51 protein-coding genes and 1 other RNA gene (2 of these 52 cut by a window edge) are annotated in these 56937 nt (G+C 63.7%); 35 read left to right on the forward strand and 17 right to left on the reverse strand.

Features of this window, described 5'->3' with window-relative positions:
- The 3 genes in view from choX to choV are tightly spaced (at most 58 nt apart) and all read left to right on the forward strand, a layout consistent with a single transcriptional unit that may run on beyond the window.
- A protein-coding gene (gene choX / locus JI744_RS00280) for a choline ABC transporter substrate-binding protein (RefSeq protein ID WP_202657082.1) crosses the window boundary here: on the forward strand, positions 1-702 show its 3' portion. Its footprint begins 234 nt before the window's first position; 702 of the gene's 936 nt are visible here — the last part of the coding sequence; the start codon falls outside the window, past its left edge; its stop codon occupies positions 700-702.
- Between the two features lie 58 nt (positions 703-760).
- Positions 761-1594: a choline ABC transporter permease subunit gene (choW, locus tag JI744_RS00285; RefSeq protein ID WP_202657085.1), complete on the forward strand. Its 834-nt coding sequence runs from the start codon at positions 761-763 to the stop codon at positions 1592-1594.
- The gene (gene choV, locus JI744_RS00290; protein ID WP_202657088.1) at positions 1594-2625 is read left to right on the forward strand and encodes a choline ABC transporter ATP-binding protein; all 1032 of its coding nucleotides are present in this window, start codon (positions 1594-1596) and stop codon (positions 2623-2625) included. The genes choW and choV overlap by 1 nt, the downstream gene beginning before the upstream one ends.
- A 64-nt stretch (positions 2626-2689) precedes the next feature.
- On the opposite strand, the gene JI744_RS00295 is transcribed toward choV, so the two are convergent.
- From JI744_RS00295 to dprA, 3 genes are all read right to left on the reverse strand, one after another.
- Positions 2690-3337, reverse strand: coding sequence for a hypothetical protein (locus JI744_RS00295; RefSeq protein WP_202657090.1), 648 nt, complete (start codon positions 3335-3337; stop codon positions 2690-2692).
- Between the two features lie 72 nt (positions 3338-3409).
- Positions 3410-6133 carry a type I DNA topoisomerase gene (gene topA / locus JI744_RS00300; protein WP_202657093.1) on the reverse strand — a complete coding sequence of 908 codons (2724 nt, stop codon included), beginning with the start codon at positions 6131-6133 and terminating at the stop codon, positions 3410-3412.
- 88 nt (positions 6134-6221) lie between these two features.
- Entirely contained in the window at positions 6222-7406 is a 1185-nt protein-coding gene (dprA, locus tag JI744_RS00305; RefSeq protein WP_202657103.1) for a DNA-processing protein DprA, read from the reverse strand.
- A 190-nt stretch (positions 7407-7596) separates the two neighbouring features.
- Between dprA and JI744_RS00310 the strand changes: the two genes are divergently transcribed.
- The 5 genes from JI744_RS00310 to JI744_RS00330 all read left to right on the forward strand — a co-directional run bounded on the left by JI744_RS00310 (position 7597) and on the right by JI744_RS00330 (position 12585).
- Positions 7597-8874: a 4-aminobutyrate--2-oxoglutarate transaminase gene (locus JI744_RS00310; RefSeq protein ID WP_202657106.1), complete on the forward strand. Its 1278-nt coding sequence runs from the start codon at positions 7597-7599 to the stop codon at positions 8872-8874.
- Positions 8875-9271: 397 nt separating this feature from the next.
- On the forward strand, positions 9272-10660 hold the full coding sequence (locus tag JI744_RS00315; protein ID WP_202657108.1) for an amidase: 1389 nt from the start codon (positions 9272-9274) through the stop codon (positions 10658-10660).
- A 54-nt stretch (positions 10661-10714) separates the two neighbouring features.
- The gene (locus tag JI744_RS00320; protein ID WP_202657110.1) at positions 10715-11431 is read left to right on the forward strand and encodes an energy-coupling factor ABC transporter ATP-binding protein; all 717 of its coding nucleotides are present in this window, start codon (positions 10715-10717) and stop codon (positions 11429-11431) included.
- On the forward strand, positions 11412-12011 hold the full coding sequence (locus JI744_RS00325) for a CbiQ family ECF transporter T component (RefSeq protein WP_202657112.1): 600 nt from the start codon (positions 11412-11414) through the stop codon (positions 12009-12011). Before JI744_RS00320 ends, JI744_RS00325 begins: the two co-directional genes overlap by 20 nt.
- A gap of 31 nt (positions 12012-12042) precedes the next feature.
- Complete coding sequence (locus JI744_RS00330; protein WP_202657115.1) at positions 12043-12585, forward strand: biotin transporter BioY; 543 nt, start codon at positions 12043-12045, stop codon at positions 12583-12585.
- Here the strand turns inward: JI744_RS00330 and JI744_RS00335 are convergent.
- Positions 12582-13049: an RrF2 family transcriptional regulator gene (locus JI744_RS00335; protein ID WP_202657117.1), complete on the reverse strand. Its 468-nt coding sequence runs from the start codon at positions 13047-13049 to the stop codon at positions 12582-12584. The genes JI744_RS00330 and JI744_RS00335 overlap by 4 nt on opposite strands.
- A 274-nt stretch (positions 13050-13323) precedes the next feature.
- Here JI744_RS00335 and JI744_RS00340 point away from each other — a divergent pair, with 274 nt between their 5' ends.
- A complete protein-coding gene (locus JI744_RS00340) occupies positions 13324-13476 on the forward strand; it encodes a hypothetical protein (protein ID WP_202657119.1) in 153 nt (50 codons plus the stop codon).
- A 45-nt stretch (positions 13477-13521) separates the two neighbouring features.
- Positions 13522-13680, forward strand: coding sequence for a hypothetical protein (locus JI744_RS00345; RefSeq protein WP_202657120.1), 159 nt, complete (start codon positions 13522-13524; stop codon positions 13678-13680).
- A 9-nt stretch (positions 13681-13689) separates the two neighbouring features.
- Here JI744_RS00345 and JI744_RS00350 read toward each other — a convergent pair whose 3' ends face one another.
- Positions 13690-14259: a DinB family protein gene (locus JI744_RS00350; protein WP_202657124.1), complete on the reverse strand. Its 570-nt coding sequence runs from the start codon at positions 14257-14259 to the stop codon at positions 13690-13692.
- 190 nt (positions 14260-14449) lie between these two features.
- Here JI744_RS00350 and JI744_RS00355 point away from each other — a divergent pair, with 190 nt between their 5' ends.
- On the forward strand, positions 14450-15283 hold the full coding sequence (locus tag JI744_RS00355) for a chromate resistance protein ChrB domain-containing protein (protein ID WP_202657128.1): 834 nt from the start codon (positions 14450-14452) through the stop codon (positions 15281-15283).
- Positions 15283-16653, forward strand: coding sequence for a chromate efflux transporter (gene chrA / locus JI744_RS00360; RefSeq protein WP_202657132.1), 1371 nt, complete (start codon positions 15283-15285; stop codon positions 16651-16653). Before JI744_RS00355 ends, chrA begins: the two co-directional genes overlap by 1 nt.
- Before the next feature lie 324 nt (positions 16654-16977).
- On the opposite strand, the gene JI744_RS00365 is transcribed toward chrA, so the two are convergent.
- Positions 16978-17553: a GNAT family N-acetyltransferase gene (locus JI744_RS00365; protein WP_202657134.1), complete on the reverse strand. Its 576-nt coding sequence runs from the start codon at positions 17551-17553 to the stop codon at positions 16978-16980.
- A 168-nt stretch (positions 17554-17721) separates the two neighbouring features.
- Between JI744_RS00365 and JI744_RS00370 the strand changes: the two genes are divergently transcribed.
- A complete protein-coding gene (locus JI744_RS00370; RefSeq protein WP_202657136.1) occupies positions 17722-18075 on the forward strand; it encodes a cupin domain-containing protein in 354 nt (117 codons plus the stop codon).
- A 160-nt stretch (positions 18076-18235) separates the two neighbouring features.
- Here the strand turns inward: JI744_RS00370 and JI744_RS00375 are convergent, their stop codons facing one another.
- Both JI744_RS00375 and putA read right to left on the reverse strand, forming a co-directional pair.
- Positions 18236-19381, reverse strand: a complete 1146-nt coding sequence (locus JI744_RS00375) for an HPP family protein (RefSeq protein ID WP_202657138.1) — start codon at positions 19379-19381, stop codon at positions 18236-18238.
- 782 nt (positions 19382-20163) lie between these two features.
- Positions 20164-23562 (reverse strand): bifunctional proline dehydrogenase/L-glutamate gamma-semialdehyde dehydrogenase PutA, encoded by a 3399-nt coding sequence (gene putA / locus JI744_RS00380; protein WP_202657140.1) that lies wholly within the window; start codon positions 23560-23562, stop codon positions 20164-20166.
- Between the two features lie 105 nt (positions 23563-23667).
- Here putA and JI744_RS00385 point away from each other — a divergent pair, with 105 nt between their 5' ends.
- Positions 23668-24132, forward strand: coding sequence for an Lrp/AsnC family transcriptional regulator (locus tag JI744_RS00385; protein WP_202657142.1), 465 nt, complete (start codon positions 23668-23670; stop codon positions 24130-24132).
- Between the two features lie 57 nt (positions 24133-24189).
- Positions 24190-25242 (forward strand): proline racemase family protein, encoded by a 1053-nt coding sequence (locus JI744_RS00390; RefSeq protein ID WP_202657157.1) that lies wholly within the window; start codon positions 24190-24192, stop codon positions 25240-25242.
- A 253-nt stretch (positions 25243-25495) separates the two neighbouring features.
- On the opposite strand, the gene JI744_RS00395 is transcribed toward JI744_RS00390, so the two are convergent.
- Both JI744_RS00395 and JI744_RS00400 read right to left on the reverse strand, forming a co-directional pair.
- Positions 25496-25753, reverse strand: a complete 258-nt coding sequence (locus JI744_RS00395; RefSeq protein ID WP_268885762.1) for a tautomerase family protein — start codon at positions 25751-25753, stop codon at positions 25496-25498.
- Positions 25743-26780, reverse strand: coding sequence for a trans-3-hydroxy-L-proline dehydratase (locus JI744_RS00400; RefSeq protein ID WP_202657162.1), 1038 nt, complete (start codon positions 26778-26780; stop codon positions 25743-25745). The genes JI744_RS00395 and JI744_RS00400 overlap by 11 nt, the downstream gene beginning before the upstream one ends.
- 109 nt (positions 26781-26889) lie before the next feature.
- Between JI744_RS00400 and JI744_RS00405 the strand changes: the two genes are divergently transcribed.
- From JI744_RS00405 to JI744_RS00420, 4 genes are all read left to right on the forward strand, one after another.
- The gene (locus JI744_RS00405; RefSeq protein ID WP_202657164.1) at positions 26890-27561 is read left to right on the forward strand and encodes a GntR family transcriptional regulator; all 672 of its coding nucleotides are present in this window, start codon (positions 26890-26892) and stop codon (positions 27559-27561) included.
- A gap of 7 nt (positions 27562-27568) precedes the next feature.
- Complete coding sequence (locus JI744_RS00410) at positions 27569-27760, forward strand: Fic family protein (RefSeq protein WP_328756599.1); 192 nt, start codon at positions 27569-27571, stop codon at positions 27758-27760.
- 403 nt (positions 27761-28163) lie between these two features.
- The gene (locus JI744_RS00415; RefSeq protein ID WP_202657166.1) at positions 28164-29264 is read left to right on the forward strand and encodes an efflux RND transporter periplasmic adaptor subunit; all 1101 of its coding nucleotides are present in this window, start codon (positions 28164-28166) and stop codon (positions 29262-29264) included.
- 9 nt (positions 29265-29273) lie between these two features.
- Positions 29274-32354, forward strand: coding sequence for an efflux RND transporter permease subunit (locus JI744_RS00420; RefSeq protein ID WP_202657167.1), 3081 nt, complete (start codon positions 29274-29276; stop codon positions 32352-32354).
- An 800-nt stretch (positions 32355-33154) separates the two neighbouring features.
- Here JI744_RS00420 and ffs read toward each other — a convergent pair.
- Positions 33155-33251: signal recognition particle sRNA small type (gene ffs / locus JI744_RS00425), an RNA gene on the reverse strand.
- A 170-nt stretch (positions 33252-33421) separates the two neighbouring features.
- Here ffs and JI744_RS00430 point away from each other — a divergent pair.
- Positions 33422-33976 (forward strand): NADPH-dependent FMN reductase, encoded by a 555-nt coding sequence (locus tag JI744_RS00430; protein WP_236019183.1) that lies wholly within the window; start codon positions 33422-33424, stop codon positions 33974-33976.
- Positions 33977-33994: 18 nt separating this feature from the next.
- On the opposite strand, the gene JI744_RS00435 is transcribed toward JI744_RS00430, so the two are convergent.
- On the reverse strand, positions 33995-34624 hold the full coding sequence (locus JI744_RS00435) for an HAD family hydrolase (protein ID WP_202657178.1): 630 nt from the start codon (positions 34622-34624) through the stop codon (positions 33995-33997).
- Between the two features lie 33 nt (positions 34625-34657).
- On the reverse strand, positions 34658-36406 hold the full coding sequence (locus JI744_RS00440; protein WP_202657180.1) for a bifunctional metallophosphatase/5'-nucleotidase: 1749 nt from the start codon (positions 36404-36406) through the stop codon (positions 34658-34660).
- 228 nt (positions 36407-36634) lie between these two features.
- On the opposite strand from JI744_RS00440, the gene nudC reads away from it, so the two are divergent.
- Positions 36635-37594, forward strand: coding sequence for an NAD(+) diphosphatase (gene nudC, locus JI744_RS00445; protein ID WP_202657183.1), 960 nt, complete (start codon positions 36635-36637; stop codon positions 37592-37594).
- Between the two features lie 13 nt (positions 37595-37607).
- Positions 37608-38078, forward strand: coding sequence for an SRPBCC family protein (locus JI744_RS00450; RefSeq protein WP_202657185.1), 471 nt, complete (start codon positions 37608-37610; stop codon positions 38076-38078).
- Between the two features lie 43 nt (positions 38079-38121).
- Here the strand turns inward: JI744_RS00450 and JI744_RS00455 are convergent, their stop codons facing one another.
- A complete protein-coding gene (locus tag JI744_RS00455) occupies positions 38122-38949 on the reverse strand; it encodes a prephenate dehydratase (protein ID WP_202657187.1) in 828 nt (275 codons plus the stop codon).
- A 118-nt stretch (positions 38950-39067) separates the two neighbouring features.
- Here JI744_RS00455 and JI744_RS00460 point away from each other — a divergent pair, with 118 nt between their 5' ends.
- The 6 genes from JI744_RS00460 to JI744_RS00485 all read left to right on the forward strand — a co-directional run bounded on the left by JI744_RS00460 (position 39068) and on the right by JI744_RS00485 (position 46776).
- Entirely contained in the window at positions 39068-39592 is a 525-nt protein-coding gene (locus JI744_RS00460; protein WP_202657189.1) for a c-type cytochrome, read from the forward strand.
- A gap of 219 nt (positions 39593-39811) precedes the next feature.
- Positions 39812-41686: an extracellular solute-binding protein gene (locus tag JI744_RS00465; RefSeq protein ID WP_407927491.1), complete on the forward strand. Its 1875-nt coding sequence runs from the start codon at positions 39812-39814 to the stop codon at positions 41684-41686.
- Positions 41686-42852: a microcin C ABC transporter permease YejB gene (locus JI744_RS00470; RefSeq protein ID WP_202657198.1), complete on the forward strand. Its 1167-nt coding sequence runs from the start codon at positions 41686-41688 to the stop codon at positions 42850-42852. The genes JI744_RS00465 and JI744_RS00470 overlap by 1 nt, the downstream gene beginning before the upstream one ends.
- Positions 42852-43967, forward strand: coding sequence for an ABC transporter permease (locus JI744_RS00475; protein WP_202657199.1), 1116 nt, complete (start codon positions 42852-42854; stop codon positions 43965-43967). The genes JI744_RS00470 and JI744_RS00475 overlap by 1 nt, the downstream gene beginning before the upstream one ends.
- The gene (locus tag JI744_RS00480) at positions 43964-45553 is read left to right on the forward strand and encodes an ABC transporter ATP-binding protein (RefSeq protein WP_202657200.1); all 1590 of its coding nucleotides are present in this window, start codon (positions 43964-43966) and stop codon (positions 45551-45553) included. Before JI744_RS00475 ends, JI744_RS00480 begins: the two co-directional genes overlap by 4 nt.
- The gene (locus tag JI744_RS00485; RefSeq protein WP_202657201.1) at positions 45550-46776 is read left to right on the forward strand and encodes a glycosyltransferase family 4 protein; all 1227 of its coding nucleotides are present in this window, start codon (positions 45550-45552) and stop codon (positions 46774-46776) included. Before JI744_RS00480 ends, JI744_RS00485 begins: the two co-directional genes overlap by 4 nt.
- Before the next feature lie 48 nt (positions 46777-46824).
- Here the strand turns inward: JI744_RS00485 and hemN are convergent, their stop codons facing one another.
- The gene (gene hemN / locus JI744_RS00490; protein WP_202657202.1) at positions 46825-48180 is read right to left on the reverse strand and encodes an oxygen-independent coproporphyrinogen III oxidase; all 1356 of its coding nucleotides are present in this window, start codon (positions 48178-48180) and stop codon (positions 46825-46827) included.
- Positions 48181-48239: 59 nt separating this feature from the next.
- On the opposite strand from hemN, the gene fnrL reads away from it, so the two are divergent.
- From fnrL to JI744_RS00520, 6 genes are all read left to right on the forward strand, one after another.
- Complete coding sequence (gene fnrL / locus JI744_RS00495; RefSeq protein ID WP_202657203.1) at positions 48240-48986, forward strand: transcriptional regulator FnrL; 747 nt, start codon at positions 48240-48242, stop codon at positions 48984-48986.
- Positions 48987-49054: 68 nt separating this feature from the next.
- On the forward strand, positions 49055-49888 hold the full coding sequence (locus JI744_RS00500; protein ID WP_202657205.1) for an alpha/beta fold hydrolase: 834 nt from the start codon (positions 49055-49057) through the stop codon (positions 49886-49888).
- Positions 49876-50838 (forward strand): threonine ammonia-lyase, encoded by a 963-nt coding sequence (locus tag JI744_RS00505; protein WP_202657207.1) that lies wholly within the window; start codon positions 49876-49878, stop codon positions 50836-50838. Before JI744_RS00500 ends, JI744_RS00505 begins: the two co-directional genes overlap by 13 nt.
- Before the next feature lies 1 nt (position 50839).
- Complete coding sequence (pcaD, locus tag JI744_RS00510) at positions 50840-51622, forward strand: 3-oxoadipate enol-lactonase (RefSeq protein WP_202657224.1); 783 nt, start codon at positions 50840-50842, stop codon at positions 51620-51622.
- The gene (locus tag JI744_RS00515; protein WP_202657226.1) at positions 51615-52277 is read left to right on the forward strand and encodes an alpha/beta fold hydrolase; all 663 of its coding nucleotides are present in this window, start codon (positions 51615-51617) and stop codon (positions 52275-52277) included. The genes pcaD and JI744_RS00515 overlap by 8 nt, the downstream gene beginning before the upstream one ends.
- Positions 52278-52334: 57 nt before the next feature.
- On the forward strand, positions 52335-53573 hold the full coding sequence (locus tag JI744_RS00520; protein ID WP_202657228.1) for a mandelate racemase/muconate lactonizing enzyme family protein: 1239 nt from the start codon (positions 52335-52337) through the stop codon (positions 53571-53573).
- A gap of 143 nt (positions 53574-53716) precedes the next feature.
- Here the strand turns inward: JI744_RS00520 and JI744_RS00525 are convergent, their stop codons facing one another.
- Complete coding sequence (locus tag JI744_RS00525; protein WP_202657230.1) at positions 53717-55297, reverse strand: lysine--tRNA ligase; 1581 nt, start codon at positions 55295-55297, stop codon at positions 53717-53719.
- Between the two features lie 108 nt (positions 55298-55405).
- Between JI744_RS00525 and JI744_RS00530 the strand changes: the two genes are divergently transcribed.
- Positions 55406-55822 carry a tellurite resistance TerB family protein gene (locus tag JI744_RS00530; protein ID WP_202657232.1) on the forward strand — a complete coding sequence of 139 codons (417 nt, stop codon included), beginning with the start codon at positions 55406-55408 and terminating at the stop codon, positions 55820-55822.
- 36 nt (positions 55823-55858) lie between these two features.
- Here JI744_RS00530 and dacB read toward each other — a convergent pair whose 3' ends face one another.
- Positions 55859-56937, reverse strand: the 3' portion of a protein-coding gene (dacB, locus tag JI744_RS00535) for a D-alanyl-D-alanine carboxypeptidase/D-alanyl-D-alanine endopeptidase (RefSeq protein WP_328756615.1). 424 nt of this gene lie beyond the right edge of the window; 1079 of the gene's 1503 nt are visible here — the last part of the coding sequence; the start codon falls outside the window, past its right edge — the gene reads right to left on this strand; the stop codon is at positions 55859-55861.

The raw sequence follows: 56937 nt of genomic DNA on the forward strand, positions 1-56937 counted from the left end.
CTGGGCAACTGGATGCCCACGATGGAATCGAACATCGCGCCCTACCGCGAAGCAAAAACCGTCGATACCGTGCGCGCTAACCTGGAAGGGGCCAAATACACGCTGGCCACCAATGCCAAGGGTGCCGAACTGGGCATCAAGGATTTCAAAGACATCGCCCCCCATGCCGCCGATCTGGAAAACCACATCTACGGCATCGAGGCCGGTAATGACGGCAACAAGCTGATCCTCGACATGATCGACAAGGACGCCTTTGGCCTGAAAGCCGCCGGGGTTGAACTGGTCGAAAGCAGCGAACAGGGCATGTTGGCCGAAGTGCAGCGCGCCGATGCGGGCGGCAAGCCGATCATCTTCCTTGGCTGGGAACCCCACCCGATGAACGCCAACTTCAAGATGACCTATCTGACCGGCGGCGATGACTTTTTCGGCCCGAACTTTGGCGGGGCGACGGTGTTCACCAACACCCGCGCGGGCTATGCCACCGAATGCGCCAACACCGGCAAGCTGTTGAACAACCTCGTCTTCTCGCTGCCGATGGAGAATGAGATCATGGGCGCCATCCTGAATGACGGCACCGACGCGCGTGAAGCCGCCAAGACCTGGCTGGCCGCGCACCCCGATGCCTGGAAGCCCTGGCTGGACGGCGTGACCACCAAGGATGGCGGCGATGCTGTCGCGGCGGTTGAAGCGGCGCTGAAGTAAGCCATTAAAAGGCCCCGACCCGCGTTCGGGGCCTTTTCATATCCAAAGGGGCGGCAGCATGGACTGGATGACGGCATACAAGATTCCCATCGGCGCATGGGCAAAGGTGATTTTCGACTGGATGAAGGCCAATCTGGGGCCGCTGTTCGATGCGATTTCAACGGTATTGGAGGGGCTGATCGCTGGCATCCTGTGGCTGTTGCAAGCCCCGCCCGCCCTTGTCGTGATTGCGGTGTTCATTGCGCTGACCTGGTATCTGCAACGCAACTGGAAGATCTGCCTCGGCATCTTCCTTGGATTCCTTTTCATTCTGAACCAAGGCTACTGGAAGGAAACCACCGAAAGCCTGACGCTGATCCTTGCAGCCTGCGTTGTCTGCATGGGCGTCGGCGTGCCGGTCGGCATTGCCGCCGCCCACCGCCCCCGTCTTTACGCGGCGATGAGCCCGGTTCTTGACCTGATGCAGACGCTGCCAACCTTTGTCTACCTGATCCCGGCCATCGTGTTCTTTGGCCTTGGCATGGTGCCCGGCCTGATCGCCACGGTGATCTTTGTTCTGCCGGCGCCGATTCGCCTGACGCAACTGGGTGTCTCGTCCACCCCGGTGGCCCTGGTCGAGGCTGCGACCGCCTTTGGCGCCACCCCCAGCCAAAAGCTGTGGAAGGTCGAACTGCCCTGGGCCTTGCCGCAGATCATGGCGGGCCTGAACCAGACCATCATGCTGTCGCTGTCGATGGTCGTCATCTCGGCCATGGTGGGGGCGAACGGCCTTGGCATCCCGGTGATGCGCGCCCTGCAATCGGTGAATGCCGCCAAGGGCTTTGAATCCGGCTTCGTCATCGTCGTCGTCGCCATCATTCTGGACCGCATGTTGCGCCGCGAGGTGAAGTGATGACCACGGCTGTCGAATTTGATCGTGTTTCCATCGTCTTTGGCGACAACCCCGACCGCGCCTTGCCCCTGATGGACCGCGGCCTGTCGCGGGGCGAGGTGCAGACCCAGACCGGCCAGATTCTGGGCGTGCATGACTGCGACCTCAAGGTGGCCGAGGGCGAGATTCTGGTGCTGATGGGGCTGTCCGGTTCGGGCAAATCCACCCTGTTGCGCGGCGTCAATGCCCTGAACCCCGTGGTGCGGGGCGAGGTGCGGGTGAACGACGGCAACAAGATGGTATCTGTCACCAAGGCCGACCCAGAAACCCTGCGCCGTTTGCGCCTTTCCCGCATCGCCATGGTGTTTCAGCAATTCGGCCTGCTGCCCTGGCGCACCGTGCGCGAGAATGTGGGCCTTGGGCTGGAACTGGCTGGCATGACGCCCGAGCAGCGCAAGCCCCTTGTGGACGAGCAACTGGAGCTGGTGAACCTGACGCCCGCCGCCGAACGCAAGGTCGGCGAGTTGTCGGGCGGCATGCAGCAGCGCGTGGGCCTTGCCCGCGCCTTTGTAACCAAAGCCCCGATCCTGTTGATGGATGAACCCTTTTCAGCGCTTGACCCGCTGATCCGCACCAAGTTGCAGGATGAATTGCTGGACCTGCAAGCCAAGCTGAAAAAGACCATCATCTTCGTCAGCCACGATCTGGACGAGGCGTTCAAGATCGGCAACCGCATCGCTTTGATGGAAGGGGGTCGCATCGTGCAATGCGGCACGGCGCGCGAAATCATCGCCAATCCGGTTTCAGACTATGTGGCTGATTTCGTGGCCCATATGAATCCCTTGGGCGTGCTGACCGCAGGCGATGTGATGTCGCGCGACACTGTTTCCGTCGATCGGGCAGTGGACACGGAAACCCCGGTCAAACTGGTGATGCAGATGCTGCGCGACGGCATCGATACGCTGGCGGTAACCGACGCGGGCCAGCAGATCGGCTCTATCCGGGCGACGGATCTGCTGGCGAAACTGCTGGACCCGCGCGGCGCGGCGTAAACAGCAGGCGGAAACGCCCCCCTCCCCCGCGTGGGGAGGGAGAGGGTGGGAGGATGGCTGCGCCTCAGCCGCCTTCGTCGTCGAGTATCCGGGTAAAGGCCACCTCGCCCCCGTCCCCTTTGGCGTCCTGCACCACAAGATGGCCGTCATCGGCCAACTTGACCTTCCAGCACGCATCCTCGGGCGCATCGCCGCCATAGCGTTTCAAGGACAGCACCACCCCGCTCTGATCCACCCCATCGGCGCAGGCCGTGCCGGGGGCAATCTGGTAGCTGTCCGACATTTCGCCGTCCTTGTAGGTCATCCAGTCCAGCCCGATCACCGAAATCTGCTGGCTGGAGTCCTGACTGGCCTCCTCAGGCCGCCAATCGCCTTGCAAGGCATGCAAGGTCGCCTCGAAAGGGTCGCCCGCAACGGGTTCCAGCTTGGTCAGCACCAGATCAGACGAGGTTTCGCCCGTGTCCTCGACCTGCCCTTCAAAGCTGACCGCGCCCATCAACGGCAAGGCCGACAGCGTATCAAACAAGCCCGGCGCGCTGGCGCCATCCTCGCCCACCGCATAGCTGAACCCAACTGCCCCGATATAGCAGTAGATCGGGTCGCCCTCGGCGTCGCAGCCGGTGAAATATCCGCGCCCCGACACGGGCTTGTCCTCGGCCTGAACGGACAGGGGCGCAATCAGCAGAACCGCAAGGGCGGCACGGGCCAGCATGAAACACTCCGCAAACAGGAATCGCCGCACCATCCTAATCGGCCCGCCGCATGGTGTCAGCGGGGCCGCGTGTCAAACCTTTGCGACCTTGGCGGCGGCTTTGGGGGCCGCCTTGGGCTTTGTCGCAGCCTTTGCCTTTGGCGCGGCCTTGGGTTTCGCCGCAGCCTTGGGTTTCGCAGCAGCTTTGGGGGCCGCCTTCTTGGCCTTACCGCCCTTGCCCGCCTTTTCGGCGATCAGAACCAGCGCCTCTTCCAGCGTGACCGTCTCAGGCGCCAGTTCCTTGGGCAGGGTCGCATTGATCTTTTCCCATTTGACATAAGGCCCATAGCGCCCCGGCATCACCTGCACCTCACCCCCATCGGGATGCGCGCCCAGCACCTTCAGCGGCCCGGCAGGCGCGGCACGCCCCGCCCCGCGCGATGTCTTTTGCGCCAACACTTCAACCGCACGGTTCATGCCGACGGTGAACACCTCTTCGACATCGGGCAGGTTGGCATAGGTGGTGCCATGCTTGATGAAGGGGCCAAAGCGGCCGATCCCGGCCTGCACCTCTTGCCCGTCTTCGGGATGGGTGCCGACCAGACGCGGCAGGCCCAGAAGGTCCAGCGCGCGGTCCAGCGTCAGCGCCTCGGGCGCCCAGCCTTTGGGCAGGCTGGCGCGGTCGGGCTTTGGAATTTCCGCCGTCGCCTCGCCGCGCTGCACATAGGGGCCGAACCGGCCAGAGCGCAGGGAAATCGGGTTGCCGTTTTCATCCTGCCCCAAAATCTTGCCGTCAACCGAGGACATGCCACTGTCTTCGGTCACCGATATGGGCCGGGTATAGCGGCATTCCGGGTAGTTGCCGCAACCGATGAAGGCCCCGCCCGACCGCGCGGTTTTCAGATGCAGGCGGCCATTGCCGCAGACCGGGCAAATGCGCGGATCGCCCCCGTCGGCGCGCGGTGGGTAAAGATGCGGCGACAGGAAATCATCAATCTTGTCCAGCACTTCGGTAATGCGCAGATCGGCGGTTTCGGCCACGGCAGCCGAAAAATCGCGCCAGAACCGGCGCAAAACCTCCAGATACTCCCGTTCGCCCGCCGACACGTCGTCGAGTTCCGATTCCAGTTCGGCGGTGAAATCATATTCCACATAACGGCGGAAAAAGTTGGTCAGAAAGGCCGTGACCAGCCGCCCCTTGTCTTCGGGGAACAGGCGGTTCTTGTCTTTGCGCACATATTCGCGGTCAACAATCGTGGTCAGGATCGAGGCATAGGTCGATGGTCGTCCGATGCCCAGTTCTTCCATCCGCTTGACCAGGGTCGCCTCGGTATACCGGGGCGGCGGCTGGGTGAAACTCTGGCTGGCCAGAACGCCGCCTTCGGGCGAAAGAACAGCGGCGTCGGACCGGCGGAACCCGTCTTTGGATATCACCTCGACTACCGCATCCGATTTCGCGGCGGCCTTGTCATAGGCTTGGGTCAGCGCGGCCTTGGCCAGCACTGCCGGTTCGCCTTGCATGATCTGCGGCAGGCGGCCTTCGTCGTCGTCTTCCTCATCCCGGCCCTGATCGTAGATTTTCAGGAACCCGTCGAACAGCACCACCTGCCCGTTGGCGCGCAGGCCCACCTGACCATCGGGGCTGGCGATATCGACCGTGGTCCGTTCCATCCGCGCCGCTGCCATCTGGCTGGCAAGCGTGCGCTTCCAGATCAGGTCGTAAAGCTTGCGCTGATCATCCTCGACCCGCAGTTTTTCGGGCGAGGCGGCCATGTCGGTCGGGCGAATGCACTCATGTGCCTCTTGCGCGTTCTTGGCCTTGTTCTTGTACATCCGCGGGCTGTCGGGAACGTAAGATTTCCCGAACCGCCGCTCGATCTCGGCCCGCGCGGCCATCACCGCCTCAGGGGCCATGTCGATGCCGTCGGTCCGCATATAGGTGATGTGCCCGGCCTCATAGAGACGCTGTGCGGCGTTCATCGTCTGCTTGGCGCCCATGCCGTATTTGCGGGATGCCTCTTGTTGCAGGGTCGAGGTCATGAAGGGCGGCCAGGGGTTGCGGCTGGCGGGTTTCGATTCCACGCCCGTAACGGCCAATGTGCGCGAAGTGACAGCGTGAACCGCAATCTCCGCTGCCTCGACATTGGGAATGTCGAATTTCTGCAACTTCTTGCCGCCCAGAACGACAAGCTGCGCCTCATATTCCTGCCCGCGCGGGGTGATCAGTTGCGCCTTGACCGTCCAGTATTCCTGGGCGCGAAAGGCCTCAATCTCCATCTCACGCTCAACGATCAGGCGCAGGCAGACCGATTGCACCCGACCCGCCGACCGCGCCCCCGGCAGCTTGCGCCACAGAACCGGCGACAGGGTAAAGCCCACCAGATAATCCAACGCGCGGCGGGCGAGGTAGGCCTCAACCAGCGGGGTGTCGATCTCGCGCGGTTCCTGCATCGCCTTGGTCACCGCATCCTTGGTGATGGCGTTGAAGGTGACGCGGGAAACCTTTTTGCCCTTCTTCAGGCTGGATGCCAGCGCCTCTCTCAGATGCCACGAAATCGCCTCGCCCTCGCGGTCAGGGTCGGTGGCAAGGATCAGTTCGTCATCGGTTTTCAGCGCCTCGGCAATCGCCTTTACATGCTTGCGGCTTTCGGCGGCCACTTCCCATGTCATGCCGAAATCGTGTTCGGTATCGACCGAGCCATCCTTGGCGGGCAGGTCGCGCACATGACCATAGCTGGCCAGAACCGTATAGTTCGGGCCAAGATATTTGTTGATTGTCTTGGCCTTGGCCGGGGATTCCACAACAACGACGGGCATGATCGGCTTTTCTTGCAAGGACTTTTGGCAGCGTGGCACCATGTGGGGCAAGCAGGCGACTTGTCAACCGTAGGGCAACAATCGCCCCTTACCCCTGATCGGTGCGTGACAAAAGCCCCCCCGGCTGGCGCAGCACCCGGCCTTCCAGTTCCAGCAGCAGCAAGGCCGGGGCAATCGCCTGCGGTGTCAGGCCCAGATCGCGGATAAGCTGATCCTCGGCCAAGGGGCTGGGGCCAAGCCGGTCCAGAATGGCCGCCGGTAAATCGCCCTCGGGCAAATCCTGTGGTGCGGGCCGTGCCGCGACGGGCCGGGGCTCCGGGGCCGAGCCGACCTTGGGCACTGCGCGCAGGGCCAGCGCCCCCTGCCCACCTACCCCGCCCCCGCCGCCAATGTTCAGCGCCTCCAGCACATCCTGCGGGCCGCGCACCAGAATGGCCCCATCGCGCAAAAGCCGGTTGCAACCCGCCGCGCGCGCATCAAACGGATGGCCCGGCACCGCCAGCACATCGCGCCCCTGATCGGCGGCATCCCTTGCGGTGATCAGGCTGCCCGACCGCGCCGCCGCCTCGACCACCACGACCCCCCGCGCCATGCCAGAGATGATGCGGTTGCGCATCGGGAAATGCCGGGTCTGCGGTTGGCAGCCGGGGGGCTGTTCCGACACGACGCAGCCGGACTGCGCAATCTCTGCCAGCAAATCGGCATTCTCCTCGGGGTAAGCCACGTCCACCCCCCCCGCCAGCACCGCGACCGTACCGGTGGGCAGGGCAGCACGATGCGCCTCGGCGTCAATGCCGCGCGCAAGGCCCGAAACCACCACCTGCCCCGTCTCCCCCAACCCCTCGGCCAGCCGCCGCGCCATCCGCAGCCCCAGCGAAGACGCATTCCGCGCGCCCACCATCGCCACCATTGGCCGCGCCAGAAGTGACAGATCACCCAAGGCCCACAGCACCGGCGGCGCATCTGGCACCTCTGTCAGCGCGACGGGATAGCCCGGCTGCGCCCACAAGAGCGGTGTTGCCCCCACCTTGTGGCCATCGGACAGTTCGCGCGCAATCACCCCGGTGGGGCAGGCCTCATACCCGTCAACCCCGGCCGACCGGGCTATGCCGGGCAAAGCCGCCAATGCCGCCGCCACGCTGCCATGTTCTGCCAGCAGCCGATAGAATGTGGCCGGCCCCACCCGGCGCGACCGGATCAGGCGCAGCCAATCCTCGGGCCGCTCTGCCTGCTCCGCCAGCTCTGACATAGCCAATCGTATCGCCTGCGCCATTCTGCCCCTCGATTCCCCCGCAGCATACGCCGGACAGGGTTAACAGGGTGTGAATCATCGCTGGACTATACGTCATCGCCAAACTGGACCTAACCACACCCCTCAGCGCCGTTGATCCGGGTCGCAAACTTTGATCAAATGTCGCGCGACGGGGCAGGACTCCGCCCGACATTCCGTAAAGGATCAGACCATGAAGAACGCAGAAGTCGCCAAGCGGCGGGAAGAGGCCATTTCGCGCGGCGTGGGCATGCAGACCCAGATCTATGCCGACCGCGCGCTGAATTCCGAAGTCTGGGATATCGAGGGCAACCGCTATATCGACTTTGCCGCCGGGATCGCCGTGGTCAACACCGGCCACCGCCACCCCAAGGTGATGGATGCCGTCAAGGCGCAGCTTGACCGCTTTACCCACACCTGCCACCAGGTGCTTCCTTACGAAAACTACATCCGTCTGGCCGAGCGCCTGAACGCCGCTGTTCCCGGCGATTTCGCCAAAAAGACCGTGTTCGTGACCACCGGCGCCGAGGCGGTTGAAAACGCCGTCAAGGTCGCCCGCATCGCCACCGGCCGCAATGCCGTCATCGCCTTTGGCGGGGCCTTCCATGGCCGTACCTTCATGGGCATGACCCTGACCGGCAAGGTTGAACCCTATAAAAAGGGCTTCGGCTCTATGGTGCCCGACGTCTTCCATGTGCCCTTCCCGCAGGATCTGCACAATGTGACCACCGAAGATGCGATGGCGGGCATCACCAAGCTGTTCAAGAACGACCTTGATCCGGCCCGCGTCGCCGCCATCATCTTTGAACCCGTGCAGGGCGAAGGCGGGTTCTACCCGGCGCCGAAATCGCTGGTAGCCGCGATCCGCAAGTTGTGCGACGACCACGGCATCGTGATGATCGCCGATGAGGTGCAGACCGGCTTTGCCCGCACCGGCACCATGTTTGCGATGCACGGCTATGGCATTGCCGCCGACATCACCACCATGGCCAAGGGCCTTGGCGGCGGTCTGCCCATCGCCGCCTTGTGCGGCAAGGCAGAGCTGATGGATGCCGCCCACCCCGGCGGCCTTGGCGGCACCTATGGCGGCAACCCCTTGGGCATCGCCGCCGCCCATGCCGTGCTGGACGTGATCGAGGAAGAAAAGCTGTGCGACCGCGCGAATGAACTGGGCAGCCGCCTGAAGCAGCGGCTGGAAGCGATCCGTTCTACCACGCCGGAGATTGCGGAAATCCGCGGACCAGGCTTCATGGTGGCAGTCGAATTCGCCAATCCGTCGAACAAAGAACCCGATGCCGGTTTCACCAACCGCGTGAAGAACGAGGCGCAAAAGCGTGGCCTGATCCTGCTGACCTGCGGGGTTTACGGCAACGTGGTGCGCTTCCTCGCCCCGATCACCATTCAGGACGAGATCTTCAACGAAGCCATGGGCATTCTGGAAGAGTCGGTGGCGGCAGCCCAAAAGGGCTGAGGCCGGATCGGCCCTCACTTCGCTCTGTCTGGCGAAGGCCATCGCCTTCGTCATGCGGTGCCGGGACAAATTGCACGGTCGGGCCCCCAAGGCCCGGCCAGCGCCCGCCCCGCCATCGGCGGGCGCTTCTCGCCCGCCAGGGGTGGTGAGGGATGAGAAACGTGCCAGTGGCACGTTTCCCCGAAGAACGCCCCGCCCGTGGCGCGGCTGGGTGGCACTGGCCTTTCGTCGGCACTTGCGGACCGGTCTCTAGCAGACAGGTTGCGCACGGGCGGGGAAACGCGATGCGTTTCCTGATCCGCCCGGGTATGGGTTGGCGAAATGCCGCGCTGCCCAAGGGCTTGACGAGGCCCCTCAGGACTTCATTTCATTTCGCGGAAAAATTCGGGGGGCGACAATGGGCAATCTGAACTGGCTGACAGCCGAAGACATTGCGGCAGGCTTTCGTGCGGGTCGCTTCACCCCGCCCGAGGTGCTGGAGGATTGTCTGGCGCAGGCCGCGCGCTGGGAACCGCGGCTGAATGCGCTGACGCTGACAGATGCCGCTGGCGCGCGCGAACAGGCGCAGGCGGCCGAAGTTCGGCTCAGGGCTGGCCAACCGCTTTCGCCGCTCGATGGCGTGCCGGTGCTGATCAAGGACATCCTTTTGACCAAGGGCCAGCCCTGCCTGCGCGGATCATGGACGGTGGATGCCAAAGGCCCATGGGCCGACGACGCCCCCGCCGTGGCACGGCTAAGGGACGCGGGCGCCGTGCTGATGGCCCGTACCACCACGCCCGAAATCGGTTGGAAGGGCGTGACCGACAGCCCCCGCGCCGGCATTACCCGCAACCCGTGGGATACGACCAAGACGCCCGGCGGATCGTCGGGCGGGGCCTCTGCCGCCGTGGCGGCGGGCTATGCCCCCTTGGCGCTTGGCACCGATGGCGGCGGGTCGGTCCGCATTCCGGCAGGGTTTACCGGGATTTACGGGCTGAAACCGTCCTTCGGCCGGGTGCCCGCCTGGCCGCTGTCACCCTTTGGCACCGTGGCGCATGTCGGCCCGATGACGCGCACCGCGCGAGATTCCGCCCTGCTGCTGGACGTTATCGCCCGCCCCGATGCGCGCGACTGGCATTCCCTGCCCCATGATCCGGCCAGCCATGTGCCGGATGCGCCCAGCCTGCGGGGCCTGCGCATCGCCTATTCGCCCACCCTTGGCCTTGCTACCGTCGATCCCGAAGTGGCCGCATTGGTTGCCGCCGCCGTGGGCCGCATGGCCGATGCAGGCGCCATCATCACCCAGATCGACCCCGGCTTTGACGACCCGATTGAGATTTTCCGCACCCTGTGGTGGGCGGGGGCCAAGGCCGCCTTGGCCCATGTCACCGACCGTTCGGTGCTGGATGCGAACCTTGCCGCCCTGCTGGATCAGGCTGATGCGATCACGCTGGATGCCTATATGGCCGCCACCCGTGCCCGTGGTGCGCTGGGTGCGCAGATGCGCGGCTTCATGCAGGGCTATGACCTGCTGGTCACCCCCAGCCTGCCCATTCCCGCCTTTGACGCTGGCCTGCTGATGCCCCCCGGCAGTGACCCGGCAAAAAACTGGATGGGCTGGACGCCCTTTACCTATCCGTTCAACCTGACCCAACAACCGTCGGCCTCTGTCCCCTGCGGCTTCACCACGGCGGGCCTGCCCGCAGGGGTGCAACTGGTGGGCCGGATGTTCGACGACCGGGGCGTCCTAGCCGCCAGCCACGCGGTTGAGGCCGCCCTCGCCCTGCCGCAGCGCCGCCCCGCATAGGGCTTTCCCCCGCGCCCCTACCCCGCTAGAACCGCCGAAACGCGCGAGGGGACCATGCCGCAGGCCGAGACCATCACCATGACCGAGGCCAGCGTCACGCTGGCCGGGCGTCCGGTGTTGGTGGGCCTGTCGCTGACCCTGACCGAACACCGCATCGGCATTGTGGGGCGGAACGGCTCGGGCAAGACCACCCTTTTGCGCCTGCTTGCCGGCCTGATCGCGCCGACATCCGGCACCGTGCGGGTGGGCGGCATCGACCCCGCGAAAGACCGCAAGGCGATGCTGTCGCGGCTGGGCATCCTGTTCCAGAACCCCGACCATCAGATCCTGTTTCCCACCGTTGCCGAGGAACTGGCCTTTGGCCTGCGCCAGATGGGCCACCCGGACCCACAGGCCGCCGTTCGCGCCACATTGGCCGCCGAAGGCCGCCCCCATTGGCACGATGCGCCCTGTCACCACCTGAGCCAAGGGCAGCGCCAATACCTGTGCCTGCTGGCGGTGATGATGATGGAACCGCAGACCATCCTGCTGGACGAACCCTTTGCCGGACTTGACCTGCCCACCCAATCCCGCCTTGCCCGCCGCCTTCATACCCTGCCACAACGGCTGATCACCATCAGCCACGATCCCACCGCCGTGGCGGGGGTGGACCGGGTGATCTGGCTGGAAGGTGGGCGTATCCACCGCGACGGGCCTGCCCCGGCGATTCTGGCCGAGTTTCGCGGCGCCATGGCCGATCTGGGGGCGCAGGATGCTGACGCTGACCTCTGAGGTCCAGATCTGGGCGCACCGTCTGCCCGCCGGGGTGAAACTGGCGGTGCTGGCCGTTGCCACCACCGCCTTGTTCCGCCTGCATGGTCCCCTGCCCCTTGCTGCCGCCTTTGGCGCGGTGGCTGTGGTGTCGGCAACCGGCGGCCCCCGCTTTGCGGGCCAATCCGCGCGTATACTGCGGCCGCTGTGGCCCTTTGTCCTGATGGTTGGCCTGTGGCACCTCTTCACCCGCGACATCGCGGGCGGGGCAGAGGTGATCCTGCGCATGACCACCGCCGTAGCTGCTGCCAACTTTGTCACCATGACAACCCGTCTGGCCGATATGCAGCGCGTGCTGGAGTGGCTGTGCCGCCCCTTGGCCGCCCTTGGCCTGCCGCCTGCGCGCTTGGCGCTGGCTCTTGCGCTGGTGATCCGCTTCATCCCGGTGTTGCAGGACCGCGCAGGCCAGATTTCCGCCGCATGGTCAGCCCGCAGCGCCCGCCGCGCCGGTTGGCGAACCGTCGCCCCGCTGACCGCCGCTGCCTTGGATGATGCCGCCCATGTCGCTGATGCCTTGCGCGCCCGGGGTGGAAGCGTCTAAGCACCCCCGGTGTGTATCGGAGGACAACCACATGGAAAAAAACCTCACTCATATCGCGCTGTTCGCAGCGCTGATCGCGGTTCTGGGCCTTGTGCCCAAGATTGACCTGATCGGCGGCGTGCCGATCACCGCCCAATCGATGGGCATCATGCTGTGCGGCACAGTACTGGGTGCCAAGCGCGGCGCGCTGGCCGTGCTGCTGTTTCTGGCGCTGGTCGCGATTGGCCTGCCGCTGTTGTCGGGTGGCCGGGGTGGCCTTGGCGTGTTCGCTGGCCCGTCGGTCGGCTATCTGATCGGCTTTCCCATCGCCGCCTTTGTTGCGGGCCTGATCGTGGAACGCTGGACTACCGCCATTGGCGTCTCGGCTTTTGCCGGCGCGGTCGTTGGCGGTATTGTCGTGCTTTATGCCTTTGGCATTCCGGGCATGGCGTTTGTCATGCAAAAATCCATGCCCGAAGCTGCCGCCATGGCGCTGCCCTTCTTGCCCGGCGATCTGATCAAGTCGGTACTGGCCGCGCTGATCACCCAAGGCATCGCCCGGATGCGGCCAGAGGCGCTGCTGTCGCGCGCTTAAGCGCCCGCAGACATCTGCGGCAGGGCGGCATCAATATCGCCGCCCGCCGTAAGCATATCGGCCAGCGTCAGCGAATCGATGATGACAAGGTACGACCAGAACACCTCGGCAAAAACCTTGCGGATGCGGCAGGCAGCCTCGTCCGTGCAATCCTCGCAGCGCTGATAGGCGCGGCGCGAGAGGCAAGGCAAGGGCGCAATCGGCCCCTCGATCAGCCGCAGCATTTCCGAGATGGAAATATCCTGCGGCTTTTTCAGCAGGCTATAGCCGCCCAACCGCCCCCGGATAGAACTGATCACGCCCGCATTGCGGATCTCCAGCAGAATATGCTCCAAAAACCGCTTGGGCGTGCCAGAGCGGCGCGCGATCTCTTCGATCGTCAGCGGCTCGGGTGTGGCTTTGGCCGCTTCGTCCGCCAGGACAAGCAGGGCCTTCAGCGCGTATTTCATCTTCTGCGTGATCATGAACAAGCCCTAGGGCCGCAGCCCCATAGAATCAACAGGAACAACGGCCAAACCATCCGGCAATAACGGAAAGTCGGCGCGATGGGCGCCGCGTTCAAGGGAAAATGACGGTGTTTTCCTGCATCGCGGCACTTGGAGAATAAAATTCCATAGTGAAATGAAAAAATGGAAACCAAATCACGATTAAAGCTGTAGATTATAGGGACAGGAATCACCCCTGCCGGCCTGCCAGCCGCAGAACCAGAGTGATCCGCCAACAACGCCGGGGGCCGGAATGAACCGCATCTTTCAACGTCAGCAGCGAAATCTTGGGGATTATGCCGCCCTTGGTCTGGTGGGCGTGGTGTTCCTGTCGATGCTGGCGCTGATTGCAATGCCCGAGGCGCTTGTGAAAGCTGCTCCGGCGATCATCACCGCCACCCAGTAACCAAAACCTTCGCCGCAAAGCCGATACTGCAAAGGAGAGCGACGCATGTACTGCTGTGGCTATGATCCGGGTGCCCTGTTGTTCTTTGCTGATCCTGCCGAAGAACAGGCGGATGCCCCCCTGCCAGACCTCTTTCTGGTTCTTGCCAGCGCGGGCTTTGCGCTGACCGCCCTTGGAATGCTGGCGCTGGCGGCACTGGCCTGACCGCGCGGCCTAGCGCATCAGATCATCCTCTGACCAACCCAGCCGCGCCATATCGGCGGCTCGTGCGGGCGCATCATCGCCCACGATGAACTCATCCAGTTGCGGAGGTGCTACCGTGGTGGCCGACAGCAGGCCATGCACCTGCCCGCGATGATGGGTCTGGTGCTGAAACAGATGGCTGAGAAGATCGTCGCGCCGATCGGTCTGCACCCGGATACCGCGATCAACGCTGATCACCTCATCCATCTCGGGGATCGCCAGCCCCTCGACATGGCGCAACAGGCGCAGGTCCTCGGCTTCTTGCCATGCCGTCAGGGTCGCCAGATCGGGGCAATCGCGCGCCTGATCCAGCGCGGTGGTGTTCAGGCTGTGTCCCTCCAAGGCATTGATATAAAACCTGTCCACCAGCAAGATATGGTTCAGCGTCGCCCGGATCGACCCAAAGAACGCCGGGCGGGGCTGGGTATAATCGGCGACGGGCAAGGCAACCAAGGCATGATGCAGCCGCGCATTGGCCAGCCGGTTCATCTGCGCCAACTTGCGGAACATCCGCAACGGGTCATGGCTGCGGTCCAGCATCGCAGAGCTCCTTCATCCTCCTGTTACCAGATCAGATTACTGCCGCTGCTGCGCCGGAACAACGCTCCTATCGGCTTGAACTGCGCGAAGTTTCCGCGCATCCTGCCGTCATGGGGAACCGCGAACTCCCCACGAGGCGCCAGCCAAAGGTCGCGTTCCAGTCCTGTGAACCCTGTCCGAAGGAGGCCCCATGCCTGCGCCCGATGCCATAACCTGCGACCAGCTTGCCAAGCTGATCGGCACACCCAAAGCGCCCACCATCCTTGATATCCGCCGTCAGGCGCTGCGCGACGCCGATCCGCGCCTGATTGCCACAGCCCGTCCGCTGCCCGAAACCGCCCTTGCCCCCGATGCCTTGGCGCGGCTGGCCGCTGGCCTTTCTGGCCCCGTCGTGGTGGTCTGCGCCCAAGGGCATGGCCGCAGTCAGGCCGTCGCCGCCTGGCTGCGCGCCGATGGGATGCAGGCCGAATATCTGGAAGGCGGGCACGCGGCCTGGGCCGCTGCCGGGTTGCCCACCTTCACCCCCGCCCCCCTGACCGGGCGCGACGGGCAGGGCCGCAGCCTGTGGGTCACCCGCGCACGGCCCAAGATTGACCGCATCGCCTGCCCCTGGCTGATCCGCCGCTTTATCGACCCCGAGGCCGTGTTCCTGTTCGTCGCCCCGGCCGAGGTGCTTGCGGTCGCCGAAACGCTGGACGCGATGCCCTTTGACATTGATGGCGTGGCCTTTAGCCACCGGGATGAGACCTGCACCTTTGACACCCTTCTGGCCGATTTCGGCCTTGCCCTGCCTGCGCTGGACCGTCTGGCCACCATCGTGCGCGGCGCCGATACCGGGCGGCTTGATCTTGTGCCGGAATGCGCGGGGTTGCTGGCGGCCTCGCTGGGGCTGTCGCGGATGTATGCCGATGATCAGGCGCAGATGCAGGCGGGCATCGCCCTTTATGATGCGTTTTACCGCTGGGCGCGCGATGCCACGGGCGAAACCCACACCTGGGCACCCGCCGCCAAGGGGGCACGCTGATGCCCTCCCCGCTCAATCCGTCCCGTCCCACCTTGCCGCAGGCCGCCCGCGTCTGGGCCCGCATCGCCGCGCTGTCCTTTGGCGGACCAGCCGGGCAGATCGCCGTGATGCACCGCATATTGGTCGAGGAAAAGCGCTGGCTGGGCGATGGCCGGTTTCTGCATGCGCTGAACTTTTGCATGCTTTTGCCGGGACCAGAGGCGCAGCAGCTTGCCACCTATATCGGCTGGCTGATGCACGGGGTGCGCGGCGCGCTGGTGGCGGGGGGGCTGTTCATCCTGCCCGGTGTTTTGGCGATCATGGGGCTTAGCTGGGTCTATGCTGCCTATGGGCAGGTGGCCGTGGTGGCGGCGCTGTTCTTTGGGTTGAAGGCCGCCGTGCTGGCCATCGTCTTGCAAGCCGTGGTGCGGGTGGGCAAGCGCGCCTTGCGCAACGGGGCGATGCGCGCCATCGCCGCCGCGTCGTTTCTGGCGATCTTTGCCCTTGGCGCGCCCTTTCCGCTGATCGTGGCCTTGGCGGCGCTGATCGGCTGGGCCGGGGCCAAGGCGGGGGTTGCGGCGTTTCAGCCCGGTGGTGGCCATGGTGCCATGGGCAAAAGCCATATCGACGATGCCGATACCCTGCTGGGAACCGAGGTAGCCCTGCCCCCCGGTGCGCGGCGTTCTGCCTTTCGCGCCGGTCTGGTGGCGCTGGTGCTGTGGCTGGTGCCCGTTGCGGCACTGGTGCTGCTGGCCCCCGGCAGCGTGTTTGCCGACATCGCCACCTATTTCTCGAAACTGGCGGTGCTGACCTTTGGCGGGGCCTATGCGGTTCTGGCCTGGGTCGCACAAGAGGCGGTGGGCACCTATGGCTGGCTGAAACCGGGCGAGATGCTGGATGGTCTGGGCATGGCCGAAACCACGCCCGGTCCGCTGATCATGGTGCTGCAATTCGTGGGCTTCATGGGGTCGATGCGGGGGGCGGGCTGGGAAAGCCCGATGCTGGCCGGCACCCTGGGCGGGTTGCTGACCACCTGGGTCACCTTTGCCCCCTGCTTTGCCTGGATCTTTCTGGGTGCCCCCTACATGGAGGGGCTGCGCCAGAACCGCGCGCTGTCGGCGGCGTTGTCGGCGGTAACAGCGGCGGTGGTGGGGGTGATCCTGAACCTCGCGCTGTGGTTCGCGCTGCATGTGATCTGGCAACAGGTCGCGCCGGTTTCGTTGGGCCCCTTCCGGCTAGAGCTGCCGGTCTGGTCCTCGATCAACTGGGCTGCCGCGGGCCTGTCGGCGCTGGCGCTGCTGGCGGTATTCCGCCTGAGACTGCCGATGACGGCGGTCATGGCCGGATCGGCGGCCTTGGGGTTGCTGCTGCATCTGGCGGGGCTGGGTTAGGGAAGCGACGCTCTGCGCAGTCTGGCAAAGGCCATCGCCTTTGCCATGCGGTGACGCTGGCAAATTGCACCGGCTGGGCCTCAAAGGCCCGGCCAGCGCCCGCCCCGCCATCGGCGGGCGCTTCTCGCCCGCCAGGGGTGGTGAGGGATGAGAAACGTGCCAGTGGCACGTTTCCCCGAAGAACGCCCCGCCCGTGGCGCGGCTGGGTGGCACTGGCCTTTCGTGGGCTCTTGCTTCCACCGTCTCACGCGGAAAGGTCACGCGCGGGCGGGGAAACGCAGGGCGTTTCCTGTTCCGCCCGGACAGATCCGGACTGTTCGCCCCCTACCCCACCGCCTTCGTAAACAAAATCCACTCCGTCGCCTCGACCTGCCAGTCGCCCTTGACCACGGCACGGCGGGCAACCTCGGCATATCCCTTGGCCGCATAAAGCCGCAGCGCCGCCGGATGGGTATCGGCGGCAATCAGGCTGATCACCCCATGCCCACCCGCCCGCGCCACCGTTTCGGCATGGGCCAACAGCGCGCGGCCAGTGCCCTTGCCGCGAAACGCCTCATAGGTTGCCAGCACGTTCAGATACCACGATCCGGGGGCCAGCGCCTCCAGCTCCAGCAGGGGCACGAAAATCGGCGGGGTGTCGGGGTCAATCGGGGCCGGCTCCTCCTCGGCCGGATAGCCCAGCAGGCAGGCGGCCACGCGGCCCTCCACCTCGGCCAACCAGGCGTTGCGGTAAGAAAAGCTGCCGCTTTCCCGTGCCGCGCGTTCCTTGCCCAAAGCCCATGGGTCGCCATCGGGGCCAACCGATTTCCGCCAGAAATGCAGCGGCAGATCATCCGCCGCCATATTGATGAAACGCGCCAGATCTTCGGCGTCGGACGCCTTCGCTTGCCGGATCAACATGATCGTCCCTTCCCCATGCCTGCCAGATCAGATGCCATCCAAGTCACGCAGCCCGGCAAAAAGATCAAGGGCCTGCGCATCCGTCCCGCTTTCTGGCGCCTCTTGCCAGCCCGTCAGCCAGCGCCTACGACAAGACCGCAACCACAGCGACATTCTGGAAGGATTGACATGAGCGATATGGTTTTCCGCTTTCCGGCGCCGGGGCCAGAGCCGCTGCTGACCGATCTTGAAGGCTGGACCAAGGTCGAGGGCAACCCGACCATGAAGACATGGGTCCAGCACACCTCGATCGACGGCAGCGTGATCAGCGGCACCTGGGCGGCCACCCCCGGCACCTGGCACGCCAGCTATAAATTCTACGAATTCGTCCATCTGATCGAGGGGCAGATCACCATCACCCCCGATGGCGGCGCGCCCGTCACCCTGCGCCCCGGCGATGCCTTTACGGTAGAGCCCGGCTTCAAAGGCACCTGGACCATCGACCAGCCGGTCCGCAAGCACTTTTGCATCAAGCTGAAGTAAGCGGCGGCCGGGGTTGCAAGGCCAAGGGCCGCGCGACCCGGCTTGGGAAACTTGCCGCTATGACTGGCATGGAAAGTTATTTTCAGGCCAGTCACGACAACACCCCTTGCCCCACAAGATACCTTGTCCGGCACAGTTGCGGGCGAACCACCAGACCGCCCTATCCATTGCGCGACACCCTGCGCGCCAGCACCGCGATCAGATCGGTCCGCGTCACGATGCCGACGATCTTGCCATATTCGACAACCGGAACCGCATCGACATCGTCATTCGCCATCATCTGCAACAAAACGGCCATCGGCGTGGCCGTGGTCGCACGGGGGCTGACAACGCTCATGATGTCTTTGGCAAGGACCGGCCTTTCCCTTTCCCGATCCACCAGACGGCGCAGCGCAGCGCCAAATGTCCGGTTCAGCCGAAGCGCATCGTCGCGCGCCTGATTTATCAGGTGGATCTGGAAGATCACGCCCAGGAACCGCCCATCCGCGCCCGTCACCGGAAGCGAGATGAACTTGTGGCGCTTGAACAGTGCGGCAACCTCGGTCAGCGTCGCCTCGGGGCCAACGGTGATCAGGTTGCGAGACATGACATCGGCGGCGGTCAGTGGCCCGGTGTGATGTGCCGCCGCCTGCACCTCGGCTGCCCCGATCAGGCGGGCCAGATCTTCGACGCCCAGGTTGAAGGATTGCCGATACCGCTCAAGAATCTCAGTCAGCTCGGCCTTGGAAAGACCCAATCGCTCCACCGGTTCCGGGTCATGGGTTCCGTGGCGGTTCGACTCCTCGAACTGCCGGAAAGGATAGCGGCGCCCGGTAAGGCGCGCATAGATCATGGCAATCAGGATCAGCGCGGCAGTGCCAAGCGCAACCGGCGCAAGGGCGAACCAAAAGCCAAGATGAGCAATGGCATCCGGGCTCATCGCGGCAGTCATCGCCACGGCCCCCGCCGGGGGATGCACAGCGCGGCATAGGATCATGGCGACAATGGCCAGACCGACCGCCAGTGCGATCCGCAACAACGGGTCGGGCACCAGAAGGCAGACCGCCACACCGATCAGGGCGGCCACGGTATTTCCGACAAAGGCTGACCACGGCTGCGCCAATGGGCTGTTCGGAACCGCAAAAAGCAGAACCGAACTCGCGCCGAAAGGGGCCACTAGGTAAAGACCGGTGGTCAGGTCAATACCGGGGGACAGCAAAAACAGCCCCGCCACCCCCAGCCCGATAACAGCGCCCAGCCCCGCCCGCACCGCCTCGACAGGGGATGTGCGCGCGACGGACGGTCCGAATGATCGCAGGATTGGCAAGGAAGCCTCCGTTCCAGACAGGCCTCCTGAATTTCAGCGATAGGCCGGAAATACAAGCGCGCAAGACCGCACCGCTTGCGCATTTTGCCCCAGCGGCCAAACCGTCCCGAAAGGGGCATCCGAATCTCAGTGCAAGCTTTCCTGTCTTGGCCAAGTCCGGCACGCAGTTGGCCGGAACCTTGATTTTGCGGCCTTGAAGTGGCTGATCATATGCAAATGGCGCGACCCACTCAGGCTGCAATGCCAGCCCGGGTCTTGCAAGCCGTCAGGGCGCGGCCAGAACCCACCGCGTTGACGAGCCTGCAACCCAAACATCCCCCGCAGTGCCAGACCCAAGCGCACCAGCCAACCCCAGGCAGTTACCGCCCCAGAAGAGGCCAGCACAGGACGGCAAAGCGCCTTAACCCAGTGGCAAAACCCGTAAGACGGAATGTTGAATGCGGTGTAAACACCGAAGTCACCCAAGGTTTCCCCAGCGATCCTGTGCACGCGCAAAAGGTCGATCTGCCGGACAGCCTCGGGCAGCATGGGTGCCAACCACGCCCGCCTGCTCGCCGAAGACATTCCCGGTGCTTTGGGGAAAGTGATCTTCAATGCCTCGCCTAAACGTGCCAAGGCCTGGAATTCGACGCGGCCGTCAAAGTGCAGGAAGGGCCGAGCTTGCGGCACATGGGAAACTCGGGCGGGGTCATCCGGGGATAGGCCCCGCCCGATAACAGGCTAATTCTCAGGCTAATTCTACTGACTATTGCATCATAATAGATCAGAATTTCTGATCACTATCACCCCGCCAGCAGCGCCGCATTTCCGCCCGCTGCGGTGGTGTCCACGCAAAGGTGACGCTCATGCGCGACATGGGCAAGATCGGGTTGCGCGGTGATCAGTTGAACGATCTCGCCGTCGCGGTCGGCCAGTGCCTGCGCCAGCGCGCGGCCCTCGGTCGCGTCCCCCCACCACAGCGCCGCCGAAAGCCCTTCGAGGCTGGAGAGCGTCGCCGCCGCAAGGGCGCCGTCCACCGCCACGCCCACCCCGCCCAGCCGGTCAACCGACAGCTTTTGCGCCGCCGCTGCCGCCTTGCCGGGGCCAAGGCACAGAACAGGCGCGCGGGAATGCAGGGTCAGCCGGTTCAGCTCTCCGGTCGGACCCGGCATGAACTGTTCCGAAATCTGCCGTGGGGCATGGGCCTTCAGCTCTTGGCCCAGCCGCGCGACATCGGCCTTGCCCGCCCAGGGCTGACCAGCCAAAGGCGCCGGAACCGGAGCGAAGAAGCGGCCAAGATAGTTCGGGCCGCCCGCCTTGGGGCCGGTGCCCGAAAGCCCCTCGCCACCAAAGGGCTGGCTACCCACGACTGCACCGATCTGGTTGCGGTTGACGTAGATGTTGCCGACATGGATGGCCCCCGCGACCTCTTGAACCCGGGCATCGATCCGGGTGTGCAGCCCGAAGGTCAGGCCAAACCCCTTGGCATTGATGGCATCGACCACGCGGCCAAGGTCTTCACCCTTGAAGGTCGCGACATGCAGGACCGGGCCAAAGATCTCGCGGTCAAGGTCTTCGATACCGGTGACGCGCAGCATGGTCGGCGGAATAAAGGTGCCGCTGGCGGGCACGGCCAACTGGTGCAGGATGCGGGCGCGGTGTTCAGCCAGATAATCGGCGATGCCCGATTGCGCGCGGGTGTCGATCACCGGGCCGACATCGGTCGCAAAGGCCCAAGGGTCGCCCACGACCAGTTCGTTCATCGCGCCCTTGATCATCTCGATCACATGGGGGGCAATGTCTTCCTGCACATAAAGGCAGCGCAAAGCCGAGCAGCGTTGCCCGGCCGACCGGAAGGCAGAGTTCACCACATCGCGCACCGCCTGTTCCGGTAGGGCGGTGCTGTCAACGATCATGGCGTTCAACCCGCCGGTTTCCGCGATAAGGGGGGTGCCGGGGGAAAGGTTAGCGCCCATGTTACGGGCGATGGTCTGCGCAGTGGCGGTCGATCCGGTGAAGACAAGGCCCTTCACCCGCGCGTCCGAGGCCAGCGCCGTCCCGATCACGCCGCCGCGCCCCGGGATCAGTTGCAAGGCCGAAACGGGCACCCCCGCCTCGTGCAAAAGACGAACGCCGAGGGCGGCGATGATCGGCGTGGGTTCCGCAGGCTTGGCGATGACCGCGTTTCCGGCCATCAGGGCCGCTGCGATCTGGCCAGAAAAGATCGCCAGAGGGAAGTTCCAAGGGCTGATCGCGCCAATGATACCGCGGGCCGTGCCCGTCGCATGCTCTCCCTCCGAGGCGTAATAGCGCAGGAAGTCAACGGCTTCGCGCAACTCGCCTATGGCGTCAGGCAGCGTCTTGCCCGCCTCGCGCGCCAGCGTGGCAAAGATTGCGCCGAAATTCGCTTCGTACAGATCGGCGGCGCGGCGCAGGATTTCGGCACGTTCCGCCGCAGGTGCCGTCCAGGGTTGGGCATCCTCGATGGCGCGGGTAACGGTGGCGGCGTCGCAATGCAGAACCTCGCCGATCTGCTCGCCGGTGGCGGGGTTGGTCACGGGATGCAACGTGCCGGTGGCGGGGCGGACAGTCAGGGCACCCGCCTCGGCAAGGGCGGCGCGGGCAACCTCGATCCGGACCAAAGCCTCTTCGTCCGATTGATCGAAACCGGTGGAATTCATCCGCGCAGCCCCAAAGAGCGCCTGCGGTGTTACCAGCGATGCCGGGGCACGCGCGGTGGGCAGAGCCTCAAACGGATCGCGGGCGACCTCCTCTGGCGACATCGTTTCATCCACGATCTGGTGAACGAAGGAAGAGTTGGCACCATTCTCCAACAAACGCCGAACCAGATAGGCCAGAAGGTCGCGGTGCGCGCCCACAGGGGCATAAATCCGGCAACGGCCCTTGGTTTCGGCCAGCACGATGTCGTGCAACCGCTCTCCCATGCCATGCAGGCGCTGAAATTCGAAGGCCACACCGCCTGCCAGTTCCAGAATAGCCGCCACGGTCTGGGCATTGTGGGTGGCAAATTGCGGATAGATACGGTCGGCGTAACCGATCAGCTTCTTTGCATTGGCGATATAGCTGATATCGGTCGCAACCTTGGTAGTGAAAAGCGAGAAGCCCGGCATCCCCTCTACCTGGGCGCGCTTGATTTCGCTGTCCCAATAGGCACCTTTGACCAGACGGACCATGATCTTGCGGTCCAGCCGTTTCGCGGTTTCATAAAGCCAATCGATCACCAGCCCCGCCCGCTTGCCATAGGCCTGCACGACAACGCCAAACCCATCCCAGCCCGCCAGCGACGGATCGGCCAGCACCGCCTTGATGACCTTCAGCGACAGGACAAGGCGGTCCTGTTCTTCGGCATCGATATTCATACCCATTTTGGCGGCCTTGGCGGCCTGTGCAAGCTTCAGCACCACCGGCACCAGTTCCGCCATGACGCGGGCCTCTTGCGCCACCTCATAGCGGGGATGCAGAGCCGAAAGCTTGATCGAGATGCCGGGGTTCGTCTGCACCGACCCCTTGTCGCAGGCACGCGCGATGGCACCGATGGCATTGCCATATTCACGGGCATAACGCGCAGCGTCAGCCCCGGTCATCGCCGCCTCGCCCAGCATGTCATAGCTGTAGGTAAAACCCTGCGCCTCGCGCGTCCGCGCCCGGTCCAGCGCCGCGTCGATGGTCTGGCCCAGCACGAACTGACGGCCCATTTCCTTCATCGCGCGGCCGACGGCGGTGCGGATCACCGGCTCTCCCAGACGGCGGATCATGGCACGCAGCGTGCCCGCAACTCCGCCCTGCCCGTCCTCCAGCACCTTGCCCGTCAGCATCAGCGCCCAGGTCGAGGCGTTGACAAGGCTTGATGAGGCTTCGCCCAGATGCTTGCCCCAGTTCGACGGCGCGATCTTGTCTTCGATCAGCGCGTCGATGGTCAGCTTGTCGGGCACCCGCAGCATCGCCTCGGCCAGACACATCAGCGCCACGCCCTCACGGGTGGACAGCCCGTATTCCGACAGAAAATGTTCCATCATCGTCGGCTTGGCTTCCGAACGGATGCGGCGGACCAGATCAGCACCCTTGGCCGTGATGCGCTGACGAAGAGAGGCATCCAGAGCCGCCTCGGACACCAGCGCGTCCAAAAGCGCCGCCTCGTCTTGGAACTTGGCGGTCAGGGTGAATTGCGACAGGTCGGTCATGTGGGCCTCCGAAGGTTTCCGCCTTTTTACCGGATAGCCCATGGTCGATGTGACCATTATGTTGAATTTACAAAGGCGAATCGACCAAATTTCACGAGGATTTCGATGTCCGACCCCCTTGACCCAGTGAATCGCAAGATCCTCGCCGAACTTTTGGCCAATGGCCGCATCCCGATGAGCGACCTTGCCGAGAAGGTGGGGCTTTCCAAGACGCCCGTGTCCTTGCGCGTCCGCCAGATGGAGGAGGCCGGGCTGATCACCGGCTATCGCGCCATCCTGTCACCGATGAAACTGGGCCTGACCCATGTAACCTATGTCGAGGTCAAGATGAGCGACACGCGGCAAAGCGCGCTCGACAAGTTCAACGAGGCGGTGCGTGCCATCGCCGAGGTGGAAGAATGCTACATGATCGCGGGGGGCTATGACTATCTGCTGAAGGTCCGCTCGCGCGATATGGTGCATTTCCGGCAAATCATGGCGGAAAAGATCTCTTCCCTGCCCTTTCTGCATGCCACATCCAGCTTTGTCGCGATGGAGGCGGTGGTCGAACAGAACTGGACCCCACCGTAAGGATTGAGTCACCTCAGAATATGGTATACGATCTACCTTGAAAAAGGGAGAAGCGCCATGACGTTCAAAAGGATGATTCACGCGGTCGATACCCATGCCGGCACGCCGATGCGGGTGATCACCGGGGGCGTACCGCATATTCCTGGCGCGACCGTCTACGAGAAAATGAAGTGGCTGGAGGCGAATGATGACCAGCTTCGCAAACTCGTCCTGCGCGAGCCGCGCGGATATCCGGCGCATTGCTGCAACCTTCTGGTGCCGCCCTGCCACCCCGAGGCCGATGCGGGCTATATCATCATGGAGCAGGTCGAATATCCGATGATGTCGGGCGGCAATACGATCTCGGTTGTCACGGTGCTGCTGGAAATGGGCATCCTGCCGATGAAAGAGCCGGTGACCGAGCTGATGCTGGAAGCGCCCGCCGGGCTGATCCGGGTTCGGGCCGATTGCGCGGGTGGCAAGGTCAAGGCGGTGACCTTCCGCAATGTTCCGGCCTTTGCCGCCCATATCGACGCCGAAATCGACGTGCCGCATCTGGGCAAGGTGCGGGTAGATGTGGGCTGGGGCGGCATGTTCTATGTCATCGCAGATGTGCGCCAGTTCAAGGGGCTGGAACTGAAGCCCGAACATGGCGGCGAGATTGTCCGCATCTCGGCGATGATCCGGCAAGCTGCAATCGAGCAATTGCAAGTGAACCATCCAGACTATCCCGGCGTCGGCATCACCATTTCGCAGCTTTCCGGCCCGTCGGATGACCCCAAGGCCGACTGGAAGAATGCCGTGACCATGGCCACCGGCCCGCTGTCCTGGGACGATCCTGCGACATGGACCGGCGCGCTGGACCGTTGCCCCTGTGGCACCGGCACCTGCGCCAAGATGGCAACGCTGCATGCCAAGGGCGAGTTGAAGCTGAACCAGCCCTTCCGCCATCAGGGGCTTTTGGGCAACATCTATACCGGCCATCTGGTTGACGAGGTGACGCTGCATGGCCGCAAGGCGGTTGTGCCGACGATCACCGGCACAAGCTGGATTTACGGCATGAACACCATGGTGCTGGACCCCGACGACCCTTTCACCGAGGGCTTTACCATCGGCGACATCTGGGCCTGAACACCTGTTACCCCGCGATGGCGGCAAGCCGGGCCAGCCGGTCCAGTTGCCGCGTCAGCCTTTCTGTGAAATCCGGCGCGCAAAGTGTGGGTGATCCACCATGCCGCTGTCGGGCGGCTGACTTGCGGTCAGGAAATGGCCAGTCCCTATCGGCCAGCTTGCCCCGATAAACGACGCCGCCATTTCTGCGCTTGCCCTAGACGCGCGACAGGCGGCCTATGCCAAAGCGCGGGTTCGGTTTGGGCCAAAAGCGTCACGGCTTAACCGCAGGTTTCGCGGCATAGGATTGCCCGCCCACGAACCAATCTTCGCGCGCAACCTCGGTGAAAATCACGTCCAGAGCCTCGGGCTTGGTGCCGCAAACCTCGCCAAACGCCGCGATGATGCGGTCAACGAGGGCCTGTTTCATCTCCGGGCTGCGGCCCGGCAAAAGTTCGACGCGGACAATTGGCATCACAATATTCCTTTTTTCATTGGCCCAATCAGCATTGGCACCGCTTTTACTGGCCAGCCTTCATCGGCCAGGTGTCGGCAACCCTGTAACCGCCCGGCCAAGGGTCAGAGGGGTCCAGCATATGCTGATGCGTGCCCGTCACCCAAGCCCTTCCGCTGATCTGCGGGCGAATGGCGGGCAGATCGCCCACCCGCGCCTGCCCAAGGATCGTGCCATGAAACTCGGACCCGATGACCGAAACGCCGGTCAGCCGGTCGCCCACCTTCATCTCTCCTTTGGCATGCAACAGCGCCATCCGCGCCGAAACCGCCGTGCCGGTCGGCGACCGATCAAGCTTTCCCGGCTGGATAGAGACGACCGACTTCGCCCGCAGGCCATGGGCATCGCGGGTCAGCGCGCCGGCAAAAAGGCAAAAGGAATGGTGGCGCCAATCGGGACGCTCGGGGTGGTGGAAGGCAAGCTGACGGTTGGCGGCATCGGTGATCCTGACCCCCAGAACCGCCAGATCGCGCGCCTCGTGGGTCTCCAGCGACAAGCCCAGCGCGGGGGCATCGACCACAACGAAACTGTCGCCGCCAAAGGCCGTGTCAACCGTCAGGGTGCCTACCCCCTCGATCTCCAGCGGAACCGACAAACGAGAGGCAAAAGACGGCAGGTTTTCGACGTAAATCCGTTCGGCCTTGCCATCCCGACACTCGGCACGGACATGGACAAGCCCCCCCGGCGCCTCCAGCACCATCTCGGTCAAAGGTTCGGTCATCGGCAGGATGCCAGTTTCCAAAAGCACCGTAGCCACGCAGATCGAGTTTGAACCCGACATCGGCGGCGTGTCTTCCGGCTCCATGATGATCCAGCCCATCTGGGCGCGCGGGTCTTTGGGCGGCACCAGCAGATTGACATGGCGAAAGACCCCGCCGCGCGGCTCATTCAACACAAAGTTGCGCAGGGTCTGATCCTGCGCGATCCATGTCCGCTGGTCCCACAGCGTGGCACCGGGGGGCGGGGCGACACCGCCGACAATGACATCGCCAACCTCGCCTTCGGCATGGGCCGAGACGACATGAATCACTTTGGTACTGCGCATGATGGCCCTCTTTTAGAATAACGTATACGATCATATCAGCAGGTCAATCGCCAGATTTGCGCCCTGCCCCCAATTGAGCTATCGGCAGAAGCCAAAGACGGAGGATGCCATGACTTTGGGATTGCAGGACGTGCCTGACCTTGGTGCTGCGCCCTCGACCTCGCAGGTGGTGCTGCGCCACCTGCGCGCGGCCATCGTTTCCGGCGATCTGGCCGAGGGGGCGCCGATCGGTCAGGACGATGTGGCGCGGCGGTTCAACGTCAGCAAGATTCCGGTGCGCGAGGCGCTGAAGCAGCTGGAGGCCGAGGGGTTCGTGACCTTCCTGCGCAATCGCGGCGCGGTCGTTGCCAGCCTTTCCGAACCAGAGATTGCCCAGGTCTTCGAAGTCCGCGCCATGCTTGAGGCGCAGGCAATCAAACTGGCGGTTCCCCTGATGACGCCAGAACACCTCGCGCGGGCAGAGGCCGCAGCCGCAGTCTTTGCGGCAGAGCCGGATGTCTCGCAATGGGCGGCGCGGAACTGGGAATTTCACTCTGCGCTTTACGCCCCCGCCGGACGCGACTTTCTTATGGGCCTGATCCGCCAGATCAATGATCGGGTTGCCCGCTTTCTGCGCGTTCAGTTGACGGTCTCCGGCGGCCACTTTCATGCCGTGACAGAGCATCATGAGATCCTTTCCGCCTGCCGCCAATGCAAGGCCGAATTGGCCGCCACCCTGACCCATGATCATATCATGGGTGCCTGCCGATCCCTGAGCATCCATCTGCCGCGCAAAGACTGATGCGACCTTGGCGGCCTATGCGTTCGGGATCACCTGGGCCCGCGCCTTCGTTGATGGCAACAAGCGCACCGGCTTTGTCGCGGCCGTCACCTTCCTACGCCTGAGCCCAGAAAACCTGTGTCCCTACCTCAAAAAGGGCGTTCGGATGATGGAGGATCTGGCCTCTAGCGCCATGGCAGAGGAGAGTTTTGCAAGCTGACTGCACGATTGCGAAAAGCTGCCGACCAAAATAACGGGCCGCCAGAACAGGCAATCGGGGAATGGCTAGCTTTTCTCGCCGCCCCCATCCCGCAGCCTGAAGACCCCTCATCTACACCCGCCCAAGGGCTATCGCCGGTCCTGTCTGCTATGGCACCGCATTGATGCCCGGCAAACCGGGTGTGCTGCTGTGATTTCCGGCTGCACGCTCATTATGTGAACGGCCCGGTTCATTTTTTCCGAAAAACCAAGCGCGCTTTCTTGTAAATCCGCATTTGCCGGATATGTTCCCTCGACTGACGGGCCAATCCTATCGGGCATCGCCACGATGGCATTCACCTTCAAACCAGATAGATCCCGCGTTCTGCCGACTTTGGCTGACGCAAAGCATTACAGGAGCATCCATGTTCAAGCGGTTGGCAATTGCAGTTACTCTTTTAGGGCTGATCGTGGGGGGTATCGTCTGGTTCAAATCGTTCCGCGATGGAATGATCGCGCAATATCTGTCTGGCATGGTGCCGCCGCCGGTCCCGGTGACCAGTGAAAAGGTTGAAACAGTGACATGGGAGCCGGGCATCGAAGCCGTTGGCACCGCCATTGCCGCCAGCGGGGTCGATCTGGCCACCCAGTCGGGCGGGTTGGTACGCGAGATCCAGTTCACGGCCAATGATCGCGTCACCAAGGGCCAGTTGCTGGTGCAGATTGATGATGCCAGCGAACAGGCCTCGCTTGCGGCGGCCAAGGCGGCCCTTGGCGTTGCCCAGACCGAAGCGACCCGCGCCCAGACCCTGAGCGAACGCGGTGTCAGTGCCGCAACCACCGTCGAAAGCGCCGAGGCGCAGACCGAGGCTGCCCGCGCACAGGTGGCACAGGTGCAGACCGCCCTGGATGACAAACGCCTGACCGCCCCGTTTGACGGCGTGATCGGCATTCCGCAGATCGAGGTGGGCCAGTATGTCGGCGTTGGAACCACCTATGCCACGCTGCAAGACCTGAGCAGAATGCGGGTCGATTTCGCGGTGCCGGAACAGCAGATGGGCCTGCTGTCGCTGGACCGCCCCGTGACCATCAAGACTGAAGTGGGTGATTTCAGCGCCGATGGCCATATCATCGCCATTGAACCGCGCGTCGATCCGAACTCCCGCATGGTCTCGGTGCGGGCCGAGGTAGAGAATGCCTCGGGCAAACTGTCGCCCGGTCAGTTCCTGCGGGTGCGTGTGTCGCTGCCGTCCGAGCCGAATGTGATCGCGGTGCCGCAAACGGCTATCAGCTCCTCGCTTTACGGCGATTCCATTTATGTGATCCGGCAGGGTGAAACGGCGGAAGAGCAAAAGGTCGAACAGGTCTTTGTGACGCTGGGCCGTCGCTCCGGGGCACGGATCGAGGTGATCAAGGGCCTTACCGCTGGTGAGGAAATCGTGACATCCGGCCAGAACCGCCTGACCAATGGCGGCAAGGTCAAGGTTGATAATTCGGTCGTGCTGACCGCGCCTGCGGGCGAGTAAGGAGCGGCCATGCATTTTTCCGAAATCTTCATTCGCCGCCCGGTTCTGTCCACAGTTCTGGCCGCGCTGATCCTGTTTCTGGGGCTGGCCTCGGTCGTCAACCTGCCGGTTCGCCAATACCCAGAGGTGGAAGAGACGGTGATCACCATCACCACCGTCTATCCCGGTGCGGCCCCCGATCTGATCCAGGGCTTCATCACCGCGCCCATCGCCTCGGCCGTGTCAACGACCGAGAATATCGACTATATCACCAGCCAGTCCACGCCGTCGGCCTCGGTCGTGACGGTGCAGATGAAACTCGGGGCCAACCCCGATGTTGCGCTGACCGAGGTGATGTCGAAGGTGCAGCAGGTGCGCGGGCAACTGCCCGAAGACGCCGAAGACCCGACGATTGTCAAAGGCAACGGCCAGACCTTCGCGCTGATGTATCTGGCGGTGCAGAACCCCAACATGACGCCCGAACAGTTGACCGAATATCTGGAAAGGGTGGTGCGGCCACGCGTGACCAATATCGGCGGTGTGGCGCAAATGGAGATTCTGGGCGCGTCACAATATGCGATGCGGATCTGGCTGGACCCGCTGAAGCTGTCGGCCCGTGGGGTTACGGCATCAGAGGTGCTGGCAGCCGTTCGCGCGTCAAACTTCCTGTCTGCCCCCGGCAAGACCGAGAATGAATACTTCAGTTATTCCTTGACCCTGCAATCCACCATCCAGTCTGCCGATGCCTTTGGCGCGCTGCCCCTGGTGCAGGGCAAGAATGGCGTCGTGCGGCTGCGCGATGTGGCAAAGATCGAAATGGCCTCGGGCGACCGGGATGCCATTGTGACCTTTGATGGCGAGCCAGGAACCTTTATCGGCATCATTCCCGCACCGGGCGAAAACCAGTTGGATGTGGCGACCAATGTGCTGAACGCGCTGCCCGGCCTGAACGCCACGCTGCCCAAGGGCATGACCATCGACATGGTCTACGATTCGACCGAAACCATCGCGGCATCCATCAGCGAGGTGTTCAAGACAATCGCCGAAGCTGTGGCGATTGTGGTTGTGGTGATCTTGCTGTTCCTCGGGTCGTTCCGGTCGGTGGTCATGCCCATCGTCACAATCCCGCTGTCGCTGATTGGCGTCTGTGCGGTGATGCTGGCATTGGGGTATTCGATCAACCTGCTGACCCTGCTGGCGATGGTTCTGGCCATCGGTCTGGTGGTGGACGATGCGATTGTGGTGGTGGAAAACATCCACCGTCATATCGAGGATGGGATGACCCCATCGCGCGCCGCCATCGTGGGGATGAAGGAAATCGCGGGGCCCGTGGTGGCGATGACCATCACCCTTGCCGCCGTGCTGTCGCCACTGGCCTTTACGGGCGGTCTGACCGGATCGCTGTTTACCGAATTTGCGCTGACACTGGCGGGGTCAGTGGTGCTGTCGGGGATCGTCGCCTTGACCATCACGCCCACCATGTCGGCGCGATTGTTGAACCACGGCACACCGGGGCGGTTTCAGCAGATCGTGGACAGGGTGCTGAACGGCGTGTCGAACTGGTATGAGCGGCGGGTATCTTCGTCGCTGGATTACCGGCCAGTGACCTTGCTGATGGTGCTGTCACTGGTGGGTGTGACGGGGTTTATGTTCATGAACACCTCGTCCGAACTGGCGCCCGAGGAAGATTCTGGTGCGCTGTTCGCCATCATGAACGGCCCGCGTTACGCTACGCTGGACTATACTGATGCCTTTACCCGAGAGGTTGCTGGCCGCACCCGTGATATCGAAGAGGTCAAGACAGCCTTTTCCGTCGCGGGGATGGGCGGTGCCACCAACACAGGGTTCTATATCTGGGCGTTGAAAGACTGGGCTGATCGCGAGCGCAGCCAGAAGGATATCCAGCAGCAGATTCAGGCCACCATTGATGGCGCGCCCGGGCTGCAAAGCTATGTCTTTGCCCCGCCCACCCTGCCCGGTGCCGGGGGGGGCTTGCCGGTTTCTCTGGTGATCCAGTCGATCCACGCCCCCGAGCGCGTGGTCGAGGTGGCCGATGAAATCCGCGCCAAGGCGTTGCAGACCGGCAAGTTCATTGTGGTGCAGAACAGCCTGTCGTTCGATGCGCCGCAGGTGCGCATCGTGATCGACCGGGACCGCGCGGCCCAACTGGGCGTTTCCGTCAGCGAGATCGGCAACACTCTTGGCCTGTTGGTCGGCGGTGGTGCCATTGCGCAGTTCGACCGCGATTCCAACAGCTATGACATCATCACACAGGTGCCAAAGGAATGGCGCGACAACCCCGAACGTCTGGGGCAGTTCTTTGTCCGCGCAGGGTCCGGGGCGATGGTGCCGCTGTCTTCAGTTGTCACGCTGGACCCCGGCGTCAATGCCGCGGGGATTGAGCAATTCAACCAGCTGAACTCTGCCACGCTATCGGCAATGCCGATGATCGGGCTTTCGTCAGGCGTCGGTCTGGCAGAGCTGGAAAAGATTGCCGCCGAAACGCTGCCCGATGGGTTCTTCATCGACTACTCCGGTCAATCGCGGTTGGAGAAAAGCGAAGGCAACACCATCCTTCTGGCCTTTGGCGCCGCCTTGGTGGTGATCTATCTGGTGCTGGCGGCGCAGTTCGAAAGTTTCCGTGACCCGTTCATCATCATGATGTCGGTGCCGCTGTCGATCTTTGGCGCGGTGCTGCCGCTGTATTTTGGGGCAGGCACACTGAACATCTATACACAGGTTGGCCTGATCACGCTGATTGGCCTGATCACCAAGCACGGTATCCTGATGGTCGAATTCGCCAACCAGCAGCGAGAGGATCATAACCTTAGCCGCCGTCAGGCCATTGTTGCAGCGGCCAAGACGCGTCTGCGCCCGATCCTGATGACCACGGCGGCGATGGCGCTGGCGGTGGTTCCGCTGATCCTGGCCGAAGGGGCCGGGGCTGCGGCGCGTCAGGCGATGGGTCTGGTGATCTTTACCGGGCTGCTGATTGGCACAACCTTTACGTTGTTCGTGGTACCGATGTTTTACACCCTGCTGTCTCGCAGCGATGCGTCCTATCTGGCCCATCGCAAGCAGGTCGAAAGGAACTTTGGCACCGCCCATTGATCTGGGTCGCGGGCAAGGCGCATACCTTTGCCCGCGATCTGCACGCCAGACTCAAGCCCGTTGATAGGGCGGCTTGGTTGATCGCGAGATCTTTTTAAGTCTTGCCCCCGATGTTGCACGATACTGCGTCGCAAACAGGCAGGTCGACGGCCCACGCGCTTGTAGTCATGCAACCCCGCGCAGAGTGCGGCCATGACAGTGGTGATTGCCTGTTGCGGAACTGGCGGCATCAGTAATCCCTGCCAGATCCACCCGCGCCAGATCGCCGGGCTGGCAGGTTCGATCCGCAAGGTCGAACACGGCCGGTGCTGGACTCCCGTCGGCGGATCACCTTTAGAAATCACACCCCCGCCATGATGCGCCAGCGCATGGGAGGTGCCCGGACTGCCGCGATGGTGCTGGTGACCGAAAGCCCCGCCCGATCAGGCCTCGCACGAAGATCACCACATAGTTCGGCCTCGCGGACGAAATATGCCGATACCGCTGATGTCCGCGATCAGCCCCTCCGAACCGGAAACAGCAACCATCGGCGCATAGCGCCTCGCCCAGCGACAAAGACGGGCCAGCGCTGCACGTTCATCCGCAAGATCGGCCGGGCGGGTCAGGATGTCTGGACAGGTCGCGCACGCATCAGCAGGCGCCATGCCCCTAGTTTCCTACACACCTGCCTCGTTCAGTTTCCGTTGCCATGCTGAACATGTTCCACGGCCAACTCAGGCCCCCGCTTGCAGCACGGATTGCAACAGATACCCGTGAAAGACAGGGATATTGCATATCTTCATAAGGCTAGATGGAAAAAGGGTGAGAGGCTGGACAGCGACCCAAGCGGGTCTCGTTACGGCTGCTTCCTTCCGGACCTGACCGGGTTGGCGAGGCGCTTACCCGCGCCAACCTCTCGCCCCCCATATAGGCCGGGGGCAAGGCGGGCGCAAGATGGCTGCGCCACACCCGCGCCCTCTGTGCATCGGCGCAGGGCGGGCTGCGCGGCGGGGGGCGTTGAACCCACCCCTGTCACGGCCCATTTTTGCCGCATCGCGGCATTCTGCCGCTTCTGCATTGGAGACATTATGAAGAACGTCGCCGTTCTGGTCGGCTCGTTGCGGGCCGCTTCCATCAACCGCCGCTTTGCCGAGGCACTGGCCAAGCTGGCCGAGGGACGGCTGGCGTTCCGTTTTGTCGAAATCGGCGATCTGCCGATTTATAATGATGATCTGTGGGCCGAACCGCCCGCCGCCGTCACCCGGTTGCGCCAGGATATCGCCGCTGCCGATGCCGTGCTGCTGGTGACGCCGGAATACAACCGCAGCTATGCACCCGCCCTGTCGAACGCGATTCACTGGGCCACCCGACCCTGGGGCCAGAATGCCTGGGCCGGCAAGCCCGCCGCCATTACCGGCACCACGCCGGGTGCCACCGGCACCGCCGCCGGGCAGAACGCGCTGCGCCACCTTGCCTCGTCCGTCGGCCTTGATCTGATGATCTTCCCAGAGGTCTATTGGACCTGGAAGGACACCCATTTCGACGGCAGCACCCTGACCGACGCAGAATCGGCCAAGTTCCTGTCGGGCTGGATTGATGCGTTCTCAGGTTTCATCGACCGCCACACCAAGGTCGCAGCCTGATACTGCAAGGGGTTGGCGTCAGACCGCCAGCCCCGCCATCCGCGCGCCTTCCAACAGGTCACGGGCCAGATGATGCGCCCAGCGCCCCTCGCTTGGCACCACATCGGGCACCTGCACCACACGGCACCCTGCGCGAAAGGCGGCTTCGGCCCCGGTTTCGCTGTCTTCGAACACAAGGCACCGTGCCGGATCAACGCGCAGCTTTTGCGCCGCCAGCAAATATGGGTCGGGCGCGGGTTTGGGTGCCTCTACATCCTCGACCACCACGACATGGTGAAAGGCATCGGCGATGCCCGCCACGCCCAGCTTGTGATGCGCCTCGGCCCGGCGGGATGAGGTGACGATTGCCATGGGCCGCAGCCGCGCCGCCAGCAATTCTGTCGCGCCCGGCTTGAGCGGCAGTCCGCGATTGACCTCGGCCAGAAAGCCCTGGTTCCACATCGGGTGCAGCGCCGTCTGGTCCAGCGCGGGATGCGCGCTGGCAATCATGCGGCCTGCCGTCGCCATATCGCGCCCGACCAGGCCGTGCATGAACTGTTCGCTGACCGGAAATCCCAGCCGCGCAAACGCCGCCATGCCAGCCGACATCGCCAGGCTTTCTGTATCGACCAGGGTTCCGTCCAGATCGAAAAGGATCGCGTCAAACATCGCAGCCTCCGGGGGTCGCCCCCGCATAACGCATCAAAGATGCAGGCGAAAGCGCTGAAATCCACCCGGCGCGGACCCAAGCGAGACCAGATCGTCAAGGTCGCTTATCGCCTCGGCGGCGGTGTCCAGCACCACGCTGGTGCCCGGCATCGGACAAAAGGACCAGACGGGGCAAAGCGCCTGTTGCGCGCCGATCGGCTGGCGCGCCGCCTCGCGCAGAATGTCGCGCAGACGCGTCGGCGGCAGCGCAATCTCGCGGCGGGCGGATGGCAAGGGAAAACCGCCGCCGCCGCCCATCCGGTGGCTGGAGGTGGCAAGGATGAACCGATCCGTCGCCCGAACCGCGCGGCCCTGCCATTCCAGATCGCGAACCCGGCCCGGCCCCGGCGGCATCGACAGGTCGATCCGGTAAGACAGCCCCTCGATTGCATCGAACAGAAAGCCGGGCACCTCGGGATCGACCAGCGGCGCATCCTGCGCGCCGGGCGCGACCTGACGAAAGATCGCCGCCGCATGGTCCAGCCAACGCATCACCCCGACACCGCAGATTTCGGTGGCGGCAAGCCGGTCGTCAAAGGGCATGATGCTGCCAAGGTCACGTTCACGCACAGGGCCCGGAGGGATCAGCGCATAATTCGCAGCCCCGCCGCGCCCGCCCGTCCGCGTCGCTGCCACCGCTGCCAGAACCGGCAGATCCGCGCCACCCGCCCCCAAAACGCCTGCCATATGATCTCGCACCGCACGGCCCACGAAATGCAGCGCGCGCGACCGCCCGATCAGCGCGAAATGGGTATCCAGCCGCACCTGCGCCCGACCCACCACTGTATCAAGCTGTCGGCGGATGCGGGCAAGCGCCGGGCTGCCAAGACTGACCAGATAGGCATCCTCGGGCGCGGTCTGCCCCGGTTCGACCGGCGCCACCGCCCGCAGTTCGCACCTGTGCCCCAGCACGCGCCACCGCCCGCGCGTCAGCCCCATGTCCAGATCCACCACCCCGAGGTGAGAGGCAAGCGCGCCGGGCAGAACCAGCGCCGCCCCCGTCTGGGCGGCGACGGGCTGGGCGGGCAGCGCATCATGGGTGTGGCCCGCCACCACCACATCCACCCCCGCCAGCCCCGCAACAGCCTGCGCCACATTGGCGCGCATCCGCGTGCTGCCACCACCCTCGGGGGCCACCCCGGAATGGGCCAGCACAACCACCAGATCGGCCCCCGCCGCCCGCATCTGGCGCACCTGCACCCGCAGCGCCGCCAGAATGTCGCCGATCTGCAACCGGCCGGAGAGATGGTATTTCTCCCAGATCATGGTTTGTGGCGGTAGCGCCGATGTCACCGCCACCCGCAAACCATGACGCGCGCCAAAGGTATCGGTCACTTCTGCCGTGATCATCACATGGGGCAGATAGGCGGGCCCGCCATCCGCCCGCCGGATATTTGCCGCCACTACCGGAAACCGCGCCTCGGCCAGACAGTGCGCCAGATAATCCAGCCCGCGGCTGAATTCGTGGTTGCCCAGACCCACCGCATCATAGCGCAGATGGTTCATCGCGCGCACCATGGGGTTCGCCATGCCCGCCCCGGCGTGATCGACCGCTTCATCCGCCAGCGGGTTGCCGGTCAGGAAATCACCGTTGTCAAACAGAAGGGCACCGCCCGCCTCGGCCCGCGCCTTGGCGATCTCGATGGCCAGGCAGGACAGGCCGCGCCCCGGTATCGACCGATCCGCGTAAAAGTCCCAAGGGACAAGTTGCGCGTGCAGATCGGTCGTCGCCAGAATACGCAAGCCCGCCTTCGGCCCCTGACCCTTTGAATCACCGCCCCACCGCGGTTTTCTCGTTGTCATTCAGTCTTACCGAGGGATCTTCCCCTTCAATTTAGGCCCCGCCTCGCCAGGGGAAACCCATCAGGAGAGTTTTCTGGCGAATGATCACCTCATAGTTGCAAAGTTGCATCCCCCTTTGCAGCCTCGCCCCGGCATGGCAGAAGACAGTCGGGAACAAGGCGTCACATCATGCAACTTGCAGAAACAGTCACATTTGGCGCCTCGGGTCTTGACCGGGCGGCGGCCCTGCGCGGGCAGCCAGAGCGCATCGCAGAGTTGCTGCAACAGGGGCAGGTACTGGCACTGTGGCGCGGACAGGTGCCGGTTGATTCGGGCAACGCTGCGGGCGGTCTGGTCTGGGTGCCGCCGGGATCACGGCTGCTGGATCACGCTGGGCCGCCGGTCTTTCTGGGCCTGGATGACGGCATCCCCCGCTTTGCGGCCGACATCTCGGCCTGGACGCCTGCCATTGCCCCGCAGCCCCCCGGCGGCATCTTCAGCGCCGAACCCCTGCCCCATCCCGCCCTGCCCGATACTGCCGCCTTTCAAGATCTGCGCACCGTGATGGCAACCCTGTCGCCGCGTCAGGCCGAACTGGCCGCGACCGGCAAGGCCATAATCGGCTGGCACGCCAGTCACGGCTTTTGCGCCAGTTGCGGTGTGGCCTCTGCTATGGATCAGGCGGGCTGGCGTCGCCTTTGCCCGGCTTGTGGCGCCCAGCACTTTCCGCGCACCGACCCCGTGGTAATCATGGTGATCGAACGCAACGGCCGCCTGCTTTTGGGCCGCTCTCCGGGCTGGCCAGAGGGGATGTATTCCCTCCTTGCAGGTTTCGTCGAACCCGGCGAGACGCTGGAGGCTGCGGTGCGCCGCGAGGTTGCCGAAGAAACCGGCGTCACCGTCGGTACGGTCCGCTATCTGGCCAGCCAGCCCTGGCCCTTTCCCGCATCGCTCATGCTGGGCGCGCATGGTCAGGCCAAATCCGACGCGATCACCCTTGACCCGGCAGAGCTGGAAGATGCCCTGTGGGTAACCAAAGACGACATGGTCACGATTCTGGCCGGTCACCACCCCCGCATCCGCGCCGGACGCGCCGGGGCCATCGCACATTTCCTGATCCGTCACTGGGTGGCGGACAGCCTGGACTGACGGACACCCGACGATGAGACTTTCGACCAAACAGGATGTCGATGCGCCTTTGGCACAGGTCTGGGCCATCGTGGCCGACTTTGACGGTTGGGAACGTGCCGCCCTGCGACGCGGAGCAGATGTATCGCGCGATGATTCGCACCGGCAGGCTACGGTCGGCACCGACTGGCGGCTGGGATTCCTCTATCGCGGCAAGCCGCGGAAGATGCAGGTGCAACTGACCCGGCTGGAGCAGCCTCAGCACATCGGCCTGCACTTTCATTCTGCCGCGCTGGAGGGCGAGGCACATATCGAGTTGATCGAGATGGCCGCCCGCCGCACCCGTCTGCATGTGATAACAGAGATGAAGCCCCTAAATCTCGGTGCCCGCCTTTACCTGCAATCGCTGCGCTTTGCCCGCAACCGGGTGGAACGCAAGTACCATGACCGCATCGCTGCCTTCGCGCATGAGATCGAGCAGCGCGCCCGCAGCCCCCGCCGCTGATCGAGCCGGCAAGGCAGGACGCCCCGCAGGCCAGACGTGGGGATTAGCGTGGCCTGTCCGCCGGATACACACCCAGAATCTTGAATTCCTTGGTGAAATACCGCAACTCCTCCAACGCCAGTGTGACGTTGGGGTCATCGGGGTGGCCCTCGATATCGGCATAAAACTCGGTCGCGGTGAAGCTGCCGCCGACCATATAGCTTTCCAGCTTGGTCATGTTCACACCATTGGTGGCGAACCCGCCCATCGCCTTGTACAGCGCCGCCGGAATGTTCCTGACGCGGAAGGTAAAGGTGGTCATCATCCGGTCGCTGCGCCGGCTGGCGTCCAGCGCGCGGCTCATCACCAGAAAGCGCGTGGTGTTGTTCTTGTGATCCTCGATATGGCGGGCCAGCACATCCAGCCCGTAAATCTGGGCCGCAAGTTCGCTGGCCAGTGCGGCGCGCGTCACATCGCCCGCCTCGGCCACCTCGCGCGCGGCGCGGGCGTTGTCACTGCTGACCTTGCCCTTGATGTTATGTTCCCGCAGGAAACCCGCACATTGTGGCAGGATCACCACATGGCCATGCGCCTCGCGCACATCCGTCAGCTTGGCCCCCGGAACGCCCAACAGATTGACATGCACCCGGACAAAGGCCTCGTCCACGATATGCAGGCCCGATTTCGGCAACAGGCTGTGTACATCCGCGACCCGGCCATAGGTCGAATTCTCGACCGCCAGCATCCCCAGATCAACCTCGCCGCTGCGCGTCATCTCGACCACATCCTCGAATGTGGTGCAGGGAACCGGGGTAAAATCGGGGCGGGCTTGCGTGCAGGCCTGATGCGAATAGGCACCAAGTTCCCCCTGAAAGGCGATGCGGCCGGTCATATGGCACTCTCCCGTGTCCAAAACGCCCTATCAGGGCGATTGGTCGCGCTACTACACCTTGAAAACCGCAGGAGGAAGCGGGTAGATAGCCGCCAGACAGACCTAGGGATGGCGCGACATGTTCGACACGATGACTCTGACCAAGGCAACGGGCGCGGTGTGCGGCTCGCTCCTCGTGTTCCTCTTTGCCAATTGGGCGGCTGAATCGTTGTACAACACTGCCCCGTCGTCGCATGGCGGGGAAGAGGCGGCCCAAGCCTATACCATCGACACCGGGGCAGCCGAAGGTGGCGAAGCCACCGCCGATGCCGGCCCCTCGTTCGAAGAGGTCTTTGCCGCCGCCGATCCGGCTGCTGGTGAAAAGGTGTTCGGCAAGTGCAAGGCCTGCCACAAGATCGACGGTGCCAATGCCACCGGCCCGCACCTGAACGGCGTCGTTGGCCGTAACCATGCCGCCATCGCCGATTTCGCCTATTCCGACGCGATGAAGGGCAAGGCCTCCGAGGTTTGGACCCCCGATGTCCTGAACACCTTCCTGACCAGCCCCAAGGCCGCCGTCCCCGGCACCAAGATGACTTTTGCCGGTCTGCCCAAGGCAGAAGACCGCGCCAACCTCATCGCCTATCTGGCAACGCTCAAGTAATCCGCGTCCCACCGCCGACCAAGGCCGCCCCTCGGGCGGCCTTTTTCATTACCACACCCCCCTTTCACGCATTCGCGCCCGCCTTTCACGCATTCGCGCCTTGAGGCCGCCCCCCGTTCCGCCCTAGATTCGCGCCAAAGCCGCAGGTCGGCGAAACAAGGGGAGTGGGGCATGGTCCAGCGGGCGCACGCGGTTGCAGTTGCAGCGGAACGGAACGGCATGGCGATGCGTCTGGCAGGCGGTCTGGTTGCTCTTGGCGCGGCGCTGCTGCTGGGTTTGTCCCAGGCCCGTGCCGAGGATCAGAAGATCATCACCGCCCATGGCATCTCGACTTTCGGCCCGCTGAAATATCCCGCTGACTTCAAGCACCTCGACTATGTGAACCCTGATGCCCCCAAGGGTGGCGAGATTTCCGAGGCCGAGCTTGGCACCTTCGATTCGCTCAACCCCTATTCCTTCACCGGCACCGCCACCGGCGTGGCGACCGTGCTGTACGAATCCATTCTGGGTGCCACCGCGGATGAGGTGGGCGCAGCCTACTGTCTGATGTGCGAGACGATGGAATACCCCGAAGACCGCTCTTGGGTGATCTTCAACCTGCGCAAGGATGTGAAGTTTTCCGACGGCACCCCGCTGACCGCCGACGATGTGCTGTTCAGCTATAACCTGTTCCGCGAAAAGGGCATTGCCGAGTTTCGCGCCGTCTTTAACGACAAGGTGCAATCGGCAGAGGTGCTGGACCCCTACCGCATCAAATTCACCTTTACCCCCGGCACGCCCTTTCGTGACATGCCTGCCAGCGTCGGTTCACTGACGGTCTTTTCCAAGGCCGACTATGAAAAGAACAACCGCGATCTGGAGGCGTCCAGCCTGAAGCCCTTCCTTGGCACCGGGCCCTATGTCCTCGACAGCCTCAAGCCCGGCCAGCAGATCATCCTGAAACGCAACCCCGACTACTGGGCCGCCAACCACCCGCTGAACATCGGCCAGAACAATTTTGACCGGATTCGCGTGGAATTCTTTGGCGATGACAGCGCCGCCTTTGAAGGGTTCAAATCCGGCGTCTATACCTTCCGGCAAGAGACCACCGTCAAGCAATGGGCCACCGGCTATGATTTTCCGGGCGTCAAGAACGGCACCGTGATCAAGGCCGAACTGCCCAACGGCAACCTGCCGCCCGCCTCTGGTTTCCTGTTCAACCTGCGCCGCGAAAAGTTTCAGGATGTCCGCGTGCGCGAAGCGATCGGCCTTATGTTCAATTTTGAATGGTCGAACCAGACGCTGTTTTACGGCCTTTATGCCCGCGTCAATTCTGTTTGGGAAAACAGCAGCATGGCCGCCAAGGGCGCCCCCGGCCCTGATGAGGTTGCCATTCTGCAACCCCTTGTCGATCAGGGCCTGCTGCCCGCCTCGATCCTGACGGATGAGGCGGCGATGTCGCCGGTCTCTACCCCCGAGCGCTCGCTTGACCGCAAGAACCTGCGCAAAGCCTCTGCCCTGCTGGAACAGGCAGGCTGGGTTGTGGGTGATGACGGCATGCGCCGCAACGCCAAGGGCGAAACGCTGAAGGTGGAATTCCTGACCGCCAGCCCGCAACTGGAACGCGTGATCAGCCCCTATGTCGAAAACCTGCGCGCGGCGGGGGTGGATGCCAGCCTGAACATCATCGACCCCGCGCAACTGCAATTCCGCGCTGACCCGCCGAACTTTGATTTCGACGTGCTGCCCACCAGCATGGTGAATTCTCAGGAACCGGGGGGCGAGATGAAGCAATCCTACGCCTCTGTCACCGCCAACAACTCGACCCGCAACCGCATGGGGCTGGCCAATCCGGCGGTGGACAAGCTGATCGACAATGTTGAACCGGCCAAAACCCGCGAAGAGCTGGACAGCGCCACCCGCGCGTTGGACCGGGTGCTGCGCAGCCTGCATCTGATGGTGCCGCGCTGGTACAACCCAAACTACTTCGTCGCCTATTTCGACCAGTATGATCACCCCACGACCCTGCCGCCCTATGCCTTGGGGGAAACCAGCTTTTGGTGGTATGACGCGGCCAAGGCCGACAAGCTGCGCGCAGCGGGTGTTCTCAGGTAATGCTGTCTTATATCCTGCGCCGTCTGCTTCTGGTGATCCCGACACTGTTCGGGATCATGCTGGTCAATTTCAGCCTGACCCAGCTTGTGCCCGGCGGCCCGATTGACAACATCGAGGCACGTCTGGAAGGCAATGGCGATGTGCTGGAGGCTTTGGGCGGCGGCTCTGACACCGAGGCGCAGTCTTCCCAGAAGAGCAAACCGGGTGATGACAAAAGCAAAGGCGGCTATGTCGGCGCGCGCGGCCTGCCCCCCGAATTCCGCGCCAAGCTGGAGGTGGAGTTCGGCTTTGCCCGCTGGATCTGCCCCCCCGGCTTTACCGGCGCGCAAAAGGCCCCCGATTGCACGAAACAGGCGATTCCGGCGCTGGAGCGGTTCGGCATCATGATGGGGCGCTTTGTGCGGTTCGACTTTGGTGACAGCTATTTCAAATCGCAAAGCGTTGTCAGCCTGATCATCGACCGCCTGCCCGTGTCGATCACCCTTGGTCTTTGGACGACGTTGATCGCTTATGCCATTTCCATCCCCCTTGGCATCCGCAAGGCGGTGCGCGACGGATCGGCCTTTGACAGTTGGTCCAGCGGCATCATCATCGCCGCCTATTCCATTCCGGGCCTGTTGTTTGCCGTGCTGCTGCTGGTGCTGTTCGCGGGCGGCAGCTATTGGCAGATCTTTCCGCTGCGGGGCCTGACCTCGGACAACTGGGCGCAGCTTTCGGCATGGGGCAAGGTCATCGATTATTTCTGGCACATCGCGCTGCCCGTCACCGCAATGACGATTTCCAGCTTTGCCACCATGACCCTGCTGACCAAGAACAGCTTTCTCGATGAGATCAAAAAGCAATATGTCATGACCGCCCGCGCCAAGGGCCTGACAGAGCGGCGGGTGCTTTACGGCCATGTCTTCCGCAACGCGATGCTGATCGTCATCGCCGGATTTCCCAGCCTTTTCATCAGCGTGTTCTTTGGCGGCAGCATCATCATCGAAAACATCTTCTCGCTCGATGGCCTTGGCCGGCTGGGGTATGAGGCGGCGCTGCAACGCGATTACCCTGTGATTTTCGGCACCTTGTTCGCCTTTGGGCTGATGGGTCTGATGGTCGGCATCCTGTCCGACTTGATGTATGTCTGGGTTGACCCCCGCATTGATTTCGAGGCGCGGAAATAATGGCGCTTTCTCCCCTGAACCAGCGCCGCTGGCGCAATTTCAAGGCTAACCGCCGGGCATATTGGTCGCTGATCATCTTTGCGATCCTGTTCGGCCTGTCGCTGTTTGCCGAACTGCTGGCCAACGACAAACCGCTGCTGGTCACCTATCGCGGCGAATGGCGGATGCCCTTTCTGCGCTTTTATTCCGAGGCGGATTTCGGCGGCGACTTCAAGACCGAGGCGAATTATCGCGCGCCAGAGGTGCAGTGCCTGATCGTGACAGGCGGCGTGGTCGATTGCTTCGATACACCCGAAGACATTCTGGCCGGCGTCAAGGACGGCAGCTATGGCGCGGGGGTGGACGGGTTTCAGAAGGGCCGGATGATCTGGGCGCCCATCCCCTACAGCTATCAGACGATCAGCGATCTGGGCGGCAAGGCGGCCCCGTCGCCGCCCGATGCCGATCACTTGCTTGGCACCGATGATGCCGCGCGCGATGTGCTGGCCCGCGTGATCTATGGCTTTCGGCTGTCGGTGGGCTTTGCGCTGATCGTGACCGCGCTGACCTCGGTCATCGGCATCGCGGCAGGGGCGGTGCAAGGCTATTTCGGCGGCTGGATAGACATTGTCTTTCAGCGGTTCCTCGAAATCTGGTCCGGTATTCCCATGCTTTACGCCATCATCATCATCTTTGCGGTGTTTGAACGCAGCTTCTGGATTCTCCTTATTCTGATGGTGGCCTTTGGTTGGACCAGCCTGATCGGCGTTGTCCGGGCCGAGTTCCTGCGCGCCCGTAATTTCGAATATGTCCGCGCGGCCAAGGCGCTTGGCGTGCCCGACAGGGTGATCATGGTCCGCCATGTGCTGCCCAACGCCATGGTGGCCACCCTGACCATGCTGCCCTTCATCGTCACCGGCACCATCGGCAGCCTAGCCGCACTGGACTATCTGGGCTTCGGCCTGCCGCCCTCGCTGCCCTCGCTCGGACAATTGTCGCGGCAGGCACAGCAGAACCTGCAAGTGCCCTCGCTGGCCTTTGTGGCGTTCTTTACCTTTGCCATCATGCTCTCGCTTCTGGTCTTCATCTTCGAAGGCGTTCGCGATGCCTTCGACCCGCGAAAGACCTTTAAATGACGGCGCCTGTTCTGGAAGTTTCGGGGCTGAAGATCAGCTTCCGGCAGGATGGCCGGGTGATCGAGGCCGTCAAAGGCGTCAGCTTTACCGTGGGCCGGGGCGAGACGGTCGCGCTGGTTGGCGAAAGCGGGTCGGGCAAATCTGTCACCGCACTGTCCACCGTGGGTCTTTTGACCGACAGCGCCTTGGTTGAAGGGTCGGCCAGGTATCAGGGCAAGGAACTGATCGGCGCTGCGGAAAATGACCTGCGCCGGGTGCGCGGCAATGACATCAGTTTCATCTTTCAGGAACCGATGACCTCGCTGAACCCCTTGCACACGATCGAGCGGCAGCTGGGCGAAAGCCTTGCGCTGCATCAGGGCCTGCGAGGCGATGCCGCCCGCGCGCGCATCGTGGATCTGCTGACCAAGGTCGGTATCCGCAACCCGGAAAGCCGCCTGACCGCCTATCCGCATCAGCTTTCGGGTGGTCAGCGCCAGCGGGTGATGATCGCCATGGCGCTGGCCAATGGCCCGGAACTTCTGATCGCCGATGAACCTACCACCGCACTGGATGTAACGGTGCAGGCACAAATTCTGGACCTGCTGGCCGACCTCAAAGCCTCCGAAGGGCTGTCGCTTCTGTTCATCACCCACGATCTGAACATCGTCCGCCGCATCGCCGACCGGGTTTGCGTGATGCAGGGCGGCGAGATTGTGGAACAGGGGCCGACGGCACAGGTTTTTGCCGCCCCCCGGCATCCCTATACCCAGAAACTGCTGGCGGCAGAGCCGAAGGGCCTGCCAGACCCCCTGCCCGCCAATGCCCCGGAAATCCTGCGCACCGAACATCTGCGCGTCTGGTTCCCCATCACAGCCGGTTTCCTGCGCCGCACCACCGGGCATGTGAAGGCGGTGAACGACGCCAGCCTGTCGGTCCGTGCGGGTGAAACCCTTGGTATCGTGGGGGAATCCGGCAGCGGCAAGACCACCATCGCCCTTGCCATCCTGCGGCTGATCCAGTCCGAAGGGCGCATCACCCTGATGGGCCGCGACATTCAGGGCCTGACGGGCAGCGCCCTGCGCCCCCTGCGCGCCGATATGCAGATCGTGTTTCAAGACCCGTTCGGCAGCCTCTCGCCGCGCATGACCGCCGCCGAAATCATCAGCGAAGGCCTGGGCATCCACGCCCTTGCCCCGGGCCAGAACCGCGACCGGATGGTGACCGAGATCATGGCCGAGGTTGGCCTGAACCCCGACATGCGCGATCGCTACCCGCATGAATTTTCCGGCGGCCAGCGTCAGCGCATCGCCATCGCCCGCGCCATGATCTTGCGGCCGAAACTGGTGGTGCTGGATGAACCGACCAGCGCCTTGGACATGACGGTTCAGGTGCAGATCGTGGACCTGCTGCGCGAGTTGCAGCGCAAGCATGGGCTGGCCTATATCTTCATCAGCCACGATTTGCGCGTCGTGCGGGCGCTGTCGCACAATGTGATGGTGATGAAAGAGGGCGATGTGGTCGAGGCGGGCGACAGTGCCGCCCTGTTTGCTGCGCCGCGAACCGACTATACCCGCGCCCTGCTGGCCGCCGCCTTTGGCCCATGAAGATCCTGTTCGTCCATCAGAATTTCCCCGGCCAGTTCCTGCATCTGGCCCCGGAATTGCAAAAACGCGGCCACCAGGTCCGCGCCCTGACCGATGCGACGAACCAGCGCCAGACCGGTATCGAAACCCTGCGCTACAAGCACACCGCCCAACCCATCGAACCCACCGCCGCCCGGCTGGGCCGCAACTATGCGATGATGAGCGATCGCGGCGTCACCGTGGCCCGCGCCGCCCTGAACCTGCGCCAGCAGGGCTATGTGCCCGATGTGATCATTGGCCATTCCGGCTGGGGCGAGACGCTGTTTCTGAAAGAGGTCTGGCCCGAGGCCAAGCTGATCATCTATGCCGAATTCTACTATCGCGGGCGCGGTGCAGATGTGGGCTTTGACCCGGAATTCAGCAGCCGCAGCTTTGATCAGGTGATGATCGCCCAGGGCCGTGCCGCCTATCTGGGGCAGGCGTTGACCCATGCCGATGCGGGCCTGTCGCCGACCCACTGGCAGGCGTCAACCTATCCAGCCGCCCTGCGGCAGATGATCCGCGTGATCTTTGACGGTGTGAACACCGCCACCCTGCGCCCAGAACCGGCGGCGCAATTCACCCTGCCCGATGGTCGGCTCTTGCGCGCGGGCGATGAAGTGCTGACCTTCGTCAACCGCAACCTTGAACCCTATCGCGGCTATCATACCTTCCTGCGTGCTTTGCCCGATGTGATGGCCGCCCGGCCACAGGCTCAGGTGGTGATTGTCGGCGGCGATGGTGTCAGCTATGGCGCGGCCCCGCCCGGCGAAACCGGCTGGAAACAGCGCTTTCTGGCCGAGGTGCAGGACAAGCTGGATATGGCCCGCGTCCATTTCGTCGGCAAGCTGCCCTATCCGCAGTTCATATCGCTGATGCAGGTCAGCCGCGCCCATGCCTATCTGACCTATCCCTTCGTCCTGTCGTGGTCGATGGTCGAGGCGATGGCCTGCGGCGCCCATGTCATCGGCTCGGCCACCGCCCCGGTTGAAGAGGTGATCCAGCACGGCAAGAACGGCACGCTGGTGGATTTCTTCGACATTCCGGGCTGGTCCCGTGCCCTGACTGAAGCCCTCGCCCACCCCGACCGCTTCGCCCCCCAACGCCTCGCAGCGCGCCAGACCGTTCTGGAAAACTACGACCTGCACGGCGTCTGCCTGCCGCGCATGGTCGAATTCGTCGAAGGTTTCGCACCCAAGCCCTGACAGGCACCTCCCTCCCCCTGTCAGAGGAAGGGTTCGGAAGGGGGCCGCCTAAATCGCCGCCGAATGCTGCGCCTTGGCATGGTCATAGGCATCGAAGGCCCGCGCGATCATCCGGGTCAGCGGCCGACCGTGAACCGGAATCGAAATGCCATCGGCATCGCGCGCCACCATGCCCGGAAAGGCCCGCATCACGATGCTGAACATCCCGTCCAGTCGTTCCGGGGTAATCGCGAACCCCGACAGAATTTCCTCCATGTCCACCCGGAAATCGCACATCAGCGCCTCGATGATCCGGGCGCGCATCTTGTCCTCGCCCTGAAACACATGGCCTCGGTGGGTCGAGAACCGGCCTTCGCGCACCGCCTTGGTATGGACCGCCGTGGCGCTGGCATTCTGGGCATACCCTTGCGGAAACCGGCTGATGGAGGAGGCACCCAGCCCCACCAGAACCGGCGACTGATCATCGGTATAGCCCTGAAAGTTCCGCCGCAGCCGCCCCTTGCGCGCCGCCACAGCCAGCCCATCACCGGGCCGGGCAAAGTGGTCAATCCCCACCTCGTCATAGCCGTCCCATGCAAACAACTGCCGCGCTGCCTCGAACAGACCCAGCCGTTCTTCGGGCGTCGGCATCGAATCGGATGGGATCATCTGCTGACGGCGGCTCATCCACGGCACATGGGCATAGCCATAAAGCGCCACCCGGTCGGGCGACAGGCTCAGCAATTTTTGCACCGAGTCCGAAATCCGTTCGCGCGTCTGATGTGGCAGGCCATACAGGATGTCGGCATTCAGGCTACGGACGCCCCGGTCGCGGATCATGTCCGCCACAGCCCGCGTCAGCTCATAACTTTGCTCGCGCCCGATGGTTTTCTGGATTTCCGGGTCGAAATCCTGCACCCCGATCGAGGCGCGATTCATGCCAGAGGCGACCAGCGCATCCAGCCGCTCCGCGTCAATCTCGTTCGGGTCGATCTCGACCGAGAACTCCGCCCCCTCGGCCATCGGCACCGCCTGAAATACCGTATCGGCCAGATCGCGCATCATGTCAGCGGGCATCAAGGTCGGCGTCCCCCCGCCCCAATGCAGGCGCGACAGCCGCACACCCGGCGCAAGATGGCGCTTCAGCATGGCAATCTCGGCCTTCAGCACACGGGCATAGGCGCGCACCGGCTCGTCAGACGAGGTGCCTTGCGTTCGGCAGGCGCAGAACCAGCACAGCCGCCGACAGAACGGCACATGCAGATACAGCGAGATTTCAGATCCAGCCGGGATCGCCTCGATCCACGACACGAACACCTCTGGCGTCACCCCGCCGGCAAAATGCGGCGCGGTGGGGTAAGAAGTGTAACGGGGCACACGGGCGTCAAATAGCCCCAACCCCTTCAGTTGCGATTCAATGCTCATTCCCGTATCTAGGTATGAAGCCCCCTGCCGGGCCTTGACCTAAATCAATCAGGGGCAGCATGTCGCATCACGATATAGAGCTTCTCTCGCATGATTGCGGCGATTGCCCCATCAGACACCGAGCCGTCTGTGCCCGCTGCGATTCGGATGAGCTTTCCCGGCTGGAACAGATCAAATACTATCGCAGCTTTCAGGTCGGCCAGACCGTGGTCTGGTCGGGCGACCGGATGGATTTCGTGGCCTCGGTCGTCTCGGGCATCGCCACTCTGACCCAGACCATGGAAGACGGGCGTCGCCAGATGGTGGGTCTGTTGCTGCCATCGGATTTCGTCGGCCGCCCCGGTCGCTCAATCGCCGCCTATGACGTAACCGCCACCACCGATCTGGTGATGTGCTGTTTTCGCAAGAAACCGTTCGAAGACCTGATTGCCCGCACCCCCCATGTCGCCCAGCGCCTGCTGGAGATGACCCTGGACGAACTGGACGCCGCTCGCGAATGGATGCTGCTTTTGGGCCGCAAGACGGCACGCGAAAAGATTGCCTCGCTGCTGGCCATCATCGCGCGGCGTGATGCCAGCCTCAAGCTGCGCACCGCCAAGGGCGCGCTGGCCTTTGATCTGCCGCTGACCCGCGAAGAGATGGCCGATTATCTTGGCCTGACGCTGGAAACCGTCAGCCGCCAGATGTCGGCGCTGAAACGGGACGGAATGATCCAGTTGGAGGGCAAGCGCCACGTCATCATCCCCGATTTCGATGCGTTGACCGAACTGACCGGTGATGACAGCGACGGCGGTTTCCTGGTCTGACCCCCTTCCCCCTACGCCTGTCCCGTGCCAGCTTGGCCATGCCAGTTTAGCTGGGCAGGAGACGTTGAATGAACCAGTTCTTCACCACACCAGACGGCACCCGGCTGGCCTATCTTGACCAGAGTCAGGGCACGCCCGTGCTATGCCTGACCGGGCTGACCCGCAACATGGCCGATTTCGACTATCTCGCCCCGCACCTGCCCGGTATCCGCCTGATCCGCATGGATTATCGAGGCCGGGGTGAAAGCGACTGGACCGGAGCCGCCACCTATACCGTTCCGCAAGAGGGGCAGGATGCACTGGCGCTGCTGGATCATCTGGGGGTGGACAAGGCCGCGATCATCGGCACCTCTCGCGGGGGGATGATCGGTATGGGGTTGGCCGCCATGGCGCGGGGGCGAGTGCTTGGCCTCTGCCTCAATGATGTCGGGCCAGAGTTGCACCGCCGCGGACTGGAGCGGATTTTCGACTATGTCGGTCGCAATCCGGCGGCGAAAACCCACGCCGAACTGGCCGCCCGCCTGCCGCGCAACATGCCGGGTTTCGCCAATGTGCCCGACAGCCGCTGGCTTGAAGAGGCGCGCCACCATTACCACGAAACGCCAGATGGCCTGCGCATCAAATACGATCCGGCCCTGCGCGACAGCTTTCTGGCCGCGTTTCGGGCCGATCTGCCCGACCTCTGGCCCCTGTTCGATGCCTGCGCTGGCCTGCCGCTGGCCGTGATCCGGGGTATGAACTCTGACCTTTTGTCCGAGGCGACCGTCTTTGAAATGCACCGCCGCCGCCCAGACCTGATCGTGGCCACCGTGCCCGACCGCGCCCATGTGCCCTTTCTGGATGAGCCAGAAAGCCTTGATGCCATTGTACAATTCCTGAAGGCAGTCGCATGGCCAGCCTAAACCTGATCAACGCCGCCGCCGCCCGCCTTGCCGGGCACAGCCGCCGCACGCCGTTGCTGAATGCCCCCTTGCTGGACCGGGTCGCAGGCCGCCGGGTGTTCGTAAAGGCCGAATGCCTGCAATGGACCGGCAGCTTCAAGTTTCGCGGCGGCTGGTCCGCCGTCTCGGCCCTGACGCCCGATCAGCGCGCGCGCGGCGTGATCGCCTTTTCCTCGGGCAACCATGCGCAGGGCGTGGCCCTTGCCGCCGCCCGCCATGGTGCGCCCTGCACCATCCTGATGCCTGCCGATGCGCCCGGCGTAAAGATCGACAACACCCGCGCCTATGGCGCCACCGTCGTCCTTTATGACCGCGCGCGCCAAGACCGTGACGCCCTTGGCGCGGCCCTTGCGGCGAATCACGGCCTGACACTGATCCGCCCCTATGACGATCCGCAGGTCATTGCCGGGCAGGCCAGCGTCGGGCTGGAGATCGCCGAACAGGCGACCGAAGCGGGCGTCACCACCGCCGATGTCCTCACCTGTTGCGGCGGCGGCGGGCTGACCGCTGGCATCGCCCTTGCGCTGGCAGCCCACGCCCCCGGCCTGCGCGTGCGCCCCGCCGAACCCGAAGGCTTTGACGATACCGCCCGGTCACTGGCGACGGGCACGCGGCAACGGAATGCCACCCTGTCCGGTTCGATCTGCGACGCCATCGTCACGCCCACGCCGGGCGATCTGACCTTCCCTATCCTGCAACGCCTGTGCGGGCCGGGGCTGGTGGTTACCGAAGATCAGGTCTTGCGCGCCATGGCCCTTGCCTTTGCCCATCTGCGCATCGTGGTGGAACCCGGCGGCGCCGTGGCCCTTGCCGCCGCCCTCTTTTCGTCTGATCTGCCCGAAACGGTGATTTGCACCGCCTCGGGAGGCAATGTCGATCCGGGCATCTTTGCCCGCGCGCTGGCGGCGTAACATGTTGGTCTGGCTAAATGATCTGCGCCTGAACGCCACGGTCAGCGGGCCCGCTGACGGCCCGCCTCTTGTGCTGATCCACGCCCTTGGTACCGACCATACGCTTTGGGACGGGCTGGTCGCCGCCCTGCCCCGCCACCGCATCCTGCGGTTTGATCTGCGCGGCCATGGCCTGTCAGACGTGCCGCCCGCGCCCTATTCGATGGGCGCCCTGATCCGCGACACCGAACGCCTGATGGAGCATTTCGCGATGAAAGAGGCCGTGGTTCTGGGCCTTTCGATCGGCGGGATGATCGCACAGGGCCTTGCGGTCAAACGGCTTGATCTGGTGCGCGGCCTGATCCTGTCGAACACCGCCGCCCGCATCGGCATCGCCGCGCAATGGCAGGCCCGGATCGACACGGCCCGCAAAAGCGGCCTTGCCGCGCTGGCCGATGGCAATATGGAGCGCTGGTTTGGTCGGGGCTGGCAGGCCAACCCCGCCACGCCGGCCATCCGCACCCTATTCCAGTCCACCCCACTTGAGGGCTGGTGCGGTTGTGCCGCTGCCATCGCCGGCACCGATTTTTATGAAACCACCGCCACCCTGCGCCTGCCGCTTATGGCCATCGCCGGGACCAATGACGGCTCCACCCCGCCAGACCTTGTGCGCGAAACCGCCGAACTGGTGCCGGGCCACCAGTTTCGCCTGATCCGCGGCGCGGGCCACCTGCCGATGACCGAACAGCCCGATGCCTATGCGCAGGCGGTCACCGAGTTTCTGTTCGCCATCGGCCATGGCTGACCTGCTGCTGGTTCACGGCGCGGGCTTGGGTGCCTGGATCTGGGACGATGTCCTGCCCCACCTGCCCGCCGCCCACGCCATCGACCTGCCGGGCCGGAGTGGCAGCCCCACAACGCTGAGGGATCAGGCACAGGCGATCCTTGATCACATCAGCCTCCCAACCGTGCTGGTCGGCCATTCCGCAAGCGGCTTCGCCATCACCGCCGCCGCCCTTCTCGCCCCCGAAAAGGTGGCGGGCCTGATCTACCTTTGCGCCTTCATCCCCCAACCCGGCCAATCCATCGCCCAGTTGCGCCGCGCCTGCCCCGGCGCGGGCCTGACCGGCAGCTACTCGGTCGTCTCCGACCGTCTCAGCTTCACCTTCAAGCCCGACCGCGCCCGCGACATTTTTTTCCACGACTGCACCGACGCCTCGGCACGTCTCTGCGCCGAACCCGTCGCACCGCAGGAAACCGCCCTGCCCGCGCGCCCAGCCTGCCCAAGCGCCGCAATCTTCTGCGAGGCCGACCGCGCCATTCCCATCGCTTGCCAGCAACACATGGCCCAAGGCATCCCGCTGACCGCCACCCTGCCCTGCGGCCACTCCCCTTTCCTCGCCATGCCCGCGCGCCTTGCCACCACCATCCGCGATCTAAGCGACAATTTTCGTCGCTGACAGGCCAGCCCATTCTGCCCGGCCCGCCCAAACTTCCGTCAAAGCGGAGGTATTTCCATGAAACTGCAAGACCTCGAAATCTTCATCGTCGCCCCCCCGGCCCCCGGCTGGGGCGGCCGCTACTGGATCTTCCCAAAGATCACCACCGATACCGGCATCGTCGGTTACGGCGAATGCTATGCCTCGACCGTCGGCCCAAAGGCGATGCGCGCGGTGATCGAGGATGTCTTCGAACGCCACATGCAAGGCGAAAACCCCGAGAACTTGGAGCTGATGTTCCGCCGCGTTTACTCCAGCGGCTTCACCCAGCGCCCCGACCCCACGGTGATGGGCGCCTTTGCGGGCCTTGAAATCGCCTGCTGGGATATCTTGGGCAAAGCGCGCAACCGGCCCGTCTGGGCGCTGTTGGGCGGCAAGATGAATGAACGGGTGCGCAGCTATACCTACCTTTACCCCCGCCCTGACCAAGACGCCGCCGAATTCTGGGTCAACCCCGACTGGCAGGCGGAAGAGGCCGCGCGCTGCGTGGCCGAGGGTTTCACAGCCGTCAAATTCGACCCCGCCGGCCCCTACACCATCCGCGGCGGCCATAACCCCGCGATGAGCGACATCTCCCGGTCAGTCGCGTTCTGCAAGGCGATCCGCGAAGCGGTGGGCGACCGTGCCGACCTGCTGTTCGGCACCCATGGCCAGTTCTCCACCCCCGGCGCGATCAGGCTGGGGCGCGAATTGGAACCCTATAATCCCCTTTGGTACGAAGAGCCGATCCCGCCCGACAATCTCTTGGAATTCGCCGAGGTCGCGCGGCAGGTCCGCATCCCACTGGCCACCGGCGAGCGGCTGACCACCAAGACCGAATTCGGCATGCTGCTGCGCGCAGGCGGCGTGAAAATCCTGCAACCCGCACTGGGCCGTCTGGGCGGTATTCTAGAGGCGAAGAAGCTCTCGGCCATCGCCGAGATTTTCAACGCCGAAATGGCCCCCCACCTTTATGCCGGGCCGGTGGAATGGGCGGCCAATGTCCACCTCTCGGTCTCGATCCCCAACCTGCTGATCGCCGAAACCATTCAAAAGGGTGGCGATTTCCACCTGAAACTGATCAAGAACACCCTGAAATGGGAGGACGGCTATATCCTCGCCCCCGATGCGCCCGGCCTTGGCATTGATTTCGACGAAGACCTCGCCCGCGCGCACCCCTATACCGGCAACTGCCTGCATTTGCAGATGCAAGAGGCGCCTTGCGACTATCGCCACGGCAACCGGTTCGAAGGCGGCGCACCCGCGCCCAGTGTCTGACCATAGAGGCGGGGGCGCTTCGCCCCCCGCACCCCCCGAGGATATTTAGAGAAGGGGAAGGCCAAAAGACGCGGCTCTTTCTCTTCCCCTTCTCTAAATATCCCACGGGGGTCCGGGGGTGTGAAACCCCCGGCTTCGCCCGGTCAGCCGACGAGTTCGCCCGCCAGCGCCCGGTCGATCAGCGCCACGGTTTCCGGCACGCCATAGAGGGCGACAAAGCCACCAAAGCGCGGGCCTTCGGATGCGCCCAGTAGCACCTCGTACAGCGCCTTGAACCAGTCGCGCAACGGGTCAAAGGCGTGGTCTTTGCCAACAGCATAGCAGATGTTCTGCAACTCTTCGTCGCTGTGGCTGCCTTCATGGGCCAGAAGGCGGGCGCGCAGGTCAAGTATCGCCGCGCGCTCCATGTCCGTCGGCAGGCGGAAGCTGCGGCTGGGGGCGATCTTGTCGGCGTAATAGCGCACGGCATAGCCCGCTGCCGCATCAAGGTCAGGGTTGGTCTCGGGGCTGGCCTCTGGCGCATAGCGCTTGATAAAGCCCCAGAGCCCCGCCGCATCCTTGGCCCCGGCAACCGAGGCGAGGTTCAAAAGCATGGCGAAAGACACCACCATATGGCTTTCGGGCGGCTTGCCATTGTGGATATGGAACACCGGGTTGTTCACCTGCTGGTCCGCATCCTGCGTCGGATAAGCCTTGAGCTGCTGGTGGTATTCATCCACCGCCTTGGGGATCACATCCCACCACAGCCGCTTGGCCGTCTTGGGCTTTTGATACATGAAATAGGACAGCGATTCCGACGCGGCATAGGTCAGCCATTCGTCGATCGTCAGGCCGTTGCCCTTGGATTTGGAAATCTTCTGGCCTTCGAAATCCAGAAACAGCTCGTAGGTGAAATGGTTCGGCTTCTTGCCGCCCAGCACCTCGCAGATGCCGTCATAGATCGGGGTGTTGGTCGAATGGTCCTTGCCATACATCTCGAAATCGACATCCAGCGCGGCCCAGCGGGCGCCGAAATCGGGCTTCCATTGCAGCTTTACGTTGCCGCCGGTGACCGGCAGCGTCCATTCGCGGCCATCCTCGTCGTCAAAGGTGATGGTGCCGTCCTTGGCATTCACCTCTTTCATCGGCACATAAAGCACTCGCCCCGTTTCGGGGTGGATCGGCAGGAAGCAGGAATAGGTCTGCTGGCGTTCCTCTCGCAAGGAAGCCAGCATGATCGCCATGATCGCGTCATAGCGTTCGGCGGCCAGCCGCAAGGTGTCGTCGAACCGGCCCGATTTGTAGAACTCGGTCGCCGAATAGAACTCATACTCGAACCCGAAGGTATCAAGGAACCGGCGCAGCATGGCATTGTTGTGGTCGCCGAAGCTGGCGTATTCGCCATAGGGGTCAGGCACCGAGGTCAGCGGTTTTTGCATGTGCTGGCGCAGCATCTCTTGCTGGGGCACATTTTCCGGCACCTTGCGCATGCCGTCCACATCATCGGAAAAACAGATCAGCCGGGTCGGGATGTCGGAAATCACCTCGAACGCGCGGCGGATCATCGTGGTGCGCGCCACCTCTCCGAAGGTGCCGATATGCGGCAGGCCCGAGGGGCCATAGCCGGTTTCAAACAGCACATAGCCCTTTTCCGGTGCCTTTTTCTCATACCGTTTGAGCAGCGCGCGCGCCTCTTCAAAGGGCCAGGCCTTCGATTTCATTGCCGCATCGCGCAGGGTGGTCATCGCCAAATCCTTAAACCCCCCGGGTGGCCCCGTGCCGCCCGGACCATGGTCCTCTATTGCCCCCCCGGCGGGGCGTCAATAATCTGCCGTCCGAAGCAGGAGGAATAGATGCCCGATACCCCCCCGATGTCGCCCCAGGATGCGCTGATTGCCGTAATGGTGGCCTGCTCGGCCTCGGATCAGAACATGCGCACCGCCGAGCTGGTGGCGATCACACGCATGATCAACCATATGCCGGTTTTTGCCGATTATGACGCCGACCGCCTTCGCCGGATCAGCCAGATCGTCTTTGACCTGTTCGAAGAGGAGGATGGCCTAGATGCCCTGTTCGGCCTGATCCGAGAGGCGCTGCCAGAACGCCTTTATGAAACCGCCTATGCACTGGCCTGCGACGTTGTCACCGCCGATGGCCTGCATAACCAGACCGAACTGCGCATGCTGGAAGAGGTGCGGGATGAATTGCACATTGACCGGTTGCACGCCGCTGCCATCGAATGGGGCGCGCGGGTACGGCATATGCGGTGACAGTGGCCGCCACGCTAGGGGGGCGCTGGCAAAGCCCTAGGCGCAGTAGCTTTCCGCCCAGCGCCGCACCAGTTGCGCCTGCAAGCGCCGCGCGCGTTTCAGCCAGGCCTTGCCGCCCGGCGGCTCTTCGCGGTCGGCCATCGGCAGGGCGGCGCGGCGGTCTATGTCCGATGAAAAGATCGCAAAGGCCAGTTCGCGGCCCGCTGGCGGCTGGATGAACCCGGCAAGGCCAGAGGTAAAGTTCAGCGTGCCGGTTTTCGCCCGCACGCGGACCTTGCTGTCCTTCATCGCCTTGCCCTTGTCATCCGTCAGGCCAAATTCGCGCAGGATGCCCGGCAGATGCGCCCCGCCCGGCCGCCCCCGCCCCGCCACCAGCGCCCGCGCCATACCCAAGGCGGTGACGCGCGATTGCGACCCAAGGCCGGAATGGTCAACGAAATCACCCGGATGGCCCAGATTGGCGCGCGCCCAATCGGTCATCACCTGCCCCGACACGGCCAGACTGGCCGCCTCGCTGGCACCCAGGCCCACGGCCTCGGCGGTGATGTTGGTGGACCAGCGCAGCATGCCGCGCAGCACCACGGCCAAAGGCTCGCTGTCCTTGCGGGCCAGTTCCGTTCCTGCGGGCAGCGCCGCCACAATCTCGGGCGGGGGCAGCGTGATGCCTTGCATCGCGCAAAGGCCGCGGAACGCCTCGGCCACATAGGGCCCGGCGCGGCGCACCGGCAGCCAGCGGCTGCCATCGGCGCCAAGCGCCTCTCGCGCCACCGTCCAATCCTCGGTCGATTGGCCAAGGCGATAGGTGAACAAGGGCGCCTCGCGGTTTTCCACCGCCATCCGCGTCAGGTCGATCTGCGGCGCAAAGCGTTCGCCCCGCGCATCCATCGACAGATTATAGCCGCTGCCCGCCCGCTTCCATTCAAAGTAAACCCGGCCAAAGTTCAGGATCAGCCCAGAAAGGCCCGGATCATAGCCGACATGATCGGGCTGGTCCGCCGCGATCCGCTCGATCCTTGGCAATGCGCCGTCCCAGGCCAGATAGCGCCCGGTCAGCCCTCGCACGCCGCGCGCCTTTAACCGCGCCGCCATATCGCCCAGATCATCGGTGCCCAGCG

Origin of the sequence: Fuscibacter oryzae, from assembly GCF_016765795.1 — a bacterium.
Classification (GTDB): Bacteria; Pseudomonadota; Alphaproteobacteria; order Rhodobacterales; family Rhodobacteraceae; genus Fuscibacter; species Fuscibacter oryzae.

Bases quoted from the DNA above. Each gene is read 5' to 3' on its own strand.
- choW (WP_202657085.1), top strand. From the start codon at position 761: ATGGACTGGATGACGGCATACAAGATTCCCATCGGCGCATGGGCAAAG.
- choV (WP_202657088.1), top strand. From the start codon at position 1,594: ATGACCACGGCTGTCGAATTTGATCGTGTTTCCATCGTCTTTGGCGAC.
- JI744_RS00295 (WP_202657090.1), bottom strand. From the start codon at position 3,337: ATGCTGGCCCGTGCCGCCCTTGCGGTTCTGCTGATTGCGCCCCTGTCC.
- topA (WP_202657093.1), bottom strand. From the start codon at position 6,133: ATGCCCGTCGTTGTTGTGGAATCCCCGGCCAAGGCCAAGACAATCAAC.
- dprA (WP_202657103.1), bottom strand. From the start codon at position 7,406: ATGGCGCAGGCGATACGATTGGCTATGTCAGAGCTGGCGGAGCAGGCA.
- JI744_RS00310 (WP_202657106.1), top strand. From the start codon at position 7,597: ATGAAGAACGCAGAAGTCGCCAAGCGGCGGGAAGAGGCCATTTCGCGC.
- JI744_RS00315 (WP_202657108.1), top strand. From the start codon at position 9,272: ATGGGCAATCTGAACTGGCTGACAGCCGAAGACATTGCGGCAGGCTTT.
- JI744_RS00320 (WP_202657110.1), top strand. From the start codon at position 10,715: ATGCCGCAGGCCGAGACCATCACCATGACCGAGGCCAGCGTCACGCTG.
- JI744_RS00325 (WP_202657112.1), top strand. From the start codon at position 11,412: ATGCTGACGCTGACCTCTGAGGTCCAGATCTGGGCGCACCGTCTGCCC.
- JI744_RS00330 (WP_202657115.1), top strand. From the start codon at position 12,043: ATGGAAAAAAACCTCACTCATATCGCGCTGTTCGCAGCGCTGATCGCG.
- JI744_RS00335 (WP_202657117.1), bottom strand. From the start codon at position 13,049: ATGATCACGCAGAAGATGAAATACGCGCTGAAGGCCCTGCTTGTCCTG.
- JI744_RS00340 (WP_202657119.1), top strand. From the start codon at position 13,324: ATGAACCGCATCTTTCAACGTCAGCAGCGAAATCTTGGGGATTATGCC.
- JI744_RS00345 (WP_202657120.1), top strand. From the start codon at position 13,522: ATGTACTGCTGTGGCTATGATCCGGGTGCCCTGTTGTTCTTTGCTGAT.
- JI744_RS00350 (WP_202657124.1), bottom strand. From the start codon at position 14,259: ATGCTGGACCGCAGCCATGACCCGTTGCGGATGTTCCGCAAGTTGGCG.
- JI744_RS00355 (WP_202657128.1), top strand. From the start codon at position 14,450: ATGCCTGCGCCCGATGCCATAACCTGCGACCAGCTTGCCAAGCTGATC.
- chrA (WP_202657132.1), top strand. From the start codon at position 15,283: ATGCCCTCCCCGCTCAATCCGTCCCGTCCCACCTTGCCGCAGGCCGCC.
- JI744_RS00365 (WP_202657134.1), bottom strand. From the start codon at position 17,553: ATGTTGATCCGGCAAGCGAAGGCGTCCGACGCCGAAGATCTGGCGCGT.
- JI744_RS00370 (WP_202657136.1), top strand. From the start codon at position 17,722: ATGAGCGATATGGTTTTCCGCTTTCCGGCGCCGGGGCCAGAGCCGCTG.
- putA (WP_202657140.1), bottom strand. From the start codon at position 23,562: ATGACCGACCTGTCGCAATTCACCCTGACCGCCAAGTTCCAAGACGAG.
- JI744_RS00385 (WP_202657142.1), top strand. From the start codon at position 23,668: ATGTCCGACCCCCTTGACCCAGTGAATCGCAAGATCCTCGCCGAACTT.
- JI744_RS00390 (WP_202657157.1), top strand. From the start codon at position 24,190: ATGACGTTCAAAAGGATGATTCACGCGGTCGATACCCATGCCGGCACG.
- JI744_RS00400 (WP_202657162.1), bottom strand. From the start codon at position 26,780: ATGCGCAGTACCAAAGTGATTCATGTCGTCTCGGCCCATGCCGAAGGC.
- JI744_RS00405 (WP_202657164.1), top strand. From the start codon at position 26,890: ATGACTTTGGGATTGCAGGACGTGCCTGACCTTGGTGCTGCGCCCTCG.
- JI744_RS00415 (WP_202657166.1), top strand. From the start codon at position 28,164: ATGTTCAAGCGGTTGGCAATTGCAGTTACTCTTTTAGGGCTGATCGTG.
- JI744_RS00420 (WP_202657167.1), top strand. From the start codon at position 29,274: ATGCATTTTTCCGAAATCTTCATTCGCCGCCCGGTTCTGTCCACAGTT.
- JI744_RS00430 (WP_236019183.1), top strand. From the start codon at position 33,422: ATGAAGAACGTCGCCGTTCTGGTCGGCTCGTTGCGGGCCGCTTCCATC.
- JI744_RS00435 (WP_202657178.1), bottom strand. From the start codon at position 34,624: ATGTTTGACGCGATCCTTTTCGATCTGGACGGAACCCTGGTCGATACA.
- nudC (WP_202657183.1), top strand. From the start codon at position 36,635: ATGCAACTTGCAGAAACAGTCACATTTGGCGCCTCGGGTCTTGACCGG.
- JI744_RS00450 (WP_202657185.1), top strand. From the start codon at position 37,608: ATGAGACTTTCGACCAAACAGGATGTCGATGCGCCTTTGGCACAGGTC.
- JI744_RS00455 (WP_202657187.1), bottom strand. From the start codon at position 38,949: ATGACCGGCCGCATCGCCTTTCAGGGGGAACTTGGTGCCTATTCGCAT.
- JI744_RS00460 (WP_202657189.1), top strand. From the start codon at position 39,068: ATGTTCGACACGATGACTCTGACCAAGGCAACGGGCGCGGTGTGCGGC.
- JI744_RS00465 (WP_407927491.1), top strand. From the start codon at position 39,812: ATGGCGATGCGTCTGGCAGGCGGTCTGGTTGCTCTTGGCGCGGCGCTG.
- JI744_RS00470 (WP_202657198.1), top strand. From the start codon at position 41,686: ATGCTGTCTTATATCCTGCGCCGTCTGCTTCTGGTGATCCCGACACTG.
- JI744_RS00475 (WP_202657199.1), top strand. From the start codon at position 42,852: ATGGCGCTTTCTCCCCTGAACCAGCGCCGCTGGCGCAATTTCAAGGCT.
- JI744_RS00480 (WP_202657200.1), top strand. From the start codon at position 43,964: ATGACGGCGCCTGTTCTGGAAGTTTCGGGGCTGAAGATCAGCTTCCGG.
- JI744_RS00485 (WP_202657201.1), top strand. From the start codon at position 45,550: ATGAAGATCCTGTTCGTCCATCAGAATTTCCCCGGCCAGTTCCTGCAT.
- hemN (WP_202657202.1), bottom strand. From the start codon at position 48,180: ATGAGCATTGAATCGCAACTGAAGGGGTTGGGGCTATTTGACGCCCGT.
- fnrL (WP_202657203.1), top strand. From the start codon at position 48,240: ATGTCGCATCACGATATAGAGCTTCTCTCGCATGATTGCGGCGATTGC.
- JI744_RS00500 (WP_202657205.1), top strand. From the start codon at position 49,055: ATGAACCAGTTCTTCACCACACCAGACGGCACCCGGCTGGCCTATCTT.
- JI744_RS00505 (WP_202657207.1), top strand. From the start codon at position 49,876: ATGGCCAGCCTAAACCTGATCAACGCCGCCGCCGCCCGCCTTGCCGGG.
- pcaD (WP_202657224.1), top strand. From the start codon at position 50,840: ATGTTGGTCTGGCTAAATGATCTGCGCCTGAACGCCACGGTCAGCGGG.
- JI744_RS00515 (WP_202657226.1), top strand. From the start codon at position 51,615: ATGGCTGACCTGCTGCTGGTTCACGGCGCGGGCTTGGGTGCCTGGATC.
- JI744_RS00520 (WP_202657228.1), top strand. From the start codon at position 52,335: ATGAAACTGCAAGACCTCGAAATCTTCATCGTCGCCCCCCCGGCCCCC.
- JI744_RS00525 (WP_202657230.1), bottom strand. From the start codon at position 55,297: ATGACCACCCTGCGCGATGCGGCAATGAAATCGAAGGCCTGGCCCTTT.
- JI744_RS00530 (WP_202657232.1), top strand. From the start codon at position 55,406: ATGCCCGATACCCCCCCGATGTCGCCCCAGGATGCGCTGATTGCCGTA.